57 protein-coding genes (2 of these 57 only partly in view) are annotated in these 56240 nt (G+C 69.5%); 36 read left to right on the top strand and 21 right to left on the bottom strand.

The genetic code is table 11. The features are described from left to right. The 8 genes from OHA58_RS12700 to OHA58_RS12665 form a co-directional block, all read left to right on the top strand. On the top strand, positions 1 to 925 hold the 3' portion of the coding sequence (locus OHA58_RS12700) for a sugar kinase (protein ID WP_405478794.1). 134 nt of this gene lie to the left of the window's left edge; 925 of the gene's 1059 nt are visible here — the last part of the coding sequence; its start codon lies off the left edge, out of view; its stop codon occupies positions 923 to 925. Beyond that, on the top strand, positions 922 to 1746 hold the full coding sequence (locus OHA58_RS12695; RefSeq protein ID WP_405478793.1) for an IclR family transcriptional regulator: 825 nt from the start codon (positions 922 to 924) through the stop codon (positions 1744 to 1746). Before OHA58_RS12700 ends, OHA58_RS12695 begins: the two co-directional genes overlap by 4 nt. After that, complete coding sequence (locus tag OHA58_RS12690) at positions 1743 to 2153, top strand: RidA family protein (RefSeq protein WP_405478792.1); 411 nt, start codon at positions 1743 to 1745, stop codon at positions 2151 to 2153. The genes OHA58_RS12695 and OHA58_RS12690 overlap by 4 nt, the downstream gene beginning before the upstream one ends. 131 nt (positions 2154 to 2284) lie before the next feature. Beyond that, positions 2285 to 3760: a GntP family permease gene (locus tag OHA58_RS12685; protein ID WP_405484934.1), complete on the top strand. Its 1476-nt coding sequence runs from the start codon at positions 2285 to 2287 to the stop codon at positions 3758 to 3760. A 43-nt stretch (positions 3761 to 3803) separates the two neighbouring features. After that, positions 3804 to 4571 carry a transposase gene (locus OHA58_RS12680; RefSeq protein ID WP_405476455.1) on the top strand — a complete coding sequence of 256 codons (768 nt, stop codon included), beginning with the start codon at positions 3804 to 3806 and terminating at the stop codon, positions 4569 to 4571. Positions 4572 to 4839: 268 nt separating this feature from the next. Then, a complete protein-coding gene (locus OHA58_RS12675) occupies positions 4840 to 5346 on the top strand; it encodes a hypothetical protein (RefSeq protein ID WP_405478791.1) in 507 nt (168 codons plus the stop codon). 60 nt (positions 5347 to 5406) lie between these two features. Further along, entirely contained in the window at positions 5407 to 6759 is a 1353-nt protein-coding gene (locus OHA58_RS12670; protein WP_405478790.1) for an Nramp family divalent metal transporter, read from the top strand. A gap of 25 nt (positions 6760 to 6784) precedes the next feature. Beyond that, on the top strand, positions 6785 to 7486 hold the full coding sequence (locus tag OHA58_RS12665; protein ID WP_405478789.1) for a hypothetical protein: 702 nt from the start codon (positions 6785 to 6787) through the stop codon (positions 7484 to 7486). A gap of 84 nt (positions 7487 to 7570) precedes the next feature. Here the strand turns inward: OHA58_RS12665 and OHA58_RS12660 are convergent, their stop codons facing one another. Both OHA58_RS12660 and OHA58_RS12655 read right to left on the bottom strand, forming a co-directional pair. Beyond that, a complete protein-coding gene (locus tag OHA58_RS12660; RefSeq protein WP_405478788.1) occupies positions 7571 to 7762 on the bottom strand; it encodes a hypothetical protein in 192 nt (63 codons plus the stop codon). An 11-nt stretch (positions 7763 to 7773) separates the two neighbouring features. Continuing rightward, entirely contained in the window at positions 7774 to 8628 is an 855-nt protein-coding gene (locus OHA58_RS12655; RefSeq protein WP_405478787.1) for a helix-turn-helix domain-containing protein, read from the bottom strand. A 239-nt stretch (positions 8629 to 8867) separates the two neighbouring features. Here OHA58_RS12655 and OHA58_RS12650 point away from each other — a divergent pair, with 239 nt between their 5' ends. After that, the gene (locus OHA58_RS12650; protein ID WP_405478786.1) at positions 8868 to 9371 is read left to right on the top strand and encodes an ATP-binding protein; all 504 of its coding nucleotides are present in this window, start codon (positions 8868 to 8870) and stop codon (positions 9369 to 9371) included. Here the strand turns inward: OHA58_RS12650 and OHA58_RS12645 are convergent. Continuing rightward, entirely contained in the window at positions 9358 to 9909 is a 552-nt protein-coding gene (locus tag OHA58_RS12645; protein WP_405478785.1) for a hypothetical protein, read from the bottom strand. The genes OHA58_RS12650 and OHA58_RS12645 overlap by 14 nt on opposite strands. Before the next feature lie 184 nt (positions 9910 to 10093). After that, positions 10094 to 11101: a chitinase gene (locus tag OHA58_RS12640; RefSeq protein WP_405478784.1), complete on the bottom strand. Its 1008-nt coding sequence runs from the start codon at positions 11099 to 11101 to the stop codon at positions 10094 to 10096. Between the two features lie 223 nt (positions 11102 to 11324). On the opposite strand from OHA58_RS12640, the gene OHA58_RS12635 reads away from it, so the two are divergent. The 12 genes from OHA58_RS12635 to OHA58_RS12580 all read left to right on the top strand — a co-directional run bounded on the left by OHA58_RS12635 (position 11325) and on the right by OHA58_RS12580 (position 22109). After that, positions 11325 to 12329 (top strand): hypothetical protein, encoded by a 1005-nt coding sequence (locus OHA58_RS12635; protein WP_405478783.1) that lies wholly within the window; start codon positions 11325 to 11327, stop codon positions 12327 to 12329. Between the two features lie 45 nt (positions 12330 to 12374). Continuing rightward, positions 12375 to 13085, top strand: a complete 711-nt coding sequence (gene cpaB, locus OHA58_RS12630; RefSeq protein ID WP_100598201.1) for a Flp pilus assembly protein CpaB — start codon at positions 12375 to 12377, stop codon at positions 13083 to 13085. A 121-nt stretch (positions 13086 to 13206) separates the two neighbouring features. Next, positions 13207 to 14799, top strand: a complete 1593-nt coding sequence (locus OHA58_RS12625; RefSeq protein ID WP_405478782.1) for a CpaE family protein — start codon at positions 13207 to 13209, stop codon at positions 14797 to 14799. A gap of 125 nt (positions 14800 to 14924) precedes the next feature. Then, entirely contained in the window at positions 14925 to 15362 is a 438-nt protein-coding gene (locus OHA58_RS12620; protein ID WP_405484932.1) for a TadE/TadG family type IV pilus assembly protein, read from the top strand. An 8-nt stretch (positions 15363 to 15370) separates the two neighbouring features. Further along, positions 15371 to 16708: a CpaF family protein gene (locus OHA58_RS12615; RefSeq protein WP_100598199.1), complete on the top strand. Its 1338-nt coding sequence runs from the start codon at positions 15371 to 15373 to the stop codon at positions 16706 to 16708. 73 nt (positions 16709 to 16781) lie between these two features. Then, positions 16782 to 17729, top strand: coding sequence for a type II secretion system F family protein (locus OHA58_RS12610; RefSeq protein ID WP_405478781.1), 948 nt, complete (start codon positions 16782 to 16784; stop codon positions 17727 to 17729). Between the two features lies 1 nt (position 17730). Further along, positions 17731 to 18633 carry a DUF5936 domain-containing protein gene (locus OHA58_RS12605; RefSeq protein ID WP_405478780.1) on the top strand — a complete coding sequence of 301 codons (903 nt, stop codon included), beginning with the start codon at positions 17731 to 17733 and terminating at the stop codon, positions 18631 to 18633. Between the two features lie 481 nt (positions 18634 to 19114). Then, positions 19115 to 19873, top strand: coding sequence for a hypothetical protein (locus OHA58_RS12600; protein WP_405478779.1), 759 nt, complete (start codon positions 19115 to 19117; stop codon positions 19871 to 19873). 171 nt (positions 19874 to 20044) lie between these two features. Then, positions 20045 to 20242, top strand: coding sequence for a hypothetical protein (locus OHA58_RS12595; protein WP_227300544.1), 198 nt, complete (start codon positions 20045 to 20047; stop codon positions 20240 to 20242). Continuing rightward, positions 20239 to 20847: a pilus assembly protein TadG-related protein gene (locus OHA58_RS12590; protein WP_328543620.1), complete on the top strand. Its 609-nt coding sequence runs from the start codon at positions 20239 to 20241 to the stop codon at positions 20845 to 20847. The genes OHA58_RS12595 and OHA58_RS12590 overlap by 4 nt, the downstream gene beginning before the upstream one ends. Before the next feature lie 26 nt (positions 20848 to 20873). After that, complete coding sequence (locus tag OHA58_RS12585; RefSeq protein ID WP_405478778.1) at positions 20874 to 21464, top strand: hypothetical protein; 591 nt, start codon at positions 20874 to 20876, stop codon at positions 21462 to 21464. Between the two features lie 3 nt (positions 21465 to 21467). Next, positions 21468 to 22109 carry an OmpA family protein gene (locus tag OHA58_RS12580; RefSeq protein WP_405478777.1) on the top strand — a complete coding sequence of 214 codons (642 nt, stop codon included), beginning with the start codon at positions 21468 to 21470 and terminating at the stop codon, positions 22107 to 22109. 17 nt (positions 22110 to 22126) lie between these two features. On the opposite strand, the gene OHA58_RS12575 is transcribed toward OHA58_RS12580, so the two are convergent. Next, positions 22127 to 22825 (bottom strand): DUF2690 domain-containing protein, encoded by a 699-nt coding sequence (locus OHA58_RS12575; RefSeq protein WP_405478776.1) that lies wholly within the window; start codon positions 22823 to 22825, stop codon positions 22127 to 22129. Between the two features lie 201 nt (positions 22826 to 23026). Then, a complete protein-coding gene (locus tag OHA58_RS12570; RefSeq protein WP_405478775.1) occupies positions 23027 to 23314 on the bottom strand; it encodes a GntR family transcriptional regulator in 288 nt (95 codons plus the stop codon). Between the two features lie 160 nt (positions 23315 to 23474). Here OHA58_RS12570 and OHA58_RS12565 point away from each other — a divergent pair, with 160 nt between their 5' ends. The 4 genes from OHA58_RS12565 to OHA58_RS12550 all read left to right on the top strand — a co-directional run bounded on the left by OHA58_RS12565 (position 23475) and on the right by OHA58_RS12550 (position 25728). Beyond that, complete coding sequence (locus tag OHA58_RS12565; protein WP_405478774.1) at positions 23475 to 23756, top strand: hypothetical protein; 282 nt, start codon at positions 23475 to 23477, stop codon at positions 23754 to 23756. A 68-nt stretch (positions 23757 to 23824) separates the two neighbouring features. After that, a complete protein-coding gene (locus OHA58_RS12560; protein ID WP_405478773.1) occupies positions 23825 to 24130 on the top strand; it encodes a hypothetical protein in 306 nt (101 codons plus the stop codon). Between the two features lie 793 nt (positions 24131 to 24923). Beyond that, complete coding sequence (locus OHA58_RS12555; RefSeq protein WP_405478772.1) at positions 24924 to 25391, top strand: hypothetical protein; 468 nt, start codon at positions 24924 to 24926, stop codon at positions 25389 to 25391. A 10-nt stretch (positions 25392 to 25401) separates the two neighbouring features. Continuing rightward, positions 25402 to 25728 carry a hypothetical protein gene (locus tag OHA58_RS12550; RefSeq protein WP_405478771.1) on the top strand — a complete coding sequence of 109 codons (327 nt, stop codon included), beginning with the start codon at positions 25402 to 25404 and terminating at the stop codon, positions 25726 to 25728. A gap of 170 nt (positions 25729 to 25898) precedes the next feature. On the opposite strand, the gene OHA58_RS12545 is transcribed toward OHA58_RS12550, so the two are convergent. Both OHA58_RS12545 and OHA58_RS12540 read right to left on the bottom strand, forming a co-directional pair. Then, on the bottom strand, positions 25899 to 27200 hold the full coding sequence (locus OHA58_RS12545) for a cytochrome P450 (RefSeq protein ID WP_405484929.1): 1302 nt from the start codon (positions 27198 to 27200) through the stop codon (positions 25899 to 25901). 307 nt (positions 27201 to 27507) lie between these two features. Next, the gene (locus OHA58_RS12540) at positions 27508 to 28014 is read right to left on the bottom strand and encodes a DinB family protein (RefSeq protein WP_405478770.1); all 507 of its coding nucleotides are present in this window, start codon (positions 28012 to 28014) and stop codon (positions 27508 to 27510) included. A 99-nt stretch (positions 28015 to 28113) separates the two neighbouring features. Between OHA58_RS12540 and OHA58_RS12535 the strand changes: the two genes are divergently transcribed. Beyond that, positions 28114 to 28902 (top strand): class I SAM-dependent methyltransferase, encoded by a 789-nt coding sequence (locus tag OHA58_RS12535; RefSeq protein ID WP_405478769.1) that lies wholly within the window; start codon positions 28114 to 28116, stop codon positions 28900 to 28902. A gap of 382 nt (positions 28903 to 29284) precedes the next feature. Here OHA58_RS12535 and OHA58_RS12530 read toward each other — a convergent pair whose 3' ends face one another. After that, a complete protein-coding gene (locus OHA58_RS12530) occupies positions 29285 to 29638 on the bottom strand; it encodes a DUF192 domain-containing protein (protein ID WP_405478768.1) in 354 nt (117 codons plus the stop codon). 337 nt (positions 29639 to 29975) lie between these two features. Between OHA58_RS12530 and OHA58_RS12525 the strand changes: the two genes are divergently transcribed. Continuing rightward, positions 29976 to 30527 carry a hypothetical protein gene (locus OHA58_RS12525; RefSeq protein WP_405478767.1) on the top strand — a complete coding sequence of 184 codons (552 nt, stop codon included), beginning with the start codon at positions 29976 to 29978 and terminating at the stop codon, positions 30525 to 30527. A gap of 49 nt (positions 30528 to 30576) precedes the next feature. Here the strand turns inward: OHA58_RS12525 and mgrA are convergent, their stop codons facing one another. Continuing rightward, a complete protein-coding gene (gene mgrA, locus OHA58_RS12520) occupies positions 30577 to 31617 on the bottom strand; it encodes an L-glyceraldehyde 3-phosphate reductase (protein WP_405478766.1) in 1041 nt (346 codons plus the stop codon). A 133-nt stretch (positions 31618 to 31750) separates the two neighbouring features. On the opposite strand from mgrA, the gene OHA58_RS12515 reads away from it, so the two are divergent. From OHA58_RS12515 to OHA58_RS12500, 4 genes are all read left to right on the top strand, one after another. Further along, positions 31751 to 32512, top strand: a complete 762-nt coding sequence (locus tag OHA58_RS12515) for an isoprenyl transferase (protein WP_116510472.1) — start codon at positions 31751 to 31753, stop codon at positions 32510 to 32512. A gap of 320 nt (positions 32513 to 32832) precedes the next feature. Continuing rightward, the gene (locus tag OHA58_RS12510; protein WP_100598186.1) at positions 32833 to 34152 is read left to right on the top strand and encodes a PhoH family protein; all 1320 of its coding nucleotides are present in this window, start codon (positions 32833 to 32835) and stop codon (positions 34150 to 34152) included. Positions 34153 to 34561: 409 nt separating this feature from the next. Next, the gene (locus tag OHA58_RS12505; RefSeq protein WP_405478765.1) at positions 34562 to 35293 is read left to right on the top strand and encodes a lytic transglycosylase domain-containing protein; all 732 of its coding nucleotides are present in this window, start codon (positions 34562 to 34564) and stop codon (positions 35291 to 35293) included. Positions 35294 to 35440: 147 nt separating this feature from the next. Next, positions 35441 to 36841, top strand: a complete 1401-nt coding sequence (locus OHA58_RS12500) for an AI-2E family transporter (RefSeq protein WP_405478764.1) — start codon at positions 35441 to 35443, stop codon at positions 36839 to 36841. A 95-nt stretch (positions 36842 to 36936) separates the two neighbouring features. Here the strand turns inward: OHA58_RS12500 and OHA58_RS12495 are convergent, their stop codons facing one another. After that, positions 36937 to 37467 carry an alkyl hydroperoxide reductase gene (locus OHA58_RS12495; RefSeq protein ID WP_100598183.1) on the bottom strand — a complete coding sequence of 177 codons (531 nt, stop codon included), beginning with the start codon at positions 37465 to 37467 and terminating at the stop codon, positions 36937 to 36939. A gap of 6 nt (positions 37468 to 37473) precedes the next feature. Beyond that, complete coding sequence (locus OHA58_RS12490; protein ID WP_100598182.1) at positions 37474 to 38028, bottom strand: peroxiredoxin; 555 nt, start codon at positions 38026 to 38028, stop codon at positions 37474 to 37476. 160 nt (positions 38029 to 38188) lie between these two features. Here OHA58_RS12490 and OHA58_RS12485 point away from each other — a divergent pair, with 160 nt between their 5' ends. Beyond that, positions 38189 to 39130 (top strand): LysR substrate-binding domain-containing protein, encoded by a 942-nt coding sequence (locus OHA58_RS12485; protein ID WP_405478763.1) that lies wholly within the window; start codon positions 38189 to 38191, stop codon positions 39128 to 39130. Positions 39131 to 39133: 3 nt separating this feature from the next. On the opposite strand, the gene OHA58_RS12480 is transcribed toward OHA58_RS12485, so the two are convergent. The 3 genes from OHA58_RS12480 to OHA58_RS12470 are packed head-to-tail and all read right to left on the bottom strand — an operon-like array spanning position 39134 to position 42728. After that, a complete protein-coding gene (locus OHA58_RS12480; protein WP_405478762.1) occupies positions 39134 to 41521 on the bottom strand; it encodes an ABC transporter permease in 2388 nt (795 codons plus the stop codon). Then, positions 41518 to 42204 (bottom strand): ABC transporter ATP-binding protein, encoded by a 687-nt coding sequence (locus OHA58_RS12475; protein ID WP_405478761.1) that lies wholly within the window; start codon positions 42202 to 42204, stop codon positions 41518 to 41520. Before OHA58_RS12475 ends, OHA58_RS12480 begins: the two co-directional genes overlap by 4 nt. Further along, positions 42201 to 42728, bottom strand: coding sequence for a PadR family transcriptional regulator (locus tag OHA58_RS12470; RefSeq protein WP_405478760.1), 528 nt, complete (start codon positions 42726 to 42728; stop codon positions 42201 to 42203). The genes OHA58_RS12475 and OHA58_RS12470 overlap by 4 nt, the downstream gene beginning before the upstream one ends. A 344-nt stretch (positions 42729 to 43072) precedes the next feature. Here OHA58_RS12470 and OHA58_RS12465 point away from each other — a divergent pair, with 344 nt between their 5' ends. Then, entirely contained in the window at positions 43073 to 45352 is a 2280-nt protein-coding gene (locus OHA58_RS12465) for a transglycosylase domain-containing protein (protein ID WP_405478759.1), read from the top strand. A 63-nt stretch (positions 45353 to 45415) separates the two neighbouring features. Here OHA58_RS12465 and OHA58_RS12460 read toward each other — a convergent pair whose 3' ends face one another. The 4 genes from OHA58_RS12460 to OHA58_RS12445 all read right to left on the bottom strand — a co-directional run bounded on the left by OHA58_RS12460 (position 45416) and on the right by OHA58_RS12445 (position 50646). Continuing rightward, positions 45416 to 47581, bottom strand: a complete 2166-nt coding sequence (locus OHA58_RS12460; protein WP_405478758.1) for a SpoIIE family protein phosphatase — start codon at positions 47579 to 47581, stop codon at positions 45416 to 45418. A gap of 49 nt (positions 47582 to 47630) precedes the next feature. Continuing rightward, complete coding sequence (locus tag OHA58_RS12455; protein WP_405478757.1) at positions 47631 to 48380, bottom strand: class I SAM-dependent DNA methyltransferase; 750 nt, start codon at positions 48378 to 48380, stop codon at positions 47631 to 47633. A 93-nt stretch (positions 48381 to 48473) separates the two neighbouring features. After that, positions 48474 to 49166, bottom strand: coding sequence for a DUF402 domain-containing protein (locus OHA58_RS12450; RefSeq protein ID WP_405478756.1), 693 nt, complete (start codon positions 49164 to 49166; stop codon positions 48474 to 48476). 73 nt (positions 49167 to 49239) lie between these two features. Further along, positions 49240 to 50646 (bottom strand): class II fumarate hydratase, encoded by a 1407-nt coding sequence (locus OHA58_RS12445; RefSeq protein WP_405484927.1) that lies wholly within the window; start codon positions 50644 to 50646, stop codon positions 49240 to 49242. Between the two features lie 125 nt (positions 50647 to 50771). On the opposite strand from OHA58_RS12445, the gene OHA58_RS12440 reads away from it, so the two are divergent. Then, positions 50772 to 52295, top strand: coding sequence for a ricin-type beta-trefoil lectin domain protein (locus OHA58_RS12440; RefSeq protein WP_405478755.1), 1524 nt, complete (start codon positions 50772 to 50774; stop codon positions 52293 to 52295). Between the two features lie 74 nt (positions 52296 to 52369). On the opposite strand, the gene OHA58_RS12435 is transcribed toward OHA58_RS12440, so the two are convergent. Beyond that, on the bottom strand, positions 52370 to 54037 hold the full coding sequence (locus tag OHA58_RS12435; protein ID WP_405478754.1) for a fumarate hydratase: 1668 nt from the start codon (positions 54035 to 54037) through the stop codon (positions 52370 to 52372). A gap of 154 nt (positions 54038 to 54191) precedes the next feature. Here OHA58_RS12435 and OHA58_RS12430 point away from each other — a divergent pair, with 154 nt between their 5' ends. Beyond that, on the top strand, positions 54192 to 54860 hold the full coding sequence (locus OHA58_RS12430; protein ID WP_405478753.1) for a DUF1707 domain-containing protein: 669 nt from the start codon (positions 54192 to 54194) through the stop codon (positions 54858 to 54860). A 152-nt stretch (positions 54861 to 55012) separates the two neighbouring features. Then, positions 55013 to 55390 carry a WhiB family transcriptional regulator gene (locus OHA58_RS12425; RefSeq protein WP_405478752.1) on the top strand — a complete coding sequence of 126 codons (378 nt, stop codon included), beginning with the start codon at positions 55013 to 55015 and terminating at the stop codon, positions 55388 to 55390. Positions 55391 to 55491: 101 nt separating this feature from the next. Here the strand turns inward: OHA58_RS12425 and glpX are convergent, their stop codons facing one another. Continuing rightward, positions 55492 to 56240, bottom strand: the 3' portion of a protein-coding gene (gene glpX / locus OHA58_RS12420) for a class II fructose-bisphosphatase (RefSeq protein ID WP_405478751.1). The gene runs 286 nt beyond the window's last position; the window shows 749 of its 1035 coding nt (coding positions 287-1035); the start codon falls outside the window, past its right edge — the gene reads right to left on this strand; the stop codon is at positions 55492 to 55494.

Here is a 56240-nt window from a genome sequence, read left to right as displayed (position 1 = left end):
CGGCGGAGCCGAGTCCAACGTGGCGTGCGTGCTCGCCGCCGCCGGACACACCGTCCGCTGGGTCAGCCGCGTTGGCGCCGACGGCTTCGGCGACCACCTGGTCGACGCGATCGGCGCGTACGGCGTCGACACCTCCGCCGTACGCCGCGACCCCGCCCGCCCCACCGGCATCTACTTCCGCACCGCGGGCGACCGCGCCACCGACGCCCACGAGGTCGCCTACTACCGCGCCGGATCCGCCGCCTCCGCGATGACCAGCCAGAACATGGACCTGGCCGCGATCCGCTCCGGCCGCGTCCTGCACCTGTCCGGGATCACGCCCGCGCTCTCCGCCGGCTGCCTCGACCTCACCGCCGACCTCACCGCCCGCACACCCGCCGGCCGGCCCCTCGTCTCCTTCGACGTCAACCACCGCCCCGGCCTGTGGCCCCGCCCCGACGACGCCCGCGTCCTGCTCGACCTGGCCCGCGGCGCCGACCTCGTCTTCGTCGGCGAGGACGAGGCCGAGGACGCCTGGGGCATCACCGGCGGCCCCGACGCCATCCGCGTCGCCCTCCCCGAACCCGCGACGCTCGTCGTCAAGCGCGGCGCCGACGGCGCGGTCGCCTACGACGAACACGGCGTACGCCATACCGAGCCCGCCCCCCGCGTGGACGTCGTCGCCGCGGTCGGCGCCGGCGACGCCTTCGCCGCCGGCTACCTCTCCGGCGCCCTGCGCGGCCTGCCCGTACCCGCCCGGCTGCGCCACGGTCACCTCATGGCCGCTGCCGCCCTCACCACCTCCGGCGACCTCGCCGCGCCCCCGAGCCGCGCCCACGCCAACCGCCTCGCCGACCTCGACGACGTCTCCTGGGGGACACTGCACCTCGGCCCCGGCTGGACCGCCGGCGACGCGAGGGCCGACGAGGAGGTACGTACGCCATGAGCCAGACAGTCGACCGAGCGCTGAGTATCCTGCCGCTGCTCGCCGAGGGCCCCGCCGACCTGGGCCAGGTCGCCGACCGCCTCGGCGTCCACAAGTCCACCGCCCTGCGCCTGCTGCGGACCCTCCACGAACACGGCCTGGTCTACCGCCAGTCCGACCAGCGCTACCGCCTCGGCGCGCGCCTGTTCGCCCTCGCCCAGGAAGCCGTCGAGAACCTCGACGTCCGTGAGATCGCCCACCCCCACCTCACCGCGCTCAACGAGAAGTGCGGCCACACGGTCCACCTCGCCGTGTACGAGGAGAACGAGGTCCTCTACATCGACAAGGTGGAGAGCCGCTACCCGGTCCGTATGTACTCGCGCATCGGCAAGCCGGTGGCCATCACGGTCGCCGCCGTCGCCAAGCTCCTCCTCGCCGACCTCTCCGAAGCCGAGCGCCGCGCCATCGCCGAGAAGCTCGACTACCCCATGTACACGGCCCGTTCGACCCCGAACGCCGGCGCCTTCCTCAAGGAGCTCGCCGTCGTCCGCGAACAGGGCTGGGCCACCGACCTCGGCGGCCACGAGGAGTCCATCAACTGCGTCGGAGCCCCCATCCGGGGTGCGGACGGCCGCGTCGTCGCCGCCATGTCGGTCTCCGCACCGAACGTGGTCGTCACGGCCGAGGAACTCCTCACCCTGCTCCCGCTGGTCCGCCGCACGGCCGACGCGATCAGCCGGGAGTACTCCGGAGCCGTACCCGGCTCCAAAGAGGCCACCACCAAGGCCGCCAGCAAGGCCGCCAGCAAAGAAGCCCCCACCAAGGAAGCCACCTCACGATGACCGAGAAGACCGCGCTCACCCCCGCCACGCACACGACCCCGCCCGCGAAGTTCTCGCATGGCGTCAAGAAGGGCAACGTCCTTCAGGTCGCGGGCCAGGTCGGCTTCCTGCCGGCCGTGGAGGGCCAGGCCCCCACCCCCGCGGGCCCGACCCTGCGCGAGCAGACCCTCCAGACCTTCGCCAACGTCAAGGCGATCCTCGAAGAGGGCGGCGCCGGCTGGGACGACGTCATGATGATGCGCGTCTACCTCACCGACGTCGACCACTTCGCCGAGATGAACGCGATCTACAACGCGTACTTCGAGGAGCAGGGCCTCAAGGCCCCGGCCTCCGCCCGCACCACCGTCTACGTCGGTCTCCCCAAGGGTCTCCTCATCGAGATCGACGCGCTCGCCGTCCTGAGCTGACGCTTTCGCAACACCCGTAACCCGTACGTCATCACGGTGCGGCGCCGATCCCCGAGGCGCCGCACCGCGATCCCCCCCTGCCCTGATCCTGAAAGTTTCATGGAATTACGAGGTCCCCCCTCATGTCCCTCATGTCTCTCGCCGCGACCGCCCCCGCCCCCACGCCACCACCCCATACCGGCGGACTCCTCACGGTCATCGGCGGCACCGCGGGCCTGCTCACCTGCGCCGCGCTCGGCATCATCCTTCTGCTCTTCCTGATCATCAAGGTCAGACTCCAGCCCTTCCTGGCCCTCCTGACGGTCTCCATAGCCGTCGGCCTCGCGGCCGGCCTCTCCGTCACCGAGCTCTTCGGCACCGTCCAGAAGTCCGACGCCGTCTCCCTCATCGAGACCGGCATGGGCGGCACCCTCGGCCATGTGGCGATCATCATCGGACTCGGCACCATGCTCGGCGCGGTGCTCGAAGTCTCCGGCGGCGCCGAGGTGTTGGCGTCCCGCCTCCTGAACCTCTTCGGCGAGAAGCGCGCCCCCCTCGCCATGGGCCTGACCGGCCTCATCTTCGGCATCCCGGTCTTCTTCGACGTCGGCATCTTCGTCCTCGCGCCGATCGTCTACGCGGCCGCCAAGCGCGGCGGCAAGTCGATCGTCCTCTACGCCATGCCGCTGCTCGCCGGCCTGTCGATGACCCACGCGTTCCTGCCGCCGCACCCCGGCCCCGTCGCCGCCGCCGGACTGCTCCACGTCCAGCTCGGCTGGGTCATCCTCATGGGCATCATCTGCGGCGTCCCCGCCGTGCTCGCCGCCTGGGTCTGGTCCGCGTGGATCGGCAAGCGCATCTTCGTGCCCGTCCCGCAGGACATGGTCGAGGCCGCCGACGAGGCGAAGGCCGCGCTCGTCGAGGAGCAGCGCAAGGCCGGCGTGAAGCCGACCGAGGCGCCGGTCCCGCTCGGCACCGTCCTGGCGATCATCGGCACCCCGCTCGTCCTGATCCTCCTGGCCACGTTCTCCTCGATCGCCTTCGACCCCTCCACGGTCCGCTCGGTCATCGAGTTCTTCGGCCACCCCTTCGTCGCCCTGACGATCGCCCTGCTCCTGGCCTACTACCTGCTCGGCATCCGCCGCAGCTGGTCCCGCAAGTCCCTGGAGACGGTGTCCACGGCGTCCCTGAAGCCGGTCGCCAACATCCTCCTGGTGGTCGGCGCGGGCGGCATCTTCGGCGCGGTCCTCAAGGGCAGCGGCGTCGCCCAGGCCCTCTCCGACACGTTCAACGACGTGGGCCTGCCCGTCATCGTCCTCGCCTACCTGATCTCCCTGGTCCTGCGCGTCGCCCAGGGCTCGGCCACGGTCGCGATCGTCACGACGGCCGGCATCGTCTTGCCCCTCATCGAGGCGGGCCACTACTCCCAGCCGTTCACGGCCCTGGTCATCATGGCCATCTCGGCGGGCTCCATCTTCGCCTCGCACGTCAACGACGGCGGCTTCTGGATGGTCGCGAAGTACTTCGGCATCTCGGAACGCGACACCCTCAAGACGTGGACGGTCCTGGAGTCGGTCCTGTCGGTGGCGGGCTTCGCGGTGGCGGCGGTGATCAGCCTCTTCGTCTAAGGGTTGTCCCGTAACTGCTGGTCACAGGTGAGATGATCTTGGTGTGGCTGGTGTGATCACGGCGTCGGAGCCGTCCTGGATAGGCCCGTTCACCGGGCTGAGCCCGCGCTGCTTCGGGAAGTTGGTGGCTGCGCTGCGCCGCGAGGGCGCGGACGCGGTGCGGCGGGGCCGGCCGTGGGGTCTGCCGCTGGAAGACCGCGTGTTGCTGGTCGCGGCGTACTGGCGCACGAACTTGACGATGCGCCAGATAGCCCCGCTGTTCGGCGTCTCCAAGTCGGCGGCCGACCGCATCATCGACCAGCTCGGCCCGCTCCTCGCCCTGCAGCCCAGGAAGCGTTTCGCGAAAGACACCGTGCTCATCGTGGACGGCACCCTGGTCCCCACCCGAGACCACAGCATCGCCGAACAGTCCAAGAACTACCGCTACTCCACCAATCACCAGGTCGTCATCGACGCCGACACCCGCCTGGTCGTCGTGGTCGGCGAGTCCCTTCCCGGCAACCGCAACGACTGCAGGGCGTGGGAGGAATCCGGAGCCAAAGCCGCCGTCGGCAAGACCATGACGATCGCCGACGGCGGCTACCCGGGCACCGGACTCGTGATGCCCCACCGGCGCCGCAAGGGCGAGGAACTGCCCGAGTGGAAGGAAAGGCACAACAAGTCACACAAGCAGGTACGGGCCCGCGTCGAGCACGTCTTCGCGCGCATGAAGTGCTGGAAGATCCTCCGCGACTGCCGGCTCAAGGGCGACGGCGTCCACCACGCCATGCTCGGCATCGCACGCCTGCACAACCTCAACCTCACCGGATAGGCAAGGCCGCCGACGACCGAGCCGCCATGCCCTCATCGACCCGGTGATCATTTACGGGACAACCCTTAGGACGCGGGGCCGGCCTTCGTCCAGGACGCGGGCCGCGCACTGACTGCTGAGACGTCGGGCCGGCGGAGAATTCCTCCGCCGGCCCGACGTCTCACTGCTTGAGGTCCTGCCGGTCTACTTCTCTCCGGTGCGGCGGCGCGCGGATCTTCCGCGGGGCTGAGGGTCCCGCCCCACAGGCTCGTCCGCCATACTTCGCTCCGTGGAGCAGCGCATAGACACTCAGAAGGTCACGCCCGTAGACGCCGCCGGAGCCGACCCGGCCTCCGTCCCCGGCCTCACGCCCCCGCGCCAGGCCCCGGAGACGGAGGGGAAGGCTCTGTCACTGGAGAAGACGGAGCCGACGGAACCGGCGGAGGAGCTGGACACGGAGCCGGAACCGGAGCCCGCCGAGGACGTGGCCGACGCCCCGACCGACGCCTCATCCGCTGACGCGGCCGGCCCGGACTTCACCGCCTCCGACCGCCGCGGCTCGATCACCGCGGACGCAACCGGCGTGCGCCTCCAACTCGATGACCAGGAGGCCGAGTTCCGCTGGGACGAGATCGGCGCGGTCGAGGTGGGCACGTCCCGGCGCCGCCTCACCGTCACGGTCCACACCCCGGACAGCCGCTGGTACCCGAACGACGTGGAGGCCCCGAACAAGGCGCGCGCCCAGGAGTGGGCGGACGAGCTCGACAAGGTCCTGGACGCGTACTTCGAGGACTGACCGGCACAAGTTCCGGCAAGCCCTCTTGCCCCCTGCCGTGCTTTACGCTTCCTTGACGGTATGGCGGACACCACGGGCAACACAGGAACGGGAACCGGCACCGCGCAACTCAACACACAGCCCCGCAAGTCGAGTTGGAAGTACATCGGCCCGGGCATCGTCGTCGCCGCGACGGGCGTCGGCGCCGGCGACCTGGTCGCCACCCTGATCGCGGGCAGTAACTTCGGCTACACCCTGCTGTGGGCGGCGGTGATCGGCTGCCTGGTCAAGATCAGCCTGGCGGAGGCGGCGGGCCGCTGGCACCTGTCGACGGGCCGCACCCTGTTCGACGGCTGGGCGAGCCTCGGCCGCTGGACGACGTACTTCTTCGTGGTCTACGTCGTCGTCTGGGGCTTCGTGTACGGCGCGGCGGCGATGTCGTCGAGCGCGCTGCCGCTCCAGGCGCTGTTCCCGGACGTGTTCCCGGCCGACTGGTCGATCAAGCCGTGGGCGATCATCTGCGGCCTGATCGGTCTCGCCTTCGTCTGGTTCAACAAGTACGCGATCTTCGAAAAGGTCATGACGGTCCTCGTGGGCGTCATGTTCGTCGTGACGGTCTACCTGGCGATCAGGGTGACCCCGCACTTGGGCGACGCGTTCGCGGGCCTGCTCCCCGTACTCCCCGACGAGAAGGACTCGATCCTCAACACCCTCGGCCTGATCGGCGGCGTCGGCGGCACCATCACGCTGGCCGCGTACGGCTATTGGGTCAACGCGAAGGGCTGGACGAACGCGCGCTGGATGAAGGTCATGCGCCTGGACAACCGGGTCGCGTACATCACGACGGGCATCTTCGTCGTCGCGATGCTGTTCGTCGGCGCGGAACTCCTGCACGCCTCACACACGCAGATCGCGGCGGGCGACAAGGGCCTGATCGACCTGACGGCGATCCTCCAGGCCCAGTACGGCACGGCAACGGCCAAACTCTTCCTGATCGGCTTCTTCGCCACGTCGTTCACGTCCCTGATCGGCGTGTGGCACGGGGTGAGCCTGATGTTCGCGGACTTCGTGGAGCGCTACCGCCGCACACGCGTCCGCGCGGACCGGGTGTCGGTGACGGGCGAGGACGTGGCAACGGGCCAACGAGAGAAGGGCTGGCCGTTCCGCGCCTACCTGCTCTGGCTCACCTTCCCCCCGATCATTCTCCTCTTCCAGGGCCAGCCATTCCGCCTGATCATCCTCTACGGAGTACTGGGCGCAGCCTTCATGCCCTTCCTGGCCCTGACCTTGATCTGGCTCCTCAACTCCTCCCGCACGCCCAGGGAATGGCGCAACAGCTGGCTGAGCAACGGAATGCTGGCGGTGGCGGGCCTGCTGTTCATCGTCCTGTGTGCCCAGCAGATCTGGGACCAGCCTTGGTCGGAGTTCTTCTGACGAGCGTTCGCTAGGCTCCCGCGTCATGCCGAACATACGTGCATCGCGGCGTGACGCCGACCGGTTGTGGGGGGTCTTCGGGGTTGCCCTCGGGGCCACGTTCGTCGTGTGGATGGTGTCCTGGCTCGTCACCGGGATCTCCGAGCAGGACGAGCGGTGCGCCCAGGGAATGGTCGGCCCGGGTGGCCGCTTCCGCCTGGAGGAGAGCAGCTTCCCGCCCAACGTGAGCTGCGTGTACGAGGACGGCACGACCCTCTCCAGCGCGGGCGCACTCGTCTGGATCTTCTGGGCGGCGGTCGTGGTCCTGACCGTGTCGGGCCTGGGCGCGCTCGCCCTGGAACTCACCGGCGTCCGCGGCGCGAAGGCGGCGTCCCGCCTGAGCAAGCTGGCGATCACCGGGGCCGCCGCACTGGCCGCGGTCTACGCTCTCGCGTTCCTCACCACGGGCTCCCCGAAGAGCGACCCCCTCCAGACCTGCTCGGCCTTCACCACGGGCATCTACGAACGGGCGCAGTCGGTCCACCGCACACCGTTCCCCGCGCAGACGACGTGCGTCTACGCGGACGGCAAGACGTATGACCTGGTCCCGGGCTGGATGGGGACCCTGGAATGGACGCTGCTGGCAGCGACGTTCGTGTGCGCGGCGGGGGCGGTACGGGCGGGCCGCTACGCGGATGCGGGCGCGACGCCGGGAGAGGTGCCTTCGTCACCGGCGAGGGAGATGTAGGGCGTTGATTGGCGGATTTGGGCCGTTGGAAGACCTTGGCGGCGGAGATCGGTGGCCCAAATCGTCCAATCACCGCCGGTGGCGTCAGAGCAGGTGATCCGCCTTGCCGGCTTTGATGTCCAGGATCATCGCGCGGAGCGCCTCGCGGGAGTCGGTGAGATACGTTTCTTCGCTTCCGGCGACGGTGATGTAGGCGTTGCCGTGGGGGTCGGTTCCTAGGCGGAAGCAGTTGGCGCCCTCGCCACAGAAGGGGTCTTCCCAGGTGATGGTCGGCACGGTGACTTCTCCTACACGAGGTCGTCGGCGAGCGTTCGGATGAGATCACGGGACGCCTCGGGCGGCAAGGCCACCGCCTCCAGCGCACGGAACTGAGCACGGTACTTATGCAACTGCATTGCGGAGTCGATGAATTCCGGGCCGTGAGTGGCATCGAGTTCCACGGTGTCGAGATCGGCCACTGGCCCCTCGGCGTATACGACCGACTGCCCCGCTCCGGGGAAGCCGCCGGCCTTGAACGGCACTACCCGTACAGACACTTCGGGGCGTTCGCCCACGCTCAGGATGTGCTCCAGCTGAAGCCTGGCGACGCCGGGGCCTCCGAACTGCATACGGAGCGCTGCCTCGTGCATGGTGAGTTCGAGCCGGGGCGGATCGGCTCTGTCCAGGACTTGCTGGCGCTCCATTCGGTGAGCGACCCGTACGTCGATGTCGTGCTCGGGCAGGGGTGGAATGACGTGTTCGAAGACGGCCCGCGCGTGCTCCTCGGTCTGGATCAGCCCGGGCAGGTGAACGGTGAGGGCAATGCGGAGCTTGCGTGCATGCCACTCCAACTCCGAGATGTCCAGGAAAGTGGCTGGGAGTTGGGGCCGGTAAGCTTCCCACCACCCTTTGACCCGCTCGCCCGCCATGTCCGCGAGTGCGTCCACGAGTCCCCGGTCCGCGCAGCCGTAGTTGGCCGCGAGTGTGCGGACGCGCTCCGGGCTGATGCCGGACCGTCCGGACTCCATGTTGGGCACATTGGTGCGGGGGACGCCGAGAAGGCCGGCGGCGAACTCAGTCGTCATCCCGGCGGCGGTCCGCATCTTGCGCAACTCCGCCCCGAGGCGCCGCTGACGCTCGGTCGGTGTGCTTCTCGGCGGCATGAGACCTCCAGTGACGGCGATGGGGACAGTCTGCCTCGGGGCCCGGATGGGTGAATGCATCCATAGCCGTAGTACATGTACTCCAGTCACGCTACAGTCAGTAACGCGCAAGCTACACACGGCAGTTGGCAGTGCATCACGCGAGCCTGCCCGCACGCTTCCTCCCTGGAAGGGTCGGGTTCGCGTCAGGGAGACGAGCCACCGACTGTTGCCCGCTCCACCCCACAAGGGAGTTCGCCATGCCGGTCACCCTCTCCGTCTGCCCCGCGCACGCGGACCGCACGGCCCCCACGCCCGAGAACCTCACGTACAGCCTCACCCTCCCCTCCACGCTCACGTCACCCGCGATGGCGCGCGCAGCGACCCGCACGCTGCTCGCGGCGCACGGACTGCGCGACATCCTGGACGCGGCGCTGCAGGCAATGGCCGAACTGACGGCCACAGCCTGCCAATTCACTGCCTCACCCGAGATTTACGTATCGCTGCGCTATCGCGAGGACGCGCTGCGCCTGATCACGTACGACAGTCACCCACGCCACACGAACGCCCGGGTCGCCGCGGCCTGCGAGGCCCGGCGCCGGGCGGCGCTACGTCTGCTGGCCTGCGTCACCCGTACCTGCGGGGGCGACTGGGGATATGGTCCGGCACGCGAACCGGGCGGCGGTACGCGCATGTGGGCGACGCTGCCGCGTACGAGCACGGCGTCGGCGTACGGCGGGCCGGGTGTGGTCAGTCCGCGATGAACATCTGGGCGGCGTGCCAGGAGAGGATGCCCTGCACGCCCTGGGTGGTGATGGTCAGGTCCATGCGCCCGTCCCACCGGTGCTCGCCTATGTGACTGCCCTCAAGATGATTGAGGCTGACGGTCTCGACCTTCTTGGCGGGCGTGCAGTACATGTCCCGCCGGATAGCCGTCGCGCCGACGGCATGGACGGTGAATTTGCCCGAACCGGCGCAGGCGAAGGTCAGTGAATACGTCCGGCCCTCGATCATCGTGGCCTTCTCGGGGGACTGGTCGAGATCGCGGATACGGATGGTGGCGTGGCCGCCGTTGCGCAGGCCGAGCTGGTGAGCGCCGGAGACTCCGTTGCCGTTGCGCTGGTTGAAGGTGGCGGTCCCACCCTCACGCGCGACGGCGGCGTGGGCGGCCGCGGCCCACAGCTTGAAGGCGGCCGGCGACGCGGCCCGGGCCTCCCGAGCACCGCTCGGCCCAAGAACACCCCACAGCCCGGCCCCGACCACGACGGCACTCAAGACGACCCCGCCGACAATCCTCTTCACAGCCAACCCCCACCTCACGCGCCTGCGCGGCGCGCACCCGTGACGCGATTCTGCCAGGGGCGGCGCGCCGGTAGCAGAGCGTCAGCGCGTGAACCGCTGTGGCACACAGCAGCGCCGCCGGGGGAGCGGCGGCGCTGCGGATTTTGAGGGGGGATTCCGGGCGTTGAGGGTCAGGGGTCAGGGGTCAGAGGCCGTGTACGTGCGGGCCCACCGTCGATGACCAGCCGTTGCCCGTCGACGCGTCCCAGTTCGTCGACCACGTCATCGCGCCGCGCAGGCCGGGGTAGGTCTTCGACGGTTTGAAGGAGCCGCAGTTCGTGCCCTTCGTCAGGCAGTCCAGGGCCGCGTTGACCACGGACGGGGACACGTATCCGCTGCCCGCCGCGCTGGTGGAGGCCGGGACTCCCAGGCCTACCTGGGACGGGGCCAGGCCACCCTCCAGCTGGATGCAGGCGAGCGCGGTCAGGAAGTCGACCGAGCCCTGGCTGTAGACCTTGCCGTCGCAGCCGAGCATCGAACCGCTGTTGTAGTACTGCATGTTGACGACCGTCAGGATGTCCTTCACGGCCAATGCGGTCTTGAAGTACTCGGCCGACGTCGACTGCATGTCTATCGTCTGCGGGGCCATCGTCAGGACGAAGTCCGAACCCGCCTTTGCGGCAAGGGACTTCAGTGCCTGCGACATGTACGTCGAATTCAGGCCGTTCTCGAGGTCGATGTCGACGCCGTTGAAGCCGTATTCCTGCATCAGTGAGTAGACCGAGTTCGCGAAGTTCGTCGCGGAATTCGAGTCATTGATGGATACGGTGCCGTTCTGGCCGCCGATCGAGATGACGACCGACTTGCCGGCAGCCTGCTTCGCCTTGATGCCCGCCTTGAACGCGTCCTCCGTGTAGCCGCCGAGGCCCGCCGAGTCGAGCGTGAAGTCGACCGCGCCGGGCGTCGTCGTCGCGTCGGCGAACGCCACCGCGATGATGTCGTAGTCGCCCGGTACGTCACTGAGCTTCTGGACCGTCGCGCCGTTGTTGAAGTTCTGCCAGTAGCCGGTGACGGCGTGGGCCGGGGGTGCCGCGTCCGCCCCGGCGGGGTCCGCGGTGGCCGTCGCCGTGCCGGTGAGGGCCAGGGCCAGGGTGGTCAGCGCCGCCGCTAGGAATGAACGCTTCCGTGCTGATTTTGTCGTCGCGCGTGCCATTGCTGCCTCCGGTTCAGATGTGGGGGGAGGGGCAGTTGCCGGTTCTACAAACTGGTCCAGACCATTTGGGTTGTCAAGACCTCTGGAATTACTGGTTCCTGGCCGAGCCGCGTCGGCCGCCTGGGCAACCTCCCGGTGAACACCGGGAAGTTGGGTGTTGAGCGGGCAATGCGCGGATATGGTGCTGAGACAGGAGTGCACAGAGACCGGGGGGTGTGCGAGCGTGCCGACCGCGATAGCCGTGACCAGCCCTGACCTGGTCCTCGCCGCGGCCGACCGGCATACGCCGTCCGCCGCCGTGCTCCACTCCGCCGAGGACAGGGGCGGCAGGGCGGAGCCGTACGACCTCGATCGCGCGATCGTCGAGATGCACACCCTGATCGAGCACCACGGCTATGTGATCGCCCTGTGCCCGGCTTCCGTACCGGACCTGGTCGTTCACCGGCTGCACGCCGTGCGTTCCGTGCTGGAAAGTGACCGGATCGCCATCCTGCGGCCGGAGCTCCCGCCGCTCGGGCTCGCCGTACTCGTGCTCCAGCTGCGGCAGTTGACCATGTGCGACTTCAGCCCCGGCGTGCTCGCCTCCGCCGCGCGGCTCCTCGCCCACTACATCTACGCCGGTGCCGTGCTCGGCTCCGTCGCCCGGCTCGACCGCGTCCCCGTCAGCCTCACCTCGCACGCCAAGTCGTGGGTGCCGGGCGCCCAGTTCGCCGTACTCGCCACCCCGCAGCCCGAACTCGTACGGCTCACCGGACCCGAGCCGCCCCGGCTGAGCGGACCCGCCTTCGGTACCCGTATGTATTACGCCGCCGGGCAGCAGCCCACCGACTGGATCACCGGCACGCTCGCGCCCGCCTGGCAGGTGCAGGGCGCCGTCGAGACCAGGCTGCCCGCCGAATCCGGGCGCTGGTGGGCCACCGGGAAGCCCGGAAATCCGGGAAAGCTCGCCGAGTTTGCGGCCGCCATCCCCGACATCTCCGTGCTCTACCAGCTCGTCTCGTCCGTCCGGCGCGAGGCGTGCCACTGGTGCGGACTCGAACTCATCGGTGACCGCTGCGGCTTCTGCGCCGCTCCGCTCGCCGATCCGCCCGCCCCGGCCGCGAAACCACCGGGCGGACACGGCCGCGGCAGCGCTCTCGCACCCGCCACCGGCCTCGCTGCCGCTACTGCACTGGCCCCCGTCATCGGCCCGGCCCGCGCCGCCCTGCCACCCGCCGCCCGCCCCTGATCCCCGCGTGATCCCCGACGAGATCCCCACGAGGTAGTCCGGTCCATGAACTCACGTCAGCGTCGCGGCGTCATCCTGCTGGTCATCTCGGCCCTGTGTGCCGTCGGCGCCTTCGCCGGGGTGCTCTCGGTGATCCGTGACGTGAACTCGAAGGTGGGCCCGGAAGTCGCGGCGTACCGGCTGAAGGACGATGTCGCGCCGTACAAGGAGCTGACCGCCGACCGGTTCGAGAAGGTCGAGATGCCGGAGCGGTGGCTGTCGAAGACCGCCGTGACCAGCCTCAGTCAGATCCGCGGCAAGATCGCCGTCACGACGCTGAAGAAGGGGTCCCTGCTCCAGACCGACATGATCGTCGCCCGGCCCCAGCTCAGGGACGGACAGCAGGAGATCGCCATCATGATCGACGCCGAGACCGGCGTTGCCGGGAAGATCACGCCCGGGTCGAAGGTCAACATCTACGCCACCTTCAAGGCCGCCAACGAGAAGGCCAAGGACCAGTCCAAGGTCATCGTCGAGAACGCGGAGGTCATGGACGTCGGCAAGCTCACGCCCATCGACGAACAGGGCGGCGACAACGGCCGGCGCCGGCAGGGCGAGGCCGTGCCGATCACCTTCGCCCTCGACCCCGCCGACGCGCAGCGCGTCGCGTACGCGGAGTCGTTCGCGACCCACGTCCGGCTCGCCCTCGTCGCCGCCGGCAGCGACGCGGCCGTCCCGCCGGGCGACCGCTCGTACACCCTCGACGAGGACAAGTAGTCCAGCGACAAGTAGTCCGGCGACAGGTAACCCAGCGACAAGCAGACCAACGAGAAGTAGTCCAACGGCAAGCAGACCAGCAAAGCAGACAAATAGACTCAGAGAGGAGGCGAGCCGCACTGTGAGCATCCGTATTCTTCCCGCGGTGGGAGACCTGGACGCCGCCCGGTCCCTGGTCACGCTGCTCGGGCAGCTGCCCGACGCCGAGCCCGCGCCGCCCGTCGCCGACTCCACCGCCCTCCTCGACACCCTCGCCCGGCTCGCCGCCGAGTCGCTCGACGAACTGCCCGAGGTCGTCCTCGTCCACGAGCGGATCGGGCCCGTGCCCGCCCTCGAACTGATCCGGGACCTCGTCCTGCGCTTCCCGGCCGTCGGCGTCGTCCTCGCCACCGCCGACACCAGCCCCGCCCTGCTCACCGCCGCGATGGACTCGGGCGCGCGCGGCATCGTCGGGTTCCCCCTCGGGTACGACGCGCTCGCCGAGCGCGTACAGGCCGCCGCGTCCTGGTCCGGCGGCATGCGCAGGCACCTCGGCACCGGCGGCGAGCTGGCGATCACGGCCGGCACGTCCGGCGGCCGCGTCATCACCGTCACCGGCGCGAAGGGCGGCGTGGGCACCACCGTCACCGCCGTCCAACTCGCCCTCGCCGCCCAGGCGTCGGGCCGCTCGGTCGCGCTCCTCGACCTCGACCTTCAGTCCGGTGACGTCGCGTCGTACCTCGACGTCCAGTTCCGCCGCTCCGTCGCCGACCTCGCCGCCATCCGCGACATCACCCCGCGCGTCCTCCAGGACGCCGTCTTCACCCACGAGACCGGCCTCGGCCTCCTGCTCGCGCCGTCCGACGGCGAGCGCGGCGAGGAGGTCACCGACCGCGTTGCCCGCCAAGTGGTCCAGGCGCTGCGCAGCCGCTACGACCTCGTGGTCATCGACTGCGGTACGCAGATGGGTTCCGCGAACGCGGCGGCCGTCGAACTCGCCGACCAGGCAGTCCTGTTGGTCACCCCCGACGTCGTCGCCGTACGCGCCGCGAAGCGCATGATCCGTATGTGGGACCGCCTCCAGATCCGTAAGGCCGAGGAGACCGTCACCGTCATCAACCGGCACGCGCGCGGATCCGAGATCACCGCGTCCCTGGTGGAGCGCGTGACGGGCACCCGGGTCGCGCGAGCCAGCGTGCCCGCCGGGTTCAAGGAGCTCCAGGGCGCGGTCGACGCGGGCCGTATGCAGGACCTCGACAGCCGGTCGACGGTGAAGCAGGCGCTGTGGGGGCTCGCGGGCGAGCTCGGCCTGGTCGACGCCGCCGCGCAGGAATCCGGCCGCCGCGCCCGCCGCCGCGGCGACAAGGGCGCGGTCACCCTGGAGTTCGCGGGCATGTTCCCGCTGCTGCTCGTGGTGATGGGCCTGCTGTGGCAGTGCGTCCTGTACGGGTACACGTACTCGCTCGCCGGGAACGCGGCGGACGAGGCGGCCAGGGCCGCGACCTCCGCCGAGGCCGGGAGCGGCGACACGGCGGGCGCGTGCCAGACCGCGGGCGAGAGGAATCTGCCCGGGGCGTGGCAGGGCGCCGCCATCACCTGTGGACCCGACGGATCGGTGATGAAGGCGACCGTGCAGCTCGAGGTGCCGGTGTTCTTCCCCGGGATCGACGCCGGGTGGACCGTCAAGGGCGAGGCGGGCGCCGCGAGGGAGGACGACCAGGGGGTCACGCCGTGAGGCGGCGGCTCCCGGGTGCCAGGGGCCGTCTCCGGCGCAGGCACGGGCGGCGGGCTCGGACGGGAATCGAAGGTGCGCGGGGCCCGCGGACGGGAATCGACGGCGCCCGGTACTCGCGGACGGGAATCGAAGGCGCCCGGCACTCGCAGACGGGACGCGACGACGCCCGGCGCCCGCGGGCGGAACACGGCCCCCGCCGCAGCCTGCGCGCCGACGACCGAGGCGTCTCCATCCTCGAGTTCGCCGGGTTCCTGCCCTTCCTCCTCCTCATCGGCATGGCCGCCATCCAGCTCGGCCTCGTCGGCTACAGCGCGAACCAGGCAGGTTCCGGCGCCAGGGCCGCCGCCCGCGTGCAGTCGCAGGGCGGCGACGGCACCGGCGCCGGGCAGGCCGCGATGAGCGGCTGGCTCGACGCGGACATCGACGCCGGAGGCGGAGGCGGCGACACGACCACCGCCACCGTCACCGTGCACGTCCCGGTCCTCGTCCCGTTCCTGGACGAACAGTGGGACGTGCGGCGCACCGCCACCATGCCGAACGACCGTGACCCGGAAGGGGGTTGAGCCGGAACATGAGCCTGCGATCAAGGGTGACGGTCCGCGAGGAGCCCGGCCCTTCCCGCGACGACGGCCTCGTCGCCGTCTACCGCGCGAAGCTCCTGGAGGAGATCGACCTCGCCGAGATGTCGTCGCTCGCGGCGGCCGACCGGCGGATCCGTCTCGAACGCGTCCTCGGCCACATCATCAGCCGCGAGGGCCCGGTCCTCTCCTCCTCCGAACGCAGCCAGCTGGTCCGCCGCGTCGTCGACGAGGCGCTCGGCCTCGGCGTACTGGAACCCCTTCTCGCCGACGCGTCCATCACCGAGATCATGGTCAACGGCCCGGACGCGATCTTCGTGGAGCGCGCCGGGCGCGTGGAGCAGCTCCCCCTGCGCTTCGCCTCGCAGGAACAGCTCATGCAGACCATCGAGCGCATCGTCTCCACGGTGAACCGGCGCGTCGACGAGTCGAACCCGATGGTCGACGCCCGCCTGCCCACCGGCGAGCGCGTCAACGTGATCATCCCGCCGCTGTCCCTCACCGGCGCCACCCTCACGATCCGCCGCTTCCCGCGCGCCTACACCCTGCCCGAGCTGATCGGCCTCGGCTCGCTGGACGAGCAGATGCTGATGCTGCTGTCCGCGTTCGTCCGAGCCCGCTTCAACGTCATCGTGAGCGGCGGTACGGGTTCCGGGAAGACCACCCTCCTCAACGCGCTCTCCGGCCTCATCCCGCCCCACGAGCGCATCATCACCATCGAGGACTCGGCGGAACTCCAGCTCCAGCAGGACCATGTGATCCGCCTCGAATCGCGGCCCCCGAACGTCGAGGGCAAGGGCCAGATCACCATCCGCGACCTCGTCCGCAACTCCCTGCGCATGCGCCCCGACCGCATCATCGTCGGCGAGGTCCGAGGCGGCGAGACCCTCGACATGCTCCAGGCCATGTCGACCGGCCACGACGGCTCGCTCGCCACCGTCCACGCGAACGCCGCCGAGGACGCCCTCATGCGCCTGCAGACCCTCGGGTCCATGTCCGAGGTGCAGATCCCGTTCGAGGCGCTCAAGGACCAGATCAACTCGGCCGTCGACGTCCTCGTCCAGCTCACCCGGCACGCCGACGGCTCGCGCAAGGTCACCGAGATCGCCCTGCTGGTCTCGCACGGCCGCGAACAGTTCAGGATCTCGACGGTCTCCCGCTTCGTGCCGCACCCGCTCGGCCACGACCACCGTGTGCGCGGCACCTTCGAGCATCTGCCGCTGCCGCGCCGCGTGGCCGAGCGCCTGTACGTCGCGAACGAGCCGATCCCACCGGCGTTCGGCGTGCTGGACGGCATCGACGGACGCAACACGAGGGAGGCCATCGGATGAGGACCGAGCGACCCGTCGGAGAGGGTGGCCATCGGATGACGACCGAGCGACCCGCCGTCGAGGGTGGCGGATCATGAGTGACCCCACCCTCATCGCCCTCGGCGCCACCATCCTGACCTGCGCACTCGCCGTCGCCGGCCTCCATGCGTACGCGTCCGGGCGCGCGCAGCGCCAGGCCCTCGTCGACCGGCTCGACGGCCTGTCGGGCGCCGGCCCGCACGGCGGTGCCGGTCGCGTACGCCGCTTCGCCACCGTCGACCGCAGGCTGCGCCGCACCCGGCTCGGCCGCGCCATCCATCTGCGCCTGTCCGCGACGGGGCTGGATCTGACCGCGGGGGAGTTCTTCACGTACGTACTCGCCGTGGTCGTCGCCCTCTGGCTGATCGCGTCGGCCGCCCTCGCGCCCTTCTTCGGGCCGATCGCGGGGCTGGTCGGCGTGTGGAGCGCGGTGATCTTCCTCAACTGGCAGCGGCAGAAACGCATCGAGGCGTTCATCAACCAACTCCCGGACGTGGCACGCCTTTTGGCCAACGCCACCGCCGCCGGGCTCGCCCTGCGTACGTCCCTCGCGATGGCCGCGGAGGAGCTGGAGGCGCCCGCGGGCGAGGAGCTGTCCATGGTCGCCGACCAGCTCGCGCTCGGCCGCACCATCGACGACACCCTCGGCGAGCTCGCGGAACGCCTCCCGTCGCGCGAACTCGTCGTCCTGGTCACGACCCTCGTCCTCGCCAACAAGGCGGGCGGCTCGGTCGTGTCGTCGCTGCGGAACCTCACCCAGACCCTGGAGGACCGCAAGGAGACCCGGCGCGAGATCCGCACGATGCTCTCCGAGGTCAACGCGACCGCGTTCACCGTGCCGCTCCTCGGTCTCGGCTCGCTGCTCCTGATCAACTCGTCGAACGAGGGCGCGCTGGCCAGAGTGACGGGATCGCCGGTCGGCCAGGCACTGATCCTTCTCTCGCTCGGCCTGTACGGGATCGGGTTCTTCGTGATCCGCCGGCTCGGGAAGATCGAGGTCTGAGATGAGTACGGGAATCGTTGGCCTCCTGCTCGCCCTCGCGATGGGCCTCGCCGTCCTCGGGATCTTCCTGGGCATCCGCATGTACCGCGCCGAGGCCAAGCTCCCCGGCGACCTGGCCATCGCCCTCGAAGTCGGCGCCACGCGCGTGTCCGCCGCCGGGTCAGCGGTCGACCGCCTGGGCATGCGCTTCGCCCCCCTCGTTCTTCGGGCCATGGGTCCCCGCCGCGTCGCCTCGAAACGCCGCAGGATCGACATGGCGGGGAACCCGGGCGGCCTCACCATCGACCGCTACGCCGCGCGCCGCGCGGTCTACGGGATCTTCGGCGTCGTCCTCGGCCTGGTCTTCCTCACCAACGGCCAGACCCTGTTCGCCGCCCTCACCCTCGCGTTCGGCCTCCTCGCCGCGGACGGCCTGATCTGGCAGGCCACACGCGAGCGCAAAGAGGTCATCGACCGCACGCTCCCCGACTTCCTCGACGTACTCGCCGTCGTCGTCAGCGCGGGCCTCGGCTTCCGGCAGGCGCTCGACCGGGTCGCCGAGAAGTACGAGGGGCCGTGGGCCGACGAGTTGCGCATTACGCTCCGGCAAATGGACATGGGCGTCAGCCGCCGCCAGGCCTTCGACGAGCTACGTCGGCGCAACGCGTCGGAACAGGTCGCCCAGTTCGTCTCCGCGCTCCAGCAGGGCGAGGAACTCGGCTCGCCCATCGCGGAGACCCTCATCCAGATCGCCACGGACATGCGGCGCACCGACGCCCAGAACTCCCGTCGCCGGGCCGCGAAGACGATTCCGAAGGCCACGATGGTCACCCTCGTCTTCATGCTCCCGGCCACGATGATCCTGATCGCGACGGGCATGTTCCTCGGCTCCGGGTCCAACTTCGGTTCGATTCTGGGACGTTGAAAGCCGAGCGCTGAGGCGTCAGAACTGCTCGACAGTTTGGCCCTCAGGTACCTGGCAGCAGCCCTGTTTGACTGGCTCGGACGTGGCGGACGACGGCACTCCCGACTCATTCCGGTCGGCCGAAACCGGAGCGTTCGAGACTGTGTGCGCTGCCCAGGCCGCCGTGCGACGGCTGGCGGCACGCAGGACCACAGCTGGTCGTTGCCCAATCGATCCACGCGGGCGTGCCGGATTCGCGCCCCAGTTGAAGCAGCGAGGGTGAACGGCTGCTGTGTGGCGCATCGACTGGCTACAGTGACCGGAGCGTTTAGTTGGCACTTGCGAATGGTGCACCGGTCTCCGGGGGGAGGTGGCGACGTCGATGGGCGGCCTGACGATGGGGTGGACGAAGAGCTCGATGCGAGGAGTCCGCGTATCGCTCTCTGACGTATCGCTCACTGCCGGGATCGGGCTTCTCGCACTCAGCGCCTGCACCGGTCCGATGGCGCCGCAGCAACACCGGGCGGAGAGCGTGCCCATCCCGGGCAATGTGCCCAAGGGGCCGCGGTTCGCGACGGCGGCCGATCTCGTAACCGCGATGGAAAAGGCCGGCCTCGACTGCGAGACCGTGCGCAGCCGGGACTACGACGGCAGCTCCACGGCGGACTGCGTCGCGACGGTCGACGGGGTGAAGGTCGAGAACGAGATCTCGGTCTTCGACCCCGACGTCGTGTCGAAGCGCGAGATCGGTACGTCGATCGAGTCCCGGCGCACGGGAGCGTATGCGCAGACGCTGGTCGCGGCGGGGAACTGGTACATCCGCGTCATGGACCCGCCGTCCGCCCTGGCGATCGCGAAGGCACTGAACGCGGTGGTCCTGGACGCGAAGGGCAAGGGGTCGAAGACCCCCAAGTACCCGCTCCCGGACATCCCTTCAAGGCCGACGTATCAGAAGGTGGACGCCCTGGCGGACGACCTGGCCGCGTCGGTGGGCTGCTTCCAACCGGAGACGACCAGCACCGGAAGCATCAAGTGCGAGACCGGAAAGCTGGGTTCGGGGGACTCCAACTGTGCGGTCCTGACCCTGCACCCGTCCCACGCCCGCCGCGATGCCGCCCTCCGCGAGGCGATCAAGTACCGCGGCGTCCCCGCCGAGCTGGTCACCGCGGGGAACTGGACCGTCAACCTCTGCGACACCACCCTCGGCGCGAAGGCCGCCCGCGACCTGGGTGGGGTCGTGGTGGCGTACGACGGGCGGTGAGGGGCATGACAGGAAGCGACCAACTTCCGGTCAAGCGTGCACCGTTAATGTGCGAAACACGGCACAGAGGGTTGCAGTTCCCGTACGTTGCGTATGGTGCCCGGGAGGTTTGGGGCGGCGAAGTCGTGCGGGAGCGAAGGGGAAACCGTGCTGAAGGAACGCGTACTCGGGGTGTGGGTGAAGTGGACCGTGACGGTGGGGGACCGCGTCCGCGGGAGGGAACGGGATTCCGGGGCGGGGTTCGTGGAGTATGCGGGGTTGATGATTTTGATTGCGGGGATCTTTACGTTGATCGACCAGTTGGGACTGGACGGGTTGATCTCCGGGGCGATCGGCGACGCGGTCGACCGGGTAATCGGCGGCGGCTGACCATCGCGCGGCTCTCCGGTGATCGCGGTCAGACTCTGCCCATCTATATCTGGCTCACGGCGATCCTGCTCTTCGCCGCCTTCGCGTTCTTCGCATTCGCCCAGGCAGCCTCCGCGCGCAACGGCGCCCAATCGGCCGCGGATGCCGCCGCTTTGGCGGCTGCCCAGGACTCCAGGGACGAATTGATGACCGGATTGGGGAAGGCCATCGGCACGGGAGACGACTGGCTGGACTGGCTCGCGGGTGACAAGTTCACCGGGGACGGGGCCCGCGGCGCGGCGGACAACCTTGCTGCGGGTAACGATGCCCGAGTCGTCGGATTCGGACCGTCCGAGGTGAACGGCTATCCGGGCTACTGGGCGAAGGTGCAGTCCAATGGCACGGTCGGCGATTCCGTCATTCCCGGCACGGAGTCGAAGCACGCGACGGCCGAGGCCACTGCTGTCATCGAACCGCGCTGCGACGTGGCTCCGTCCGCCGATCCGGCAAAGGTCGTGGAATTCGACTGCGACGGTGGCGATTCCTTCGATTTCGACCCGGATGACTTCGAGGTGGGCGATCTGCCCGATCCCTCCGTCCTCTTCTCCGTACACCTGGCCGACTGACACATCACGAGAGGGAAGCCGCGGCAATGAATTTTCGGCGCACCATGACGACCCGCCGGGCACTGGCTGCGGCGGCGATCACTTCAGGGCTGGTCCTTACGGTGGCCGGCTGCGGCGGCAGTGATGACAACGGTGGTCCCAAGACCGAATCCTCGTCGTCCGCCCCCGCGGGAAAGGGGAGTGACGATAAGCAGGACGCCTCGCCGGCCCCGTCCACGGACAAAGTCCTGGCGGAGAGTAAGGACGGCGATGTCTCCGTCGCCATCAACTCCGCGACACGGGACCAGGGCGGGTTTGTGACCGTCTCGGGAACTGTGCGCAACGATGGATCCGGCTCGTGGCTAGGAGCCGATTGGCAGAGCGACGAACGCGAACTCGCAGCCAACGGAGGGTCATTGTCCGGGGCGAGTCTCGTGGACGAGCAGGGCAAGAAGAAGTACCTCGTTCTGCGGGACACCAACGGCCGCTGCCTCTGCACGAAATTCAGCCGACTCAGGTCCGGGGAGAGTGCCACCTGGTTCGCCCAGTTCCCCGCGCCTCCGGAAGGCACCACAAAGGTGAGCTTCCAAGTCGGCGCCATGCCCCCCGCCCCCCTGGAAATCTCCGAGGGCGAGTGACCCATGCCCCTCACCCGGCGCCTCGCCGCCCTCACCACCGTCGCCCTGATCACTCTCAGCGGAAGCCTCGGCGGCAGCGCCTACGCCGATGATCCGGAGCCGTCAGGCGCTCCGCCCGGGAGTACCACCACCTCCCCACCCCCGGACGTCGACTCCAACAGCCCCGGGCTGAAGCTCGCCGACGGCGCCACGCTCGCGCCGGCCAAGGTGCTCGACATCAAGTCCGTCGTCGAGGACCTGTCCGGCGACGAGCGGCGCGAGGACACCAATCAGGACGTGAAGTTCGCGCTCCAGGCGGAGGTGCTGTTCCCGAAGGACAGTTCCAAGCTCAATCCGGGCGCCAGGTCCCGGATCCAGGCCATCGCCGACGAGATCAAGGCGCAGAACGCCACGAACGTCCGCGTCTTCGGCTTCACGGACGACCTCGGGTCGTACGCACACGGGCTGACGCTCTCGAAGAAGCGGGCGGAGGCCGTGCACGAGCAACTCGCGTCAGCACTCGGTTCGCAGGACCAGGACATCACGTTCGCGGTGCGCGGCTACAGCGAGGACTACCCGATCGCGGACAACAGCAGCGAAGAGGGCCGGAAGAAGAACCGGAGGGTCGAGGTGTCGTTCCCGAGGGGCTCGGCCGACCAAAGGTGACGGAATCCAGCTGGGCCTCAAGGGGAAGGAGAAGGGGAAGGCAGGTCGGTCCCGGTCGCGCCGACGCGCAATTCGTACCCCTTCGGGATCTCCCGTTCGGTGTCGCCCTTCACAGAGACCGCCGTAGCCTGCGCGCTGAAGTCGTTCTCCACGGCGAGCATTGACGTGTACTGGGTTTTGCCCGTGTGGACCGAGGCGGACTGCCGTCGTGACGGCGTCGTGCTGATCGTCACCGTGTCGCCCGGTGCGGCCCCCGTCAGCTTGGCCCAGACGGCGTCGCATCTCGGGCTGTAACGGATCTCCAGGAGCATCGTGCTCCGGCCCTCGTCCCGCAAAGTCACCGCGCCTGCGTCGCAGCGAGCCGTCTTGGGGTCGAGGCCCACGCAGGTACGTCCGGAACAACTCGGCGTGCTCTCGGCCTGGACGCCAGGGGACGACGACCGGGACGCGCTCGGCGAGGCGCGCCCGGAATCGTCGCTGTCGCCGTCCAGCAGCGCGGTGAGGGCGACCGTCGTGATCGCGCCGATGACAGCCACGACGACCCCGCCGATCAGTGACCCCGACCCGTGCGCGCCGATCCAGGCGCGAAGCCGCTGCCCGGCACGCGGCACGGCCGGTACCGGCGGTGCACCCGGCGGTGTCGTGGCATTTCCGCCGCCCGTCCGGGGTCCGTCGTCGGGCATGCCCGGTAACGGCGTGGTCCCGCCTTCACTCATGGTCAACCACCACACTCTCAATTGACGTGCTCAAATCACTGAGAGCCTGAGTGTTCCCCGAGCGGCCCGCTGTTTACCGCGAACCCGGGGGCCGGCCGGAACGTGGCTCAATCCGCCCGCACAGGGCTCAATCCGCGTACACCGGCAGCGAATTCACCCCGTACGCGATCGACAGCTTGCGGAAGGCCAGTGTTCTGCTGCTCAGTCTTCGGCCGCTGCGGCCGGGTCTGCTGGTTGCGCCGCCGGGGAGACATAGGTTCCCCGCTGCGGCACGGTGAAGACGAGCCCTTCCTCTATGAGTACAGCGATTGCGCGCCGGACGGTGGTGCGCGCGAGCCCATACTGCTGCACGAGCTGGGTCTCGCTCGAGATCGCTCGGTTCGGCTGCCAGTCGCCACGCTCGATGCGGGCGCGGAGGATTCCCGCGAGCTGGCGGTACGGCGTAACCGGCCCCTCGTGATCGATTTCAGCATCCGGTGGGAAGTTCATGATCGAGAAGCTACTCGTAGAGGTAACACCTCTGTCATTGAGATACGTCTCTATACGTAGCGATACAAGGCGAGCTAAGTTGGCGTCGGGACATGGAGGACCCCCGCGACCGCTGGAACCGGTCCGGGGGCATGGCCAACGCTGCGATAGGAGCGTCGGCATGCTGGACCTTACCGTTCGATTTCTTGCCTGGGTGCTGTGGCTGTGCACCCCACCACCCCGAGGCCGCCACCGCCTCGGCATCCGCACCTCGTCGCTCGCCCCACCTCCACCCCGCCACACCGAACGTCTCGACGGCGCCGCGTCCGCGCTCGTACGCCCCTACGTCCTGACGCCCGACGAACGCCGCCGCCAACGGGAACGCCGCCGCGCTGTCTACCTCGCCACGCCCGGCATCGACGTAGGCCCGCACCCGCACCTCATCCATGGAGGCGTCCGATGACCGCCCCTCGCCGCCCGGCGGTGCGTATGTGTGCTCGCTGCCAATGCGTCACAGGTGAACCTGTCCTGGTGCATGAGGTGCACGCGGCGACCGGCCCCGGCTTCAACGTCTACGCCTGCCAGGAGTGCGCCGCCCACTACCCGCCACCTCTCGTCGACGAGCTGGAACTCCTCGGTGGGGGAGTCGAGTTGGAGCTTCCACCGCGACGCTCTCGGCTCACCCTCCGCGTCTACCGGATGAGAGCAGGCGGTGAGGTCGTCGGCGACCGAGAAGAGGTGAGGGTGCTCGTCGGCTCGGTTGAGGGCCAGCCCGCGCGTTCGTCTGCGTACCCGCCGTGCCGGTGCGGGCAGTGTCGGACGGCAGAAGCCAACTGATCTGCCGGCGGGGCCGGGGAACGTCTCGGCCCCGCCTGTCTCGGCCTGCACAATGCGTTTGGAAGTGTTCCGCACAGAACTCGGTTGGTCGCATGGATCACCACGACTTTGAAACCGACCTGGGGAGGTGGCCACCTCGACGGAGCCTGATCGCGAAGGCGCCGACCAGTTCACACAGCCGGACGCGGCGCACCTGGGGGCGCCTGATCTGCCCTATTGATATTCGCCCACCGCGCAGAACCAGTTGGAGGTTCCTCCCGGGTCCCCCCAGACAGCGACGCCACTGACGATTTCCGGGACAGCAGGCCGCTGCGTACCAGGAACAACAGGCAGTCCAACAGTGAATAGCTCAACGAAGGCGTCTGGGATTTTATCGGCAAGGTCACGCAGAATCGCTTGCTTCGCCTGCGAGGCGTCTACCTGGAAGCCGACACCCATGCCCGTCTGATCCTGAACCAAGACCTCTACGTGATTCTCGGTGTCCGACGGGCTTGTACGTCGCGACTGGATCACTGGCCGGGAGGCCCACGTGCAGGTCGCGCAAGACGATCTGAGTAAGTTCTTTGACCTGTTCCACGCTAGACAGCCTCACAGTCGTCACCCCAGGAATGCGCTTGACCTGAGCGGAAATTTACATGCCTTTACTTGAGCCACGAAGTCAAGGATCTGGCGCTTGGTGACGCGCCGGTCAACTCGTGATCACTTTTAAGTCAGAGGTGCACCTCAACCCCCGTTGTCCGACTTGCTGCTGATAGGCATGTGCATGCAGTAACGACCGCATAGGGGGAACTCATTGAAATTCGCAAACACTATTGCCATCAGTTTTGCCGCAATATGCTTCGCGCTGCCGCTGGCCGTCGAGCCGGCCGCCGCATCGTCCGGCCCGGAGACCATCGCGGGCGTTGCAGCTAATGCCTGTACGGGGAAGCCTGCCAAGACCATCGTGAAGAAGTACTACCGCGGCCCCGCGGTGGTGCCGCTGCGCTGTGGCACGTCGACGTGGGGCTACAAGCACTTGGTGAAGCGCGGCCGCTGGAGTGGCAACTTCAGCAAGAAGATCAACACGACTATCTGGAGCGGTACCATCACAGTCGACCAACCCGGGGAGCGCACATATGAACGCAAGTTCACCGGCTGCCCGCCTCGGACGCTGTTCAAGGTCGTGACGAACCCCGGGCCTTACGGACGGGATCCCCGCATCAAGCCGCAGGGGGTCGTGACCGCGTACAAGCCGGCCAGCCTTGCTTCGTCCGCTTGCTAGGAGAACTCCCATGCCATCAGCAGAAGGTGTTCGTGACCTTCTCGTCCCACATTTGATGGGGCGGTTGGACGACGGGAGCGCGGAACTCGACGTGGCCGGCTTTCGCGTGGTGGAGCATGGACGGCGTTTCACGGTCGAGCTAGAGCTGACGGCCTACGGGCAACGCTGGCGGGTGCGCCTTGAATCCGATAGTTCGGAGATGGCCATCTTCGACGGTCAGCCGCCTCATCACCTGGTCCGGAGCGTGGCATCAGCCTTCCGCATCCGCTTGTTCGAGTGGTGGCACATGAAGGACTCGGAACGGCAGTTGGCCAGGCTGGGTGAACGCATCAAGTAGCGCGATCTGAGCACCGCTGCACGTAGCGCGGCGAGCACGACAGCGTCCCCGTCCGGCTGTCCGGGCGGGGACGCTCCAGTCAGGGCGCGAGGGTGCGCGGACTTCAGGCCGGCTTGCCGTCGTACGACTGCCATAGGAAGCACAGTGGCGTGCTGGGGCTGGACCGCGTTTCAGGCCACGTAGACCGGCAGCGAGTCCACCCCGTACACGATCGACAGCTTGCGGAAGGCCAGTTCCTCAGGAGGGGTGGCGAGCTTCAACTCCGGGAAGCGGCGGACCAGTTGGGGGAAGGCCGCGCGCAGCTCCATCTTGCCGAGTTCGGCGCCGATGCAGCGGTGGATGCCGTAACCGAACGCGAGGTGGGAGCCGGTGACCTGGCGGGACGGGTCGAAGTGGTCCATGTCCTCGCCGAGGCGCGCGTCGCGGTCGGCCGCGCTGAGGGAGACGAGGACTATGTCGCCGCCGGATATCTGGACCCCGCCGATCTCGACGTCCTCGCGCGCGAAGCGCGGGAACGCGGTCTGGACGACGGTCAGATGGCGCAGCAACTCGTCGACGAAGGGCGCGGCGACGGCCTCCGGGTCCTCCGCGTCGCGCAGCGCGGCGAAGTGCTCGGGGTTCTGGAGCAGGATGAGCGTGCCGAGCGCCAGCATGCTCGCGGTGGTCTCCAGGCCGCCGGTGAGGACGCCGTCGGCGAGGCCCGTGAGCTCCTCGTCCGTGATGGAGTCGCCGTATTCGCGTACGAGCATGCCGAGGAGGCCGTCGCCGGGGTTGCGGCGCTGCTCGGCGACGATCCCGCGCAGGTAGTCGAGGGACTGCGACACGGCGCTGAACGACGCGCCCGCGCCGCCGAACACGTCGAAGCGCGCTACGGAGAACTGCTGGAAGTCGTCCCGGTCCTCGTAAGGAACGCCGAGCAGTTCACAGATCACCAGCGCCGGCACCGGCATCGCGAAGTGCTCGACGAGGTCCACCGTGCCGTCGCCGTCCGCCGCCTTCGCGAGGTCGGCGAGACGCTCCTCGACGATGGCGTGGATACGGGGCGTGAGCCGGGAGAGCCGGCGCATCGTGAACTCCGGCGTCAGCATCTTCCGCAGCCGGGTGTGGTCCGGAGGGTCGGTGAAGCCGAGTCCACCCGGGTTCTGGTCGTCGGTGACACCGGTGTTGCCGACCAGGTTCCGGAAGTCGTTGCTGAAGGCGGACCCGTGGCCGAGTACCGCCTTCGCCTCGTCGTAGCCGGTGACCAGCCAGACCGTCATGCCGGGGATGGGCAGCCTGCTGACCGGCTCCCGGTCGCGGAGCTCGCCGATCTCGGCCACCGGGTCGAGGCCCTCGCGGCGCAGCGGAAGGAGCGCCGCGTCGGGCAGCTTCGAGAGGACGGAGAGGTCGAGGCCGCCCTTCTTCCGGAGCCGGGCGAAGTAGAGGCGGGTGAGCCAGGCCGCTATCGAGGATCGTGCGGAACGGGCCGCTATCGCCGAGCGTGCGGAACGAGCCGCTTCCGCTGGACGTGCGGAACGGGCCGCTATCGCTGAACGGGCGGAACGAACGGAGCGAATGGAACGATCGGACATGTGCTCGCATTTCGGCGCGGGACGGACTGTGCCGTTACCTGTGTCGGGCAGCGGTGCCCGGAGCGGATCCGCCCAGGGTACGTGGAGAACCCCCGTAGGCCGAGGCAGGGGCGGGCGGTTACCGCCCCTGCCCCTACTTCAGCGGATCGGTCTGGGAACCGTGCGGGAGTTCGGTGAGAGACCGGTGAGAAAGCGGAGACCGGAGCCGTCACGCCCGCGACGTCCCCTGGTGATCCCCCGCCGCGCCGTCGATCAGCTCCCGCAGGATGTCGATGTGGCCCGCGTGCCGGGCCGTTTCCTCCAGCATGTGGATGAGCACCCACCGCATCGACACCTTCCTGCCGTCCCACGACGTGCCGGTCTCCTCGAGTCCGACCTCGGCGATCACGGCGTCGGCGGCGGCCCGCGCCCGGCCGTAGAACGCGGTGATGCTCTCCGTGGACTCCTCGGGGCCCACCCGCAGGTCCTCGTCCGTCTCCGCGTCGAACCACAGCGGCTCCACCTGCCGTCCGAATGTCGTGCAGAACCAGCCGTACTCGACCGACGCCAGATGCTTGACCAGGCCGAGGAGACTGTTCCCCGACGGCGACATCGGCCGCCGCACCTGCTCCTCGTCGAGCCCCTCCAGCTTCCAGAGCACGACGTCGCGGTGCCGGTCGAGCGCCGCCAGCAGACTTTCCTTCTCGCCCCCGGTGTAGGGCACGTGGATTCCCATGCCGGGGAACGTAACAGCGCCCGCCGACAACGCACCCTCCCGCGCGGTCGGTACAAAAAGCACGTGCCGTCGCGGGAACGCCACTGTGAACATGGCCCCATGAGCACACCCCCCACCCGCGCCGGCCGCCCCTTCGACGAGCTCGTCACGGAGGCGGCCGCCGCCCCCGTCGAGGGCTGGGACTTCTCGTGGTTCGAGGGCCGGGCCACCGAGGAGCGCCCCTCCTGGGGGTACGCGCGTGCCATGGGCGAGCGGATGGGCCGGGCCTCGGCCGGGCTCGACCTCCAGACCGGCGGCGGGGAGGTACTCGCCTCCGCCCCGAAGCTGCCCCCGCTGATCGCCGCCACCGAGGGCTGGCCGCCCAATGTCGCCAAGGCCTCCGCGCTGCTCGCCCCGCGCGGCGTCGTGGTCGTCGCCTCGCCGGAGGGCGCGCCGCTGCCGTTCGCCGACGGCACGTTCGACCTGGTGACCAGCCGCCACCCGGTGAAGGCCCCGTTCGCCGGGATCGCCCGGGTGCTGACGCCCGGCGGTACGTACTTCGCGCAGCACGTCGGCCCGAGCAGCGTCTTCGAGGTCGTCGAGTTCTTCCTCGGCCCGCAGCCGGAAGAGGTCAGGAACGGCCGTGACCCGGAGGGTGAGCGCGCCGAGGCCGAGGCCGCCGGCCTCGAAGTCGTCGACCTGCGCGCCGAGCGCCTGCGCATGGAGTTCTACGACATCGGCGCCGTCGTGCACTTCTTGCGCAAGGTGATCTGGATGGTTCCGGGCTTCACCGTCGATGCGTACCGGCCGCGACTCCTTGAGCTGCATGAACGGATCGCGAAGGAAGGGCCGTTCGTCGCCCACAGCACCCGCCACCTGATCGAGGCCCGCAAGCCGATCGCCGGGTGATTCAGGGCAATTGGTGTGCAAGCGGGAGGAGTTCGCCGGGCATCTTCCGAAAGGCCCGCCGTCCAACCGATTCCGCATCGTTATCGACAATGGCTCGCTACACGTGTCACCGTCACGTAGGTTCAGACCAAGGCAATTCGCGTGAGCAAAGCTGCGCGGCGGCACCGTGCAGTGGAGGGGGCTGCGCGGTGCCGCGTGCCTTTCCCCCCATCTACGGTCACCGGATCTCCCGCTCTACGGTCACCGGACATCCCGCGATCACCGGACCCTCCCGCGAGACGCGAGACGCGAGACGCGAGACGCGAGACGCGAGACGCGAGACGCGAGACGCGAGACGCGAGACGCGAGACGCGAGACGCGAGACGCCGTCACCGCCCGGCCGTCACCCGCTCTCGTGGTCACCGCCCCCCTGAATCGTCACCCGCACCCCCCGCCGCACGCCCCACCGCGCCATCGCCCCCGCCTCGGCCTCCAGGACACGCCGGGCGCGCAACCGGGGGAGTCCGATCCGCCCCGGCCGCATCGTCCGCACGGCGAGCACCGTGCCCCGCCGGTCCAGGTACGCGACATCCACCACGAAGCGCATCCCCAGGGTGTGGACGCTCGACGACGCCGTCAGCAGCAGCGCGCCGTTCACCCCGTCCCGGCCGAGCAGCCCGCGCCGCCGCGCAGGCCCCGACTCTGCTATTTCCAGGGGAAGTTCGGCCTTGAGTCCCGGCACGGTGAAGGTCGCCATGGGTGCGCAGCCAACCTCCGGGCCGCTGTGGCGTCAAGCGCGCGTTCGTCGCACGACTACTCCGTGAGGGGGACGCCCCCGCCCGGGCCGCAAGCCGGGAAAACCGTTGCGAAACCCCGCCCGAAGCGGCCGGAAACAGACCTCCAGCCGTCGTCGGGCGACTTCGGAGAGTAGTTGTGGCACGCCGATGCACCCACCATCACTTACGAAGGGTTATGGTGGAAACCCCCCCTCGGGCCGGTCCGTCTCCCCCCCACGGACCGGCCCGTTTTTTGTCTCCGACCGGGCCGCGCGCGTGCGCCCCCCGGGTTCCGGCGCCGCGAATAGAGTCCCCGGCATGCCGAACGACTATCCGCACCAGGCGCCGCCCACCGCTCCCAGCCCGTACCGCGGCCCGGGTCAGCACGGCACTACTCCCGGCCCCTACATCCCTGGCCCCTACATCCCCAGCCCCTACATCCCCGGCCCCTGCAACGCGCCCGGACCGTACGGGATGAACCCGCAGTTCACCCCCGCGCCGCCCCTGAGCATGCCGTCCTCGCTCCGTGCCGCCCGGACGACCACGTACGTGATGGTCGGCCTCGCCCTCCTCGCCGCCGTGGCCGTCGGCGTGACGGAGGGGGCGCGGGGCGCCGGCGCCGCGTTCGGCGGGAACATCTTCGGCGTCGTGCTGCTGGTCCTCGCCTGCTTCTACGGGAGGGCGGGACGTGGGCTGCGCGTCACGTCGATCGTCATCGCGAGCGTGCAGATCCTGCTCGGCCTGAGCGGAACGATGCGCGGCAACATCGGCGGGCCCATCGCGCTGGTCGGAGCGGTCGTCATGGTCGTCCTGCTCAGCCAGGCGAGCACGGGCGCGTGGTTCCGCAGGCCGCGTACCCCCGGCGCCTAGGGAGTGTCCTGGCGCGAGGGCCGCGGCCCTCGGAACGGAACGGGAGGCGTCAGCTCCGTCCGGCCCAGATGTTCGTGCCCGGGGTCGACACCGCGAACGAGTCGATTTCGGACAGCTCTTCGTCGGTGAGCTTCGGGCCCGCCAGCGCCGCCACGTTCTCCTCGAGCTGCCGGACGCTGGAGGCGCCGATCAGGGCCGACGTCATCCGCTCGTCCCGCAGCACCCAGTTGAGCGCGAGCTGCGCGAGGGACTGGCCGCGGCGCTGAGCGATGTCGTTCAGACCGTTCAGCCGGCGGATCACCTCGGAGTCGCCCGCGAGGCCCGGGTCGAGGGACTTGCCCTGCGTGGCGCGCGACCCCTCCGGGATGCCCTTCAGGTACTTGTCCGTGAGCAGGCCCTGCGCGAGCGGCACGAAGGAGATGCAGCCCATGCCGGCCGTCTCCAGCGTGTCGAGCAGGCCGTCGTCCTCGGTCCAGCGGTTGATCATCGAGTACGAGGGCTGGTGGATGAGCGCCGGGACACCCATCTCCTTCAGCAGGCGCGCCGCCTCGGCGGTCTGCTCGCTGTTGTACGAGGACACACCCACGTACAGCGCCTTGCCCTGCTGCACGGCGGACGCGAGCGCGCCCATCGTCTCCTCGAGCGGGGTGTCCGGGTCGAAGCGGTGGGAGTAGAAGATGTCGACGTAGTCGAGGCCCATCCGTGACAGGGACGCGTCGAGGGACGACAGCAGGTACTTGCGGCTGCCCCACTCCCCGTACGGGCCCGGGTGCATGAGATAGCCCGCCTTGGTCGAAATGACCAGCTCATCCCGGTACGGGGCGAAGTCCTGGGCGAACATCTTGCCGAAGTTCAGCTCGGCGGAGCCGGGGGGCGGCCCGTAGTTGTTCGCCAGGTCGAAGTGGGTGACACCGATGTCAAAAGCGCGGCGGAGGATCTCCCGCTGCGAGTCGAGGGTGCGGTCGTCACCGAAGTTGTGCCACAGGCCGAGCGAGATCGCGGGCAGCTTGAGACCGCTGCGGCCGGTGCGCCGGTACTCCATCGAGTCGTAGCGGTCCGCGGCGGCGCGGTACGAAGACGTGTCGTTCATGGGGACGAAACTACGTCAGAGCACCGATAGCCCACAGCATCGGAGCACAGACACCCCACAGTGAGGGCGAGACCTCACAGCGGTAGGCTTTCGCCCTCGGGGACTGCCGTCTGCACGGAGGGGCTGAAAGACAGTGAACCTGCGCGACCTGGTGTACGGACTTTACGCACGCCGGGTGGAAGGCCGTCTCGACCACGATCAGGTGCCCAAACACATCGGGGTCATCCTCGACGGGAACAGGCGCTGGGCGAAGGCCTCCGGTGGCACTGCGGCGCAGGGCCACCAGGCCGGCGCGTACAAGATCGAGGAGTTCCTCGGCTGGTGCGCCGAGACGGACGTCGAGGTCGTCACCCTCTGGATGCTGTCGACGGACAACTTCGACCGTCCCGAGGAGGAGCTGCGGCCGCTCCTCGGCATCATCGAGGAGACCGTCCGCAGCCTCGCCGTCGACGGCCGCTGGCGCGTCCACCACGTGGGCACCCTCGACCTCCTCCCCGCCCGCACCCAGACCGTCCTCAAGGAAGCCGAGCAGGCCACCGCCGACAACACGGGAATACTCGTGAACGTCGCGGTCGGCTACGGCGGCCGCCAGGAGATCGCCGACGCGGTGCGCTCCCTGCTGCTTGACCACGCGGACAAGGGCACCGCTCTCGAGGAGATCGCCGAGAGCGTCGACATCGACCAGATCTCCAAGCACCTCTACACCAGCGGGCAGCCCGACCCCGACCTCGTCATCCGCACGAGCGGCGAGCAGCGCCTGTCCGGATTCATGCTGTGGCAGTCGGCCCATTCCGAGTACTACTTCTGCGAAGTTTTCTGGCCCGCCTTCCGCAAGGTGGACTTCCTGCGCGCCCTGCGCGACTACGCCGCCCGTCACCGGCGTTACGGCGGCTGACCTCGGGGACGTACGTCACCAGGAGTTAACGCGCGCGCCGTCATATGCCGTGGCATGGCCGCGCGTGTTCGAGGGAATAAGCCTTCCAGGTCGATGTCCGATTCACGGACGTCGAGTCTCAGCGGACGGCACGGGGCTGTCCGCCCGGGAGGCCCTTTGCGCCAGAACGACCACGCGGAGAGCACGTGCTCCGCTGGAGAGGCTGGGGGCCGGTCCACGGCCCACGCATCGCGGCCGTCGACCGGCGGGTACGACCCGCCCCGCCCGGCCCGGGATCCCTCTGTCGCTCCCCGACCTCATCCGAGGGGGTACGTCCTTCCGTGGTGACCAGCAACAAGCGCCAGCCCGACCGGCGCACTTATGTTCTCGACACCAGCGTCCTGCTGGCCGACCCGAACGCCCTGACCAGGTTCGACGAGCACGAAGTGGTGCTCCCGATCGTCGTGGTCACGGAACTGGAGGCCAAGCGGCACCATCCGGAGCTCGGATACTTCGCCCGGCAGGCCCTGCGCCTGCTCGACGACTTCCGTATCCGCCACGGACGCCTGGATGCCCCGATCCCCATCGGTGATCTGGGCGGGACCCTGCGCGTCGAGCTCAACCACTCGGATCCGGGCGTTCTCCCGGCGGGTTACCGCCTGGGGGACAACGACTCCCGCATCCTCGCCGTCGCCCGCAACCTCCAGGCCGAGGGGTACGACGTCACCGTCGTCTCCAAGGACCTGCCGCTGCGCATCAAGGCGTCATCGGTCGGCCTGCTCGCCGAGGAGTACCGCGCCGAGCTCGCCATCACGGACTCCGGCTGGACCGGGATGTCCGAGCTGCGGCTCTCCGGTGAGCAGGTGGACCTCCTCTTCGAGGAGGAGAGCCTGTACGTACCGGAGGCGGCGGAGCTGCCCGTCCACACCGGCCTCACCATCCAGTCCGAGCGCGGCAAGGCGCTCGGCAGGATCACGGCCGAGGGCAACGTCCGTCTGGTGCGCGGCGACCGTGAGGCGTTCGGCATCAAGGGACGCAGCGCCGAGCAGCGCATCGCGCTCGATCTGCTCCTCGACCCGGACATCGGGATCCTGTCGATGGGCGGCCGGGCCGGCACCGGCAAGTCGGCGCTCGCGCTCTGCGCGGGCCTCGAAGCGGTGCTCGAACGGCGCCAGCACCAGAAGGTGATGGTCTTCCGTCCGCTGTACGCGGTGGGCGGCCAGGAGCTCGGCTATCTGCCCGGCACCGAGGCCGAGAAGATGGGCCCGTGGGCGCAGGCGGTCTTCGACACGCTCGGGTCCGTCGCCGGCAAGGCCGTCATCGAGGAGGTCACCGCGCGCGGCATGCTGGAGGTCCTGCCGCTGACCCACATCCGCGGCCGCTCGCTGCACGACGCGTTCGTGATCGTGGACGAGGCCCAATCCCTCGAACGGAACGTCCTTTTGACCGTTCTGTCGAGGATCGGGGCGAATTCGCGGGTTGTGCTCACGCACGACGTGGCGCAGCGCGACAACCTCCGGGTCGGCCGGTACGACGGTGTGGTCGCCGTCGTCGAAAAGCTGAAGGGACACCCGCTGTTCGCGCACGTCACGCTCACGCGGTCGGAGCGTTCACAGATCGCGGCCCTGGTCACCGAGATGCTGGAGGACGGCCCCTTGTGAGGAGAGAGCGAGTGAAGCGCCCCATCTTGTAGGGGTTACGCGGTAGTTGGCGCCGTCCGGCGAAGCGCAGGAGCTTAGCCGGGCGGCGTTGTGCCGTGCGCTTGTTTCCGTGAAACCGCTGGGGCAAACGAGGTGTGAGCTTTCCCACTTGGATGAGAATTGCCTTGAGGCAACCGCGTCCGGCAGAGTCTCAGTCCTGTCAGGCCCCGCATACGACACTTGTGCATCCACAGCATTAAGAGCACCACGGACACCAGAACTTCACAGAGGCCGTCGTATGCCGCCCGAGCACCACGCGGCTCTCCCGTAGCGGGAGTTGCCCACCGGGCCCGTGTCTCCCGTGACCCCGCAGTTGGGAGGCCAGCGCCAGGGGCACGATTGCGTCCGCGAGGGTCACCTACAGCGGGCGATGCTGGAAGGAAACCGTGTGAGCCGGATTTCGGTCCGGGGATTCGCAGTGGCTTCGGCCACCGCGGTCACCACAGTCGGCGCAGTCGTGGGTGTTGCCTCGGGCAGCACCGCTCAGCCCTCCAACAACGAGGCTGAGGCCACGGCGAGCGACGCGACCCTCCTCGCCGACATACCCGCGGGTCAGCAGGCCCAGGTACAGACCGCCACGCTGACGCAGCAGGCGGAGACGCAGGCCATCGCCGCGGACAACGCCGCTCAGAAGTCGGCGGAGGAAGCAGCCCGTAAGAAGGCCGCCGAGGACGCCGTCGCCAAGCAGCAGGCCGCCGCCGACGCCAAGGCGAAGGCCGAGAAGGAAGCCAAGGAGCGCGAGGAGGCCAAGAAGGTCGCCAGCCGCTCGGCCACCCGCGACGCCTCCAGCTTCGCCGCGCAGGCCTCTTACTCGACGTCGCAGATACAGGCGATGGCGCGTCAGATGGTGCCCGCCGGGCAGTTCCAGTGCTTCAGCAACATCGTGGACCACGAGTCCAGCTGGAACTACCGCGCGACCAACGCCTCCTCCGGTGCCTACGGTCTCTTCCAGGCGCTGCCCGCGTCCAAGTACTCCACCGCGGGCGCCGACTGGCAGACCAACCCGGCCACCCAGATCAAGTGGGGCCTCAACTACATGGACAGCCGCTACGGCAGCCCGTGTGAGGCCTGGACCTTCTGGCAGGCCAACCACTGGTACTAGAAGCCGGTACAGCTTCATGACGGGCCCTGGGCCCGTCAACCTTCCTGAGCCCCTCGCCGTCCTACGGTGAGGGGCTTCGGGCATGTACGGTCGGAGCCGACGACTCCCGGGGGAGTGGTGAGAGAGCACGGGGGAAGAGGGCGGATCATGTCGCGAGTTCCAGGATGGCTCGGCCGGCTCGGCCATGAGCTGAGCCGGATGGGGGAGCGGTTGGACGAGCGCCGCGCCGAGGCCGAGCGTGACGACGGCGGGGACGACTCCGCGCCGGACGCCGCCCCGCACGCTCCTGATGCCGCTCGGGCACCCGCGCACATGGCCGCCGAGGCGTCCCAAGTGCCCGTCACCCGGCCGGAGAACGGCGGCGGCGACCACGTACCCCCGCCGCCCGCGTACGCGCCCGCGATAGCGGCCAGGCCCGACCCCGTCGCGGCCGTGCCGTGGGGGATGCGGGTCGCGGCCGAGGCCGGCTGGCGGTTGCTCGTCCTCGCGGGCACCCTCTGGGTCCTGATCAAGGTCATCAGCGCGGTGCAGCTGGTGGTGTACGCGTTCGTCGCCGCGATGCTCATCACCGCGCTCCTCCAGCCGACCGTGGCCCGCCTGAGGAGGCACGGCGTGCCGCGGGGCCTGGCCACCGCACTCACCGCGATCCTCGGCTTCGTCATCATGGGACTCGTCGGCTGGTTCGTCGTCTGGCAGGTCCAGGAGAACATCGACAACCTCTCGGACCAGATCCAGGACGGCATCGACGAGCTGCGCAGATGGCTCCTCAACAGCCCGTTCCATGTGACCGAGAGTCAGATCAACGAAATCGCCAAGTCCCTGCGCGACGCGGTCGGCGCCAACACCGACCAGATCACGTCCGCCGGCCTCGAAGGCGTGACCGTCATCGTCGAGGCCCTCACCGGCATCCTGCTCACGATGTTCTCGACACTGTTCCTGCTCTACGACGGCCGGCGCATCTGGGAGTGGACCACCAGGCTCGTCCCGGCGCAGGCCCGTCCGGGCATCTCGGGTGCGGGCCCCCGTGCGTGGCGCACGCTCACCGCGTACGTGCGCGGCACGGTGATAGTCGCCCTGATCGACGCGATCTTCATCGGGCTCGGCATCTTCTTCCTCGGCGTCCCGATGGCGGTGCCGCTGGCCGTCTTCATCTTCCTGTTCGCGTTCATCCCGCTGGTGGGTGCGGTGATTTCGGGAGCGCTCGCGGTGGTGGTGGCCCTGGTGACCCAGGGCGTTTTCACGGCCGTCATGACGCTCGCGGTGGTGCTGGCCGTGCAGCAGATCGAGGGCCACATCCTCCAGCCGTTCATCCTGGGCCGGGCCGTGCGGGTGCATCCGCTCGCGGTGGTGCTCTCCGTCGCGGCCGGGGGCCTGGTGAACGGGATCGGCGGTGCGGTGGTGGCGGTGCCGCTCGTGGCCGTGACGAACACGGTCGTCGGCTATCTGCGCGCGTACTCACGTGAGGCGGCGCTGCGGCAGGGGCCTTCGCCGCACGGAGCGACGGCCATCGACGTGGCGCCGGTCGATCCGCCGGCCGGGAAGTCATAGGGCCTTTCGTCCGGACACACGAGAACGCCGGGCGGGCTGAATTTCCTTCAGCCCGCCCGGCGTTCTCGTATGCGGTTACCGGGGTGATCCGTCCGTCAGGACAGGACGTCCTCGGAGTCCAGGGTGACGCCCACGGCCTGGATGACCGCGGCGATCTTGAACGCTTCCTGGATCGTCTCGCGGTCGACGCCCGCCTTGCGCAGCACCTGCTCGTGCGAGTCGAGGCACTGGCCGCAGCCGTTGATCGCGGAGACCGCGAGGGACCACAGCTCGAAGTCGACCTTCTCGACGCCCGGGTTGCCGATGACGTTCATCCGCAGGCCGGCGCGCAGCGTCCCGTACTCCGGGTCGGAGAGCAGGTGGCGCGTGCGGTAGAAGACGTTGTTCATCGCCATGACGGCGGCGGCCGACTTGGCGGCCGTGTACGCCTCCGGCGACAGGTTCGCCTTCGCCTCCGGCTCCAGCTCGCGCAGGACGCGCGGGGAGCGGGACGCGATCGCGCAGGCGAGCACGGTGCCCCACAGCTGCTGCTGCGGCAGGTCGGAGTTGCCGATGACCGAGCCGAGGTTCAGGCGCAGGTCCTTGGCGTAGTCCGGGACGGCGGACTTGAGTTCGTCGAGAGCCATGTCAGATCACTCGCCCGACAGGAGCGCGACCGGGTCGAGGGTGTTCTCGCCCTTGGTCCAGTTGCACGGGCACAGCTCGTCGGTCTGCAGGGCGTCGAGGACCCGCAGGACCTCCTTGGGGTTACGGCCCACGGAACCGGCGGTCACCATCGTGAACTGGATCTCGTTGTTCTGGTCGACGATGAAGACGGCGCGCTGCGCGAAGCCGTCCTCGCCCTCGATGCCGAGGTCGCGCATGAGCTCGTGCTTCGAGTCGGCGAGCATCGGGAAGGGCAGGTCGGTCAGGTCCGGGTGGTCCTTGCGCCAGGCGTGGTGCACGAACTCGGAGTCGCCGGAGAAGCCGAGGATCTGGGCGTCACGGTCGGCGAACTCGTCGTTCAGCTTGCCGAACGCGGCGATCTCGGTCGGGCACACGAAGGTGAAGTCCTTGGGCCACGCGAAGACGATCTTCCACTTGCCCTCGTAGGTCTTGTGGTCGATCTGCTCGAACTCCTTGCCCTTCTCCAGGGAGACACAGGCAGTCAGATCGAACTGGGGGAACTTGTCACCGACAGTGAGCACGCACTACTCCTTGCAGTATGGATGGGCCCTTTTTGGGGGCTTTCCAAAGGGGTTGGACTGCTCACGATCGTGGCACAGGGTGCATTGATTACGGAAATAGCTAGACTCGGTTGTGTTGATCGGAACCGGCTATCAGTAGCCCTAGGTAAAGGGAGTAACCGTGGCAAGCGCCAAGCGGCGACAGCCGAGCCTCGCGCAGCTGCGCGCCTTCGCCGCCGTCGCGGAGCATCTGCACTTCCGGGACGCGGCCGCCGCGATCGGCATGAGCCAGCCCGCGCTCTCCGGCGCCGTGTCCGCCCTGGAGGAGTCCCTCGGCGTGACCCTGCTCGAACGCACGACCCGCAAGGTGCTTCTCTCGCCCGCGGGTGAGCGGCTCGCGGTGCGTGCGAAGGCCGTGCTCGACGAGGTGGGCGCGCTGATGGAGGAGGCCGAGGCGGTACGGGCGCCGTTCACAGGAGCGCTCCGGCTCGGGGTGATCCCGACGGTGGCGCCCTATCTGCTGCCGACCGTGCTGAGGCTCGTACACGAGAAGTACCCGGATCTCGATCTCCAGGTGCACGAGGAGCAGACGTCGTCGCTGATCGAGGGGCTCAGTGCCGGGCGGCTCGATCTGCTGCTGCTTGCCGTGCCGCTCGGGGTGCCCGGGGTCATCGAACTCCCTCTGTTCGACGAGGACTTCGTACTCGTCACGCCGCTGGACCACTGGCTCGGCGGGCGGGAGGGGATTCCGCGGCAGGCGCTGCGTGAGCTGAATCTGCTGCTGCTCGACGAGGGGCATTGCTTGCGGGACCAGGCGTTGGACATCTGCCGGGAGGCCGGCCGTGATGACGTGCCCGTGACCACGACCGCCGCCGGGCTCTCCACGCTGGTGCAACTCGTCGCGGGCGGGCTCGGGGTGACGCTCCTGCCGCGGACCGCCGTCGCCGTCGAGACCAGCCGCAGCAGTCAGCTGCTCACCGGGTACTTCGCCGAGCCGGCGCCCACGCGGCGGGTGGCGCTCGCGATGCGGGCGGGGGCGGCCCGCTCCGCGGAGTACGAGGAGCTGGCCGCCGCCCTGCGAACTGCTCTGCAGGGACTGCCCGTTCGCGTCACGCAGGGCTGAGCCCTACTCCGTTCGCAGACCGCCCGCCCGCATCAGCCGCCACAGCGGCGGCATGCTCAGCAGGGTCACCGCCGCGATCGCCGCCGCGCCCACGCCCGCCAGGGGCAGGAACAGCAGCCAGTCGGTGACCGGCTTGCCGACCATGCGCAGCATCAGCCAGCCGAGGCCGAGACCGCCCGCGATCGCGAGGGACAGGCCGAGGGCGACCGGGATCGCCGTCTGCCACAGCACCGACCAGGCGAGCGTGGCACGGCGTGTGCCGTAGGCGACGAGGATCGACAACAGGCGTCTGCGGTCACGCAGTTGCTCGATCTGCGAGACCAGCATGGCGGCCGCGATCAGCGCCATGGTGAGCGCCGCGGCCGTGAACAGGCCCTTGCGGATGGTCGCGTACTCCTTGTCGCGGCTCATCGAGCTGTAGTTCCACACGTGCATCGCCGGATCGATCCGGAACGCCGTGTTGCGTGTGTACTCGACGGCGTCCGGCACCGAGGCGTCGATCCGGATCTGGGCGTTCGTCGAGGCGCTCTTCAGATGGCGTACGTCGAAGGCGCCCGGTGTGGCGAGGATCCCGCCGTACGTGTGGCCGGCCGGGTCGCGCCGGGTCGCCACCGTGCGCGCGTCCTTGGGCAGCGTCCACTGCGTGGTCCGGGAGTCGCCGATGGCGAGCCGGGCGCCGGGCCTGGCGTCCTTCTCCAACTGCTCGTCGGCCTCGGGATATTGGGTCCCGGTGACACGGAAGACGTCGCCGTCCGTGCACGAGGGGAGCTTGGCCAACTCGCGCAACGAGGAGCACGAGCCGACGGAGAGCGTGACGGAGTGCATCACGCCCTGGGCGTCCGGCTTCGCGCCCACCGGGTTCGCCCAGGTGTCCACGGTGCCGTACACCGACCGGACACCCTTGGTCGTACCGAACTCGCGGACCATCTGCTCGGCCAGCTCCCCGCTGGCGAAGTTGGCGTTCACGCCGACCTGGGCACGTGACGGGTCCTCGCCCGTCGCCTTGGTGAAGTCGTCGTTGATGCCGACCGTGAACATCTGCAGGGCGATGCCGCCCGCGACCGCGATGGTGATCCCGGCGACTGCGCGACTGGCCCCGCTGCTGTTCAACTGAAGCCTGCGTACGGCCAGTTGCCAGGGCACTGGGCCGCCCCGCAGCCGGCGGACGGTGGACTCCACCAGCCACGGCAGCACCAGGACCAGGCCGAGCAGGACGAACGCGATCCCGGCCGAGATCTGTACGACGCCCCGCGTGCCCACCGCGTCGGCGGAACCCGACGTGAGCAGCAGCAGCGCGCCGAGGACCGGCACCGGGATCCGCCACCACAGGCGCCGGTCCCGGGTGCGGCCGCTGCGGACGACGCCCAGCGGTTCGATCACGACGGAGCGCAGCGCGAAGACCGTGACGGCGACAGCGGCCAGCGGCACCGCCAGCATGATCAGTACGGCCAGGGCGGGTTCCGGTGTGAGATCCGCCGGGAACGCCGAGAGCCGCCAGACCTCCACGACGCCGAGCAACTGCCTTGCGGCCAGGAAGAAGACCACGCCGAACGCCAGGCCGATCAGCGTGCCGAACAGTGCCTCGCCCGCCGCCATCCGCCGCGTCATCCGTACATCCGCGCCGACCAGCCGCAGCGCGGCCAGGCGCCGGTCGCGCCGCTCGCCGCCGAACCGCACGGCCGTCGCGATGAAGATGGCGACCGGGACGAGGAGTACGACGCAGGCCAGCGCGATGAGCACGATGAGGACCGGGTCGAGCGGTTGGCTCGGGTACATCATGCCGAAGTGGTCGATACGGTTCGCGCCGCGGTCGGCACTGAGCCGGTCGCTGCCGACGTACAGGAACAGCTCGAACGGATCGGTCAGGCCCGCGTCGTGGATCGTGCCCACCGTCCGGTAGGCGTAGCGCTCCTTGAGGAGCTTGCCCTCGGGGGAGTCGAGCAGCTTCTTCAGGGCGGGCGAGAGGACCATCTCGCCGGGCCCCGGCAGCTTGTCGATGCCGGGCGGCAGCGGCGGATGCGCGCCCTCGGGCCGCAGCAGATAGCCGCCGATCGTGTTGTCCCGGTAGTCGGAGGAGGCGTCGGCGGCGAGCATCGTCCGGTCGCCGGGCTTGAGTTGGCCGGTCGTACCGACACCCAACTGGCGGCCCTCGCCGCGCACATCGCGCTCGTGCAGGAACGTCGGCACGGACGCCGCACCCAGCAGCAGGGCCGCGCCGAGGCCGACGCCGGCCGCGGTCAGCAGCGTACGGATCCAGCCCTCACGGCCGCCGGACGAGGCGAACCGGATGCCGAGGAGGAGGTCGCGCAGCCAGCTCGACGGGCCGGCGTGGGAGAGGGCGGCCGCCGGTGTGTCGCGCTCGCGGTCGGCGCGGTGGTCCACCAGCGTCATCGGACGAACTCCATGTCCCGTGACTTGCCGTCCCGTACGACGATCTCGCGGTCCGAGTAGGCCGCGACCCGGGTCTCGTGCGTGACCAGGACGACGGCGGCATTCGCGCCGCGGGCCGCTTCGGTGAGCAGTTCCATGACGCGCTCTCCGTTGAGGGAGTCGAGGGCGCCGGTCGGCTCGTCGGCGAACAGTACGCGCGGGTTGGTCACCAACGACCGTGCCACGGCTACCCGTTGGCCCTGGCCGCCGGATATCTCGCCGGGCCGTTTGCCAGCGAGGTCGTCGACCTCCAGGCGCTCCAGCCACGCGGCGGCCCGGCGCTCGGCCGCCTTGCGTCTGAAACCGGTCAGCCGCAGCGGTAGCGCCACGTTCTCGGCGCAGGTCAATTCCGGTACCAACTGGCCGAATTGGAAGACGAAGCCGAATTCGGAGCGGCGCAGCGCGCTGCGTTCGGCGTCGGACATCGCGGTCAGGTCGCGTCCGTCGTACGTGATGCTGCCCGCGTCCGGGGTGACGATCCCGGCCAGGCAGTGCAGCAGGGTCGACTTGCCCGACCCGGAGGGGCCCATGACGGCGACGATCTCGCCCGGGTGGATGGCGAAGGAGGCGCCGTCCAGGGCGGGCGTCGGCCCGTACGCCTTGTGCAGGTCGTGGGCGGTGAGCAGGGATCCGGCGGGAGTCATGAGGGGCGCACCTCCGCGGCGAGCTTGTCCAGGCGGGCGGCGGCGAGTTCGAGCCAGCGCAGGTCCGCTTCGAGATGGAACAGGGCGTGGTCGCAGATGAGCTGGTCGGCGAGGTCGCCCTTGCGCTTGCGGTCGGTGAGGATGCGCATCATGCGCAGGTGCTCGGCGCGCTGGGTGTCCAGGACCGTGGCGGCGTCGCGCTCGGTCAGCAGCGCGAGGACGACCTTGGTGTAGAGGACGGACTGGAGGTAGGGCTCGGGCGCCTCGGGGGTGGCGAGCCAGCGTTGGACATCGGTGATGCCGGCGTCGGTGATGGCGTAGCGCTTGCGTTCCGGGCCGTCGCCGGCCTCGATCCCGTCGACCTCGACCAGGCCGTTCTTCAGGAGCCGGGACATGGTCGAGTAGACCTGTCCGTAGTGCAGCGGCTTGTCGTGCCCGAAGGTGGCGTCGAAGGTGCGCTTGAGGTCGTAGCCGTGCCGTGGGCCCGACTCGAGAAGTCCCAGAAGGGTGTGACCGATGGACATGGCAGTCACTATACATAGCGAGTATACGTAGTGTGTATAGCCGGTCGGCGGACATCGCACGCCCCCCATGGACTGGTGCCGAGGTCATCATCGTGGGGCGCCCGAACCCGTACTGTCCGGTGCGATCCGGTTCACACGATCGAGAATCACGCAACCATCCGAGCCTCTCGCTCGTCGGTTCCCATGGGGTAGGTGCTGATTGTCACGTCCGGAAATGCCCGGATCGGCAGCCTTTTGCCCTTAGGTGCGGTGTTAGCTTCATGAGCTGATTCAGCACCGATGAGCGTGAAGTGCGCACTGTGCGCGCGGACGTGTCAGCGACTAGAAGCGGAGTAACGGGAGCCATGGGTCGAGCGGAAGCGAGACGAGCACGGCAGCGCGGCGGCGCGCGCCGGGCGGCGCGCGGGGGCTCGTCCACCCGGCGGACGGGTATACGCCGCTTCTTCACCTGGAAGAAGATCCTCGGCACACTTTTCGGCCTGTGCCTCCTCTGCATGGGCGCGTTCATCGTGCTGTACATGGTGATCGACGTGCCCGAGGGCAACCCGGACGCGATGCGGCAGAGCAACGTCTACAAGTACGGCGACGGCACGACCATGGCCCGTGTCGGCCAGGTCAACCGCGAGATCGTCGATCTCTCCGAGGTGCCCAAGCCGGTCCAGCACACCTTCGTCGCCGCCGAGAACAAGACGTTCTACAAGGACAAGGGCATCGACCTGAAGGGCACCGCCCGCGGCGTGATCAACACGGTCACCGGCAAGGGCAAGCAGGGTGGTTCGACGATCACCCAGCAGTACGTGAAGAACTACTACCTCACGCAGGACCAGACCGTCACGCGCAAGCTGAAGGAACTGGTCATCTCGCTGAAGGTGGACCGCAAGAAGTCCAAGGACGACATCCTCGCGGGCTACATCAACACCAGCTTCTACGGCCGCAGTTCGTGGGGCATCCAGGCCGCCGCCCAGGCCTACTACGGCGTCGACGCCAAGAAGCTGACCGTGGAGCAGGGCGCCTATCTCGCGGCGCTCCTCCAGGCCCCGAACCAGTACGACTGGGGCATCGCCTCGGACACGGGCAAGAAGCTCGCCGTGGCCCGCTGGAACTACGTCCTGGACAACATGGTCGACATGCACTGGCTCAGCGCGAGCGACCGCAAGGGTATGACGTTCCCCAAGCCGAAGGCGCCGAAGGCCGCCGCCGGGCTCGAGGGCCAGGAGGGCTACCTCTACACCGCCGCCAAGGCCGAGGTGATGAAGGACCTGAACCTCACCGAGGCGCAGTTCGACGCGGGCGGCTACACGGTCACCCTCAACATCGACCGCAAGAAGCAGAAGCAGCTGGAGAAGTCGGTCAGGCAGCAGCTGACCGACAACCTGAACCCGAAGAGCAAGAAGGCCGACTCCCGGGTACAGGCCGGCGCCGTCTCGGTCGACCCGAAGACCGGCAAGGTCCTCGCGCTGTACGGCGGTGAAGGGCTCAGCAAGCACTACGTCAACAACGCGACCCGCACCGACTACCAGCCGGCCTCCACCTTCAAGCCGCTGATCCTCGCGGCCGCCCTGGAGAACAACGCCACGACGCAGAACGGGCAGTCGATCAAGGCGGGCACCATCTACGACGGCACCAACAAGCGGCCGGTCGTCAGCGACGGACAGAAGGTCGGCTTCGCCCCGCCGAACGAGGACGACCACAGCTACGGCCCGGTCACCGTGCAGACCGCCATGAACAAGTCCATCAACTCCGTCTTCGCGCAGATGGGCGTCGACGTCGGCATGGACCAGGTCATGGCGACGGCCAAGAAGCTCGGCATGGACGACGCCGACCTCAAGCCGTACCCGGCGCAGACCCTGGGCACCATGGGCGCGAGCCCGATGGAGATGGCCGGTGTCTACGCGACGCTCGACAACCACGGCAAGCAGGTCACTCCGCAGATCGTGAAGTCCGTGTCCAAGCAGGGCCAGGACGTCCCGCTGCCGGACGCGATCGGCAACCACGTGCTCAGCCGCGGCGTCGCGGACTCGGTCACCTCGGTCCTGACCGGCGTGGTCGACGACGGTACGGCGAAGACCTCGGTGCGTGACAACCCGGCCCGCGACGGCCAGCAGGTGGCGGGCAAGACCGGTACCTCCGACGACAACAAGTCGGCCTGGTTCACCGGCTACACGCCGGATCTGGTCACCTCGGTGGGCCTGTTCGGCGAGGGCGCGCTGAAGACCTCGGAGGCGGGCGCGCACGTCTCGATGAAGGGCGCCGGCGGTCTGCCCCGCGTCGACGGCGGCAGCTTCCCGGCCCGCATCTGGGCCCAGTACACCTTCAACTCGACGAGCCCCACGGCCGAGTTCGGCCTCGACACGGACATGGGTGCGGCCGTCGAGGTGCCGTCCACCCCGCAGGACACGCCGAGCACCGAGCAGTCCACCCCGTCGTCGGACACCCCGAGCACCCCGGAGTCCACTCCGCCGACGACGCCGAGCACCCCGGAGTCGACCCCCGAGTCCACTCCGCCGACCGACGACCCGTCGGGCGGCGTCACGCCCCCGACGGACCCGTCGTCGCCGACCTTCGGGATCCCGGAGAAACCGGCCGACTCGGGCAGCAACAAGCCACGAGGCCTGACCGGCTGACAGTGACGCACGCGAGTGGGCCCGGAACCGTACGGTTCCGGGCCCACTCGTATATGCGCAGGTTCAGGCAGGCGATCCCGTGCCGTTGCCATGAGGCAGCTCGAACCACACGACCTTGCCGGTGCTCAGCCGCGTCGCACCCCAGCGCCGCGCCAGCCTGTTGACCAGGTAGAGGCCGCGCCCGCCCTCGTCGGTGGCGCGGGCCTGGCGCAGCCGCGGCAGCTGCGGCACGTCGTCGCCGACCTCGCAGCGCAGCACGTCGGTCCGCAGCAGGCGCAGCGTGACGGGCCGGGACGCGTACCGCACGGCGTTCGTCACGACCTCGCTGACAAGGAGCTCCACCGAGTCCGTCAGCTCCTCCAGGCCCCACCGGGCGAGCGCGCTGCGCGCCAGGCGGCGGGCCCGGCCCGGCGCCGCGTCCTCGGGGTCGAGGAGCCAGTAGGCGACGTCGCTCGGCGCGATCCCGTCGAACCGGGCCGCGAGCAGCGCGATGTCGTCGTCCCGGTCGCCCGGGCCGAGCATGTCGAGGACCTCGTCGCACAGCGCCTCGAGCGGCGGCGGATGGTCGGGGCCCGTCAGCTGGGCCGTCGCGGCCAGCCGCTCCCGCAGCTGCTCTATCCCGGTCCACACGTCCCGCAGCCGCGACTCGACCAGACCGTCCGTGTAGAGGAGGAGTGTCGCGCCCGCCGGGGCGTCCAGCTCGACCGCCTCGAAGTCGACGCCGCCGACACCGATCGGGGCGCCCGGCGGGACCCGCAGCACTTCGGCGCGGCCGCCCAGATGCAGCAGGACCGGCGGCGGGTGGCCCGCGTTGGCGATGGTGATGCGGTGCGAGACCGGGTCGTAGACCGCGTACAGGCAGGTCGCCATGCGGTCGCTGCCGAGGCGCTGGGCCTGCTCGTCCAGATGGTGCAGGACCTCCTGCGGCGGCAGGTCGAGACCGGCGAGGGTCTGCGCGGTCGTACGGAGCTGACCCATGATCGCGGCGGACGTCATGGAGTGGCCCATGACGTCGCCCACGACCAGGGCGACGCGGCTGCCGGGCAGCGGGATCGCGTCGTACCAGTCGCCGCCCACGCGCGCGGTCTCCGCGGCCGGCAGATACCGGGACGCGAGGCGCACGCCCGTCGGCCGCGGCAGCGTCTCGGGCAGCATCGTGCGCTGGAGCTCGTCGGCGATGTACGCCTCGCGGCCGTACAGGACGGCCTTGTCGATGCCGAGCGCGCTGTGCGTGGCGAGCTGCCCCGCGACCAGCAGGTCGTCGTTCTCGAACGCGTGGCGCTCGGGGCGGCGCAGGAAGACGGCCGCACCGATGACGCGGCGGCGCCCGCGCAGCGGCGCGAGGATCGCCCGCTGCCCGGTGGGCAGGGCGAGGTCCGGGTCGTCGCCGAGCAGCTCCGGCAGCGCGGCCAGGGCGGCGGGCGAGTCCGCGAACACGGGCCGTACGCCCCTCAGTACCTCGGCCAGCGCGCCGCCGGTCCGCACCTCGCACAGCTCGGCGGTGACGGGGTCGCCCTGGGTGGTGCCCGCCGCCATCGTCAGGAGTCCGCCGCCGTCGGTGTCCGGGTCCTCGGCGCCCTCCTCGATGAGGCGCAGCCGGTCCGTCCTGCGCAGCCGCAGCACGACGGGCCCGGTGGGCCGCTCGTCGCCGACCGGCAGCGGGTCCCGCAGATACACCAGGATCACGTCGGAGAACGTGGGCACGGACGCGCGGCACAGGCCCATGACGATCTCGTCGAGATCTATCCCGCGGGCGATCCGCCGGGTCGCGGCGCCCACGAAGCGCAGCCGGTCCCCGTCCCGCCGCATCGGGACGGGTGTCCCCGGCGGGCGCGGCTGTCCGCTCCGCCGGTCGGGCACGGGCCTCGGCCGGTGGGGATCGTCCGGTCCGGCGTCCGACAGGGCGTGCTCGGGCGCGCTCCCACCGGCCCCGGAAGCGGAACCGGGCTTGCGCCGCCCGGGCACGCCACCGCCACCGCTCTCACGGCGCGGGGGCTCGGGTACGGGTGCCGCGCCGGAGTGCTCGGGCGCGGCGCCGCGCGGTGCGGAGGCGCCTGACGCGGGCGAGCGGCGCGCGGGATCGGCGTCGTCGGCGGACGCGGTCGCTCCGGGGCGCCCCTGCGCGGGGAACGCGTCGGAGGCGCGCCTCAGAGCCCCGCGGGGGTCCGCGGGGGCGGCGGGGCGGGCGGCCGGCCGGCGGCCCTCGTGGGAGGTGGGGTGCTCCGTCACGCGTTTCGAATCCGTCCGTCCTGGGCTGCGCGCCTAACGACGTGCCGCTTCACTTTCCGGCGCGCCGGCAGTTGAAGAACAGCTGGTGTTCGGGTGGTACATCGGTGCTTGCCGGAGCGTACGCGTACGTGTGCTCGCCGGTGATCTCCAGTCCCGCGTCGCGTACGACCTGGCGCAGCTCGTCCCGCAGAAATCCCGATACCCGGATTGTGTGCCCCAGGAACGGAATCTCGGCGTCGTCCAGATCGGCCTCGACCATCGACAGGGCGAGCAGCCCGCCGGGCCGGAGCATCGAGCGCAGCAGCCGCAGCGCCGCGGGGATCTCTGCGCGCGGCAGCATCAGCAGCGTGAAGAAGCAGGTGACGGCGTCGAACTCGCCCAACTCACCCTGTTCCCGGCCCGGTTCGGGTCTCAGTGACGCGAGGTCCAGCTGGTGGAACTCGGCCTCGGGGACGTTCTTGCGGGCGAGCTCCAGCATTCCGGCCGACAGGTCCACGCCGACCACCGAGTGTCCCGCGTCCGCCAGTTGACGGCTCGTCGGAACTCCCGTGCCGCAGCCCACCTCGAGTATGCGCGAGCCGGGTGCGAGGCCCGCGAGCAGTGCGTCCACCGCGGCCAACTGGCCTTCCTTGTGCGGGAAGGCGTCGTCGTAGCGGGCGCCGATCGCGTCGAAGGCCTCGGCCTGGCCCGTACGGTCCGGCGCCGGGGTCCGGCGGCTGTTCCCGGACTCCTCGTACGTCTCGTAACCCTCGCTGCCGTGACTCACGGTCCCGCCGCCCCTCGATGACCTCGTTGACATCGTGTCAGACCTGCTGCAAGCGCGGAGAGTTGTACGTGTGTGCACTTGCGGAGGACGATCCTACGTTTGAACCACGGGGGCGCATCAAGGGTCTCATGAGGACACATGCGCGGGCGTACGGTCCCAGTCACCCGGAAGCGCGGGAACCGGCCACGACGGATCGGGCCGCCAGTGCTGCCAGCCGTCGGGGAACGGGTGCCCCCAGCCCTCGATCACCTCGACCGCGGCGCGCCCCGCCCTTCGTACGGATTCGGCCTGCGCCGCGCTCATCAGGCCCGCGGTCTGCGCCTGCGCGAACTCGTCCTCGTCGAGCCAGCGCCAGGTCCGGTCCGAGTCGACGGACAGGTCGAGGAAGTGGTCCTCGGAGTCCACGCCGCCGGCCCACCGCACCCGCGGCTGCTCAAGGTTCACGTACCAGTTCCTGAACTGCCAGCCCGGCTCCCAGAAAAGCCACACCGACCAGGGTTCGCCGGGCCGCGCCAGCTTCAGGACGCCGGTGCCGAACCACCGGTCGCGCCGGACGGCGCGCGGCTTCGTGTACCGGGTGGCCAGCGGCTCCTCGTGCACCGGTGTGCCGTCGGCCAGGACCGGTTTCACGCACTCGGTGCCGGGTGCCAGCCACACGGCGAGCAGCTCGGCGCTGTCCTCGACGACCGTGACGGGGCGGCAGATGTGGAAGCCGTCCCCGCCGTTCGCCCGGTAGCGCCACAGAATCCGGCTGCCGGGCGCCCAGCGCCCAACGCTGCCGTCGGTCTCACCCGCCAGAATGCTCGTCCGGTCCGTCATGGACAGATATTAGGTGCCCCCGGCACGTGACGCTGCGGTGCGCGTCACGAATTCGGTCAGTTGCCGGGCGCTGTTACGGACGCGTCATCCGCAGGACATCCAGCGCCTCGTCGAGCTGCTCGACCGTGAGATCGCCGCGCTCCACGTAGCCGCCCTCCAGGACGACCTCGCGGATCGTCTTCCGCTCGGCGAGCGACTTCTTGGCCACCTTCGCGGCCTCCTCGTAGCCGATGTACTTGTTCAGCGGGGTCACCACGGACGGTGACGACTCGGCGTACTCGCGGGCGCGCTCGCGGTTCGCGGTGATGCCGTCGACGGTCCGGTCGGCGAGCAGGCGCGCGACGTTGGCGAGAAGCCTGATCGACTCCAGGACGTTCCTGGCGATGACCGGCAGCATGACGTTGAGCTCGAAGTTCCCCGCGGCGCCAGCGGCGGCGACCGTCGCGTCGTTCCCCGTGACCTGGGCGGCGACCATGAGCACCGCCTCGGGAATGACCGGATTCACCTTGCCCGGCATGATCGACGAGCCCGGCTGGAGGTCCGGCAGGCTGATCTCGGCCAGTCCGGTGCGGGGGCCCGACGCCATCCAGCGCAGATCGTTGGCGATCTTCGTCAGGCCGACGACGATGGTCCGCAGCTGCCCGCTGGTCTCCACGATGCCGTCGCGCGCGCCCTGCGCCTCGAAGTGGTTGCGCGCCTCGGTCAGCGGCAGGCCCGTGGTCCGCGCCACCTCCGCGATGACGGCGGCCGAGAACCCGGGCGGCGTGTTGATCCCCGTGCCCACCGCCGTTCCCCCGAGCGGCAGTTCGGCCAGGCGCGGCAGCGAGGCCCGAAGACGTTCGATGCCGTACGCGACCTGCGCCGCGTACCCGCCGAACTCCTGCCCGAGCGTCACCGGCGTCGCGTCCATGAGATGCGTACGCCCCGACTTCACGACGTCGGCGAACTCGTCCGCCTTGCGGTCCAGGGCTGCCCGCAGATGGCCGAGCGCCGGGATCAGGTCATGGGTGACGGCGGCGGTGGCCGCGATGTGGATCGACGAGGGGAAGACGTCGTTCGACGACTGGGACGCGTTCACATGGTCGTTCGGGTGGACGTCGCGGCCGAGGCGCTCCGTCGCGAGCGTCGCGAGCACCTCGTTGGTGTTCATGTTGGACGACGTGCCCGAGCCGGTCTGGAAGACGTCCACGGGGAACTGGTCGTCCCAGCGCCCGTCGGCGACCTCGCCGGCCGACTCCGCGATGGCCTGCGCGATGTCCTTGTCCACGACCCCGAGCTCGGCGTTCACATGGGCCGCGGCCGCCTTGATGCGGGCGAGCGCCTCGATGTGGGCGCGCTCCAGGCGCTGGCCCGAGATGGGGAAGTTCTCCACGGCCCGCTGCGTCTGGGCCCGCCATTTGGCGTCCGCGGGGACCCGTACCTCGCCCATGGAGTCGTGCTCGATCCGGTATTGGCCGCTGTCGCCGCCGTCGTCATCCATCGCCGTCGTCATCGTCATCCCTCCGTATCCCTCGTAAAACGTGAGCACTTGTCTTGTTCTGGCTATTCCCAAGTCCCGTACCCGCCAGTAAATACCTCGGGTAACACCCAAACCGGGGAGGCGTCATGAACGTCCTGCACCGCACCAGACCCAGCATCAGATGCGCCGTCGCCGTTGTCGCGGCGACGGCCGCCGCACTCGTCGGCCTGACCGCGCCGACCGCGTCCGCGGCACCCGCCGCCGCGGCCACCACCCCGCTCCCGCCCGACCTCGAGAAGATCCGCGCCGCCGAGGCCACCAAGCTCTACGGGGACCCGGCCGAGCGGCCCCTCGCCGACCGCAGGACCGCCCTCATCTCGCTCGGGGACAGCGAGATCTCGGGGGAGGGCGTCGGCACCTACGAGGCCGGCACGAACGGCCCGGACAACTGGTGTCACCGCTCGCCCGACTCCGCCATCCACCGCACCGGGATCCCGGCCGACGTGACGTACAACGTCTCCTGCTCGGGCGCGTACACCGGCAACATCCGCATCGGCGGCAGCAAGCAGTACGCCGACGAGCTGGTGCAGAGCGACGCTCTCGCCGTCAAGGCGCGCAACACGAAGATCAAGATGATCGTTCTCGTCGCGGGCGCCAACGACGACCTCCAGTTCGGTCCCGTCATGACCGACTGCGTGACCCGCTACCTCACCCTCCAGGGCGCGTGCGAGCCCAAGTACGCGCCGGGCTGGCAGGCCAGGGTCGACGGGCTCGTGCCCAAGGTCGAGTCGACCGTCGCCGACCTGAAGACCGTGATGCGCGGCGCGGGCTACGCCGACAGCGACTACAAGCTCGTCCTCATGGGTTACCCCAGCCCCATCGGCCCCGACATCCACGACAACCCCAACTTCCCCGGCAAGCTGCCCGGCGGCTGCCTCGGCTACGACTCCGACGCCGCCTGGGGCCGCAACGCGGCCGTGCCCGCCTTCGAGCGCGGCATGCGCAAGGCCGCCCAGGAGTCCGGCGCCCTCTACCTCGACAACTCCCGCCTCTTCCAGGGCCACGAGGTCTGCATGGAGGACGCCTGGGCCCGCGGCCTCTACGTGGACGTCTCCAACCCGTTCCCGCCCGACTCCAACTCCGTGCGCCAGTCCTTCCACCCGAACGCGCGCGGCCACGGCGCCTTCGCCTCCTGCCTCACCCAGCTCTACAACTCCGGCTACCAGGAGGCAGGTTGTGCCGATTCGGCCAGCACCGGCACCCCCAAGCTCTACAAGGGCGGCTGGGACGACGCGTACCGGCCACTGAAGAACGCGGGCACCGGCACGTGCGCCGACGCCAAGGGAGGAAGCAGCGCGAACAACACCGCCGTCATCGGCTGGGACTGCTCCGGGACCCGTAACCAGGGCTGGTGGTACGACACCGCCGGCCGGTCCCTGCACTCCGAACTCACCCAGGACCGCTGCGTGGACGTCCCCGACAGCGCCTACAAGGCGGGCACGGCCCTCGTCCTGTGGAACTGCCACGGCGGCACCAACCAGCAGTTCGTCCGCCAGGGCGACACCCTGCGCCCGGCCGCCTCGACGGGCCTGTGCCTGACCCTCGCCTCGGCGAAGGACAACGTACGGCTCCAGAACTGTGACGGCTCGGCGGGCCAGCGGTTCGCATGACCTTTTCGTAGACAGCACAAAGGCCGCCCGTCGCCGTGACGGCGACGGGCGGCCCTACTGGCGTGCGTCAGGTGTTACGCGAGGCCGGGGCCGCGCACCGGGATGCTGGTGAACGTGGGCGCCGGGGCCGGGTCCTTGAAGAAGTCGTTGCCCTTGTCGTCCACGACGACGAACGCCGGGAAGTCCTCGACCTCGATCTTCCAGACCGCCTCCATGCCGAGCTCCTCGTACTCGACGACCTCGACCTTCTTGATGCAGTCCTGCGCGAGACGGGCGGCCGGGCCGCCGATCGAGCCGAGGTAGAAGCCGCCGTGCGCGCTGCACGCGTCGGTGACCTGCTGCGAGCGGTTGCCCTTGGCCAGCATGACCTTCGAGCCGCCCGCCGCCTGGAACTGCTCGACGTAGGAGTCCATGCGGCCGGCCGTGGTCGGACCGAAGGAACCGGACGCGTAACCCTCCGGGGTCTTCGCCGGGCCCGCGTAGTACACCGGGTGGTCCTTCAGGTACTGCGGCATCTCCTCGCCCGCGTCCAGGCGCTCCTTGATCTTGGCGTGCGCGATGTCGCGGGCCACGACCAGGGGGCCGGTCAGGGAGAGGCGGGTCTTGACCGGGTACTTCGTCAGCGCGGCGAGGATGTCGTCCATCGGCTGGTTCAGGTCGATCTTCACGACGTCGCCCTCTTCGAGGTGCTCGTCCGTGGTCTCCGGCAGGAAGCGCGCCGGGTCCGTCTCCAGCTGCTCCAGGAAGACGCCCTCGGCGGTGATCTTCGCGACGGCCTGGCGGTCGGCCGAGCAGGACACGGCGATCGCGACCGGGCAGGAGGCGCCGTGCCGCGGCAGGCGCACCACGCGCACGTCGTGGCAGAAGTACTTGCCGCCGAACTGCGCGCCGATGCCGATCTTCTGCGTCAGCTCGAAGACCTTCTCCTCCAGCTCCTTGTCACGGAAGCCGTGGCCGAGCTCGGAGCCCTCGGCGGGGATCTCGTCCAGGTAGTGCGCGGAGGCGTACTTCGCGGTCTTCAGCGCGTACTCGGCGGACGTGCCGCCGACGACGATCGCCAGGTGGTACGGCGGGCAGGCCGCCGTGCCGAGCGAACGGATCTTCTCCTCCAGGAACTTCATCATCGAGCCCTCGTTGAGGACCGCCTTCGTCTCCTGGTAGAGGAAGGACTTGTTGGCCGAGCCGCCGCCCTTGGCCATGATCAGGAACTTGTAGGCGCCGCCGTCGGCCGCGTACAGCTCGATCTGCGCCGGCAGGTTCGAGCCGGTGTTCTTCTCGTCCCACATGTTCAGCGGGGCCATCTGCGAGTAGCGCAGGTTCAGGTTCTTGTACGCGTCGTAGATGCCGCGCGACAGAGCCGCCTCGTCGCCGCCCTCCGTGAGCACGTTCTGGCCGCGCTTGCCCATGACGATCGCGGTGCCGGTGTCCTGGCACATGGGGAGCACGCCGGCCGCCGCGATGTTTGCGTTCTTCAGCAGGTCGAGCGCGACGAACTTGTCGTTGCCCGACGCCTCCGGGTCGTCGATGATGCGGCGCAGCTGGGCGAGGTGGGCCGGGCGCAGGTAGTGCTGGATGTCGTGGATCGCCTCTTCGGCGAGCTTGCGCAGCGCCTCCGGCTCGACCTTCAGGAACGTACGGCCGTCCGGCCCTTCGGCGGTCGAGACACCCTCCGTGGTCACCAGGCGATAGGGGGTGGTGTCCTCGCCCTGGGGGAGCAGATCGGTGTACGCGAACTCAGGCATCTCGCCCATTCCTCTTTCGGCCGTTAGCAGCTGGCATCCATTGGCAGCGCCAACCAGCGTAGAACCTGACGGCCCGGCCGAACCTGTGAGGTAAGGCTCAGTTCCCACCGTCGCCCCCTAGTCGCGATCTATCGCGTTTGGGTACGCTGGCCCGGTGGACCTTGAGAAGCGCCCCGAGCAGCCCGCGCCGCAGACCGATCTGCGTGCCTCCGACGCCGACCGCGACCGCACCGCGGACATTCTGCGCGAGGCCCTCGCGGAGGGCCGGCTCACCGCGGAGGAGCACGCCGAGCGGATCGACGGGGTGTACCGCGCCAAGACCCACGCCGAGCTGGAGCCCCTCGTCAGGGACCTGCCCGGCGCCCACACCCAGCATCGGCCCGCGGCCTCCTCGCCGGCCCCGAACCGCCCCACCATGGGCGCGGTCCCCGCGGTCGCCGACGAGAACCTGGTCGCCGTCTTCAGCACCTCGGCCCGCAAAGGCCGCTGGCGCGTGGGCCGCAGGACCCACGCGTACGCCATCTTCGGCAACATCGAGATCGACCTCAGCGAGGCGATCTTCGAGTACCAGCAGGTCGTGATCAAGGCGGTCTCCGTCTTCGGGAACGTGGAGGTCCGCGTCCCGGAGAACATCTCGCTGCGCGGCAGCGGCGGCGGCGTCCTCGGCAACTTCGAGGTGGACACTCTCGACTCGGCCGACCCGGACGCGCCCGTGGTCTACGTCGACGGCATCGCGGTCCTCGGCAACATCGAGGCCAAGCCCAAGCGCGGCAAGCGCCTGCGCGATCTGCACGACCGCAGGCGCAAACACCTCGACGGCTGACCCGCCTCCGGGGCGGCGGACGCAGGGCTCGGGCGCGGCTGCCCGGGGCCGGGGAACTCCCGTCCTTCGGAACTCAGTGCATAGGCGCGCACACAGCGGGTAGAGGTTGCTGCATCGTCGCTCGCTCGCGAAGCCGTCGTCAGGAGTAGACCGTGCTGCATCCGCCGCATCAGTCCCTGCAGGTCGCCGCCGTCCCCCCGCAGCGGGGGCCAGTGCGAGATCGGGACCAGGACGCCCCGTGGCACACGGAGGCCGTGTGCAGGCGCGACGAAGCCGGCCTTTTCTTCGCCCCTTCCAAGGAGCCGACCGCGGCCCGCCTGTCCCGCGAGGAGGCGGCCAAGCGCGTCTGCGCCCGCTGCCCCGTGATGGTCGAATGCCGCGAGCACGCGCTCCTTCAGCCCGAGCCCTACGGGGTGTGGGGCGGCCTCACCGCCGCCGAGCGCCGCGTGGCCCTCGCCCGCAGGCGCCGGCGCGAGGTCGAGCTCCAGAAGGCGACGAGCTCGGTCGACCAGATCCGCGCGGCCGGCTGACGACCCTCTCGATACGCGAATGGGGCGCCCCTCCGCACAAAGGGGCGCCCCGAACGCGTAAGGGGAAAAGAACTTGCCTGGCGCGACTTGCCGGTTGCGACCTACTTGGCGCGGTCGAAGTCGATCGCGCTGTACGCGCGCAGCTTCGACAGGCGGTGCCGCGAGTCGATCTGACGGATCGTGCCCGACTTGGACCGCATCACCAGCGAGGACGTGGTGGCGCTCTCGGCGCCGTAGCGGACGCCGCGCAGCAGCTCGCCGTCCGTGATGCCGGTGGCGACGAAGAACACGTTCTCGCCGGAGACCAGGTCGTTCGTCGACAGGACCCGGTCCAGGTCGTGGCCCGCGTCGATCGCCTTCTGCCGCTCCGCGTCGTCCTTGGGCCACAGCTTGCCCTGGATGACACCGCCCAGGCACTTGATGGCGCACGCCGAGATGATGCCCTCGGGGGTGCCGCCGATGCCCAGGAGCAGGTCGATGCCGCTGTCCTCGCGCACCGCGAGCACGGAGCCCGCGACATCGCCGTCGGAGATCAGCTTGATCCGGGCGCCGGCCTCGCGGACCTCCTTGATGATGCCCTCGTGGCGCGGCCGGTCCAGGATGACGACCGTGACGTCCTCGGGAGCGGCCCGCTTGGCCTTGGCGATACGGCGGATGTTCACCGCGACCGGGGCGTTGATGTCCACGTAGTCGGCGGCCTCGGGGCCGGCGACCAGCTTGTCCATGTAGAAGACGGCGGACGGGTCGAACATGGTGCCGCGGTCGGCGGCGGCCAGGACCGCGATGGCGTTCGGCATGCCCTTGGCGCAGAGCGTCGTGCCGTCGATCGGGTCCACGGCGATGTCGACCT

Origin of the sequence: Streptomyces sp. NBC_00009, from assembly GCF_045040855.1 — a bacterium.
Classification (GTDB): Bacteria; Actinomycetota; Actinomycetes; order Streptomycetales; family Streptomycetaceae; genus Streptomyces; species Streptomyces aureus.
The sequence above is the reverse complement of the archived record's forward strand: the minus strand, read 5'-3'. Positions and strand labels throughout refer to the sequence as shown.

Bases quoted from the DNA above. Each gene is read 5' to 3' on its own strand.
- OHA58_RS12565 (WP_405478774.1), top strand. From the start codon at position 23,475: ATGCTGGACCTTACCGTTCGATTTCTTGCCTGGGTGCTGTGGCTGTGC.
- OHA58_RS12600 (WP_405478779.1), top strand. From the start codon at position 19,115: ATGGCGCCGCAGCAACACCGGGCGGAGAGCGTGCCCATCCCGGGCAAT.
- OHA58_RS12655 (WP_405478787.1), bottom strand. From the start codon at position 8,628: ATGCCGCCGAGAAGCACACCGACCGAGCGTCAGCGGCGCCTCGGGGCG.
- OHA58_RS12445 (WP_405484927.1), bottom strand. From the start codon at position 50,646: ATGGATGACGACGGCGGCGACAGCGGCCAATACCGGATCGAGCACGAC.
- OHA58_RS12525 (WP_405478767.1), top strand. From the start codon at position 29,976: ATGCCGAACGACTATCCGCACCAGGCGCCGCCCACCGCTCCCAGCCCG.
- OHA58_RS12500 (WP_405478764.1), top strand. From the start codon at position 35,441: ATGTCGCGAGTTCCAGGATGGCTCGGCCGGCTCGGCCATGAGCTGAGC.
- OHA58_RS12480 (WP_405478762.1), bottom strand. From the start codon at position 41,521: ATGACGCTGGTGGACCACCGCGCCGACCGCGAGCGCGACACACCGGCG.
- OHA58_RS12650 (WP_405478786.1), top strand. From the start codon at position 8,868: ATGCCGGTCACCCTCTCCGTCTGCCCCGCGCACGCGGACCGCACGGCC.
- OHA58_RS12505 (WP_405478765.1), top strand. From the start codon at position 34,562: ATGCTGGAAGGAAACCGTGTGAGCCGGATTTCGGTCCGGGGATTCGCA.
- OHA58_RS12580 (WP_405478777.1), top strand. From the start codon at position 21,468: ATGCCCCTCACCCGGCGCCTCGCCGCCCTCACCACCGTCGCCCTGATC.
- OHA58_RS12495 (WP_100598183.1), bottom strand. From the start codon at position 37,467: ATGGCTCTCGACGAACTCAAGTCCGCCGTCCCGGACTACGCCAAGGAC.
- OHA58_RS12605 (WP_405478780.1), top strand. From the start codon at position 17,731: ATGAGTACGGGAATCGTTGGCCTCCTGCTCGCCCTCGCGATGGGCCTC.
- OHA58_RS12475 (WP_405478761.1), bottom strand. From the start codon at position 42,204: ATGACTCCCGCCGGATCCCTGCTCACCGCCCACGACCTGCACAAGGCG.
- OHA58_RS12690 (WP_405478792.1), top strand. From the start codon at position 1,743: ATGACCGAGAAGACCGCGCTCACCCCCGCCACGCACACGACCCCGCCC.
- OHA58_RS12435 (WP_405478754.1), bottom strand. From the start codon at position 54,037: ATGCCTGAGTTCGCGTACACCGATCTGCTCCCCCAGGGCGAGGACACC.
- OHA58_RS12440 (WP_405478755.1), top strand. From the start codon at position 50,772: ATGAACGTCCTGCACCGCACCAGACCCAGCATCAGATGCGCCGTCGCC.
- cpaB (WP_100598201.1), top strand. From the start codon at position 12,375: ATGAACTCACGTCAGCGTCGCGGCGTCATCCTGCTGGTCATCTCGGCC.
- OHA58_RS12570 (WP_405478775.1), bottom strand. From the start codon at position 23,314: ATGAACTTCCCACCGGATGCTGAAATCGATCACGAGGGGCCGGTTACG.
- OHA58_RS12665 (WP_405478789.1), top strand. From the start codon at position 6,785: ATGCCGAACATACGTGCATCGCGGCGTGACGCCGACCGGTTGTGGGGG.
- OHA58_RS12455 (WP_405478757.1), bottom strand. From the start codon at position 48,380: ATGTCAACGAGGTCATCGAGGGGCGGCGGGACCGTGAGTCACGGCAGC.
- OHA58_RS12575 (WP_405478776.1), bottom strand. From the start codon at position 22,825: ATGAGTGAAGGCGGGACCACGCCGTTACCGGGCATGCCCGACGACGGA.
- OHA58_RS12470 (WP_405478760.1), bottom strand. From the start codon at position 42,728: ATGTCCATCGGTCACACCCTTCTGGGACTTCTCGAGTCGGGCCCACGG.
- OHA58_RS12540 (WP_405478770.1), bottom strand. From the start codon at position 28,014: ATGGGAATCCACGTGCCCTACACCGGGGGCGAGAAGGAAAGTCTGCTG.
- OHA58_RS12670 (WP_405478790.1), top strand. From the start codon at position 5,407: ATGGCGGACACCACGGGCAACACAGGAACGGGAACCGGCACCGCGCAA.
- OHA58_RS12615 (WP_100598199.1), top strand. From the start codon at position 15,371: ATGAGCCTGCGATCAAGGGTGACGGTCCGCGAGGAGCCCGGCCCTTCC.
- OHA58_RS12640 (WP_405478784.1), bottom strand. From the start codon at position 11,101: ATGGCACGCGCGACGACAAAATCAGCACGGAAGCGTTCATTCCTAGCG.
- OHA58_RS12535 (WP_405478769.1), top strand. From the start codon at position 28,114: ATGAGCACACCCCCCACCCGCGCCGGCCGCCCCTTCGACGAGCTCGTC.
- OHA58_RS12610 (WP_405478781.1), top strand. From the start codon at position 16,782: ATGAGTGACCCCACCCTCATCGCCCTCGGCGCCACCATCCTGACCTGC.
- mgrA (WP_405478766.1), bottom strand. From the start codon at position 31,617: ATGAACGACACGTCTTCGTACCGCGCCGCCGCGGACCGCTACGACTCG.
- OHA58_RS12685 (WP_405484934.1), top strand. From the start codon at position 2,285: ATGTCTCTCGCCGCGACCGCCCCCGCCCCCACGCCACCACCCCATACC.
- OHA58_RS12530 (WP_405478768.1), bottom strand. From the start codon at position 29,638: ATGGCGACCTTCACCGTGCCGGGACTCAAGGCCGAACTTCCCCTGGAA.
- OHA58_RS12695 (WP_405478793.1), top strand. From the start codon at position 922: ATGAGCCAGACAGTCGACCGAGCGCTGAGTATCCTGCCGCTGCTCGCC.
- OHA58_RS12450 (WP_405478756.1), bottom strand. From the start codon at position 49,166: ATGACGGACCGGACGAGCATTCTGGCGGGTGAGACCGACGGCAGCGTT.
- OHA58_RS12585 (WP_405478778.1), top strand. From the start codon at position 20,874: ATGAATTTTCGGCGCACCATGACGACCCGCCGGGCACTGGCTGCGGCG.
- OHA58_RS12465 (WP_405478759.1), top strand. From the start codon at position 43,073: ATGGGTCGAGCGGAAGCGAGACGAGCACGGCAGCGCGGCGGCGCGCGC.
- OHA58_RS12550 (WP_405478771.1), top strand. From the start codon at position 25,402: ATGCCATCAGCAGAAGGTGTTCGTGACCTTCTCGTCCCACATTTGATG.